Source organism: Rodentibacter haemolyticus (assembly GCF_015356115.1).
Taxonomy (GTDB): Bacteria; Pseudomonadota; Gammaproteobacteria; order Enterobacterales; family Pasteurellaceae; genus Rodentibacter; species Rodentibacter haemolyticus.
This window is the reverse complement of sequence record NZ_CP063056.1, coordinates 461,372-519,042: the sequence shown is the minus strand read 5'-3', so window position 1 is coordinate 519,042 and position 57,671 is coordinate 461,372. Positions and strand designations below refer to the sequence as shown.

The following is a 57,671-nucleotide window of genomic DNA, read 5'->3' as shown; positions in this document are numbered from 1 at the left end:
TAAAAGATCCGCTTGGTACGAAAGGAGCGCGCTTAACCACTGATATTACACTGCCGTCCCGTTATCTTGTTTTTATGCCGGAGAATAGCCATGTGGGCGTATCTCAGCGTATTGAGAGCGAAGATGAACGGGCACGCTTAAAGGCTTTGGTTGAACCTTTTTGTGATGAACTGGGCGGATTTATCGTTCGTACTGCAACAGAAGGTGCGAGTGAAGAGGAACTTCGTCAAGATGCGGAATTTCTCAAGCGTTTATGGCGTAAAGTGTTGGAACGAAAAACGAAGTATCCGACCCGTTCGAAAATTTATGGCGAACCGGCTTTGCCACAACGTATTTTGCGTGATTTTATCGGTACAACATTAGAAAAAATTCGTATAGATTCCAAACTTTGTTTCAACGAAGTAAAGGAATTTACCGATGAATTTATGCCTGAATTGAGTGATAAACTGGTTCTTTATTCCGGGAATCAACCGCTCTTTGATGTATATGGCGTTGAAAATGGCATTCAACAAGCACTGGATAAACGCGTAAATTTAAAATCCGGCGGTTATCTCATTATTGAACAAACGGAAGCAATGACCACAATTGACATTAATACCGGGGCATTTGTCGGACACCGAAATTTGGAAGAAACCATTTTCAATACGAATATTGAAGCCACGAAAGCGATTGCGCAACAACTTCAACTACGCAATCTTGGTGGGATAATTATCATTGATTTTATTGATATGCAGTTGGAAGATCATCAGAATCGTGTTTTGGAGTCTCTACAGGATGCGCTTTCAAAAGATCGCATAAAAACCAGCGTGAACGGTTTTACCCAACTAGGTTTGGTGGAAATGACGCGTAAACGTACCCGTGAAAGTTTGGAGCGCGTGTTATGTGATGAATGTCCTGCTTGCCGTGGTCGTGGTCGCATAAAAACGGTAGAAACCGTATGTTATGAAATTATGCGTGAAATTATTCGTGTATATCATTTGTTCAGCAGTGAACAATTTGTGGTGTATGCATCACCGGCTGTCGCAGAATATTTGATTAATGAAGAATCCCACGGGCTGCTTCCGGAGGTTGAAATGTTCATCGGAAAACGGGTTCAGGTGAAAACGGAGCCGTTTTATAATCAAGAACAGTTTGATGTGGTGGTGATGTAACAAGAAAGTGAAGAAAAAGAGCGGTCAATTTTGACCGCTCTTTTTATATAAAATTGTGAGCTACATCACATTTTTATAAGAAAATTAGGCATTCTAGGAATTATTCCTAGGTTTTCCGAGTTGCATTCGCAAGAGTAAGAATGAATTCCGATCTAATATGCGTGCAATTATTTAACTTGGAGTTTATCTTATGCTTAATTTTTTAAATGAAGTGAGAAAACCGACGCTTGATTTACCGGTCGAAGAACGTCGTAAAATGTGGTTTAAACCCTTCATGCAATCTTATTTGGTTGTATTTTTCGGCTATATGGCGATGTATTTGGTACGTAAAAACTTTAATATCGCTCAAAACGATATGATTGAAACTTACGGCTTAACCAAAACGCAACTAGGTATGATTGGTCTTGGTTTCTCAATCACCTATGGGTTGGGGAAAACCATCGTCTCTTATTATGCGGACGGTAAAAATACAAAGCAATTCGTGCCGTTTATGTTGATCCTTTCCGCACTTTGTATGCTTGGTTTTAGCGCAAGTATGGGCGGTAGTAGCATTGCGATTTTCTTAATGGTCGCATTCTATGCACTAAGTGGTTTCTTTCAAAGTACCGGCGGTTCTTCAAGTTATTCCACGATAACCAAATGGACACCGCGTAAAAAACGCGGCACATTCTTAGGGTTTTGGAATCTTTCTCACAATGTGGGCGGTGCGGCGGCTGCCGGCGTGGCATTATTTGGTGCAAATGTATTCTTTAACGGACACGTAATCGGAATGTTCGTGTTCCCGTCTATTATTGCGTTAATTATCGGTTTCATCGGTTTACGTTATGGAAGCGATTCGCCGGAAGCATACGGCTTAGGTAAAGCGGAAGAATTATTTGGTGAGGAAATTTCTGAAGAAGACAAAGACGCAGAAAAAAATCAACTCACTAAAAAACAAATTTTTGTTCAATACGTATTGAAAAATAAAGTGATTTGGTTACTTTGTTTTGCAAATATTTTTCTTTATATCGTGCGTATCGGCGTTGACCAATGGTCTCCGGTTTATGCTTATCAAGAACTTGGCTTTTCAAAAGATGCGGCGATTTCAGGTTTCGCCTTATTTGAAGTCGGCGCGCTTGTCGGTACGTTTTTATGGGGATATTTATCTGACTTAGCAAATGGTCGCCGTGCGTTATTGGCTTGTGTGGCATTGATTTTAATCACTTTCACGATTGGTTTTTATCAACACGCAAACAATGAAACGATGTATTTGGTAACTTTATTTGTTCTCGGTTTCTTAGTTTTCGGGCCGCAATTATTAATCGGTGTGGCGGCAGTCGGCTTTGTACCGAAAAAAGCGATTGCGGTCGCCGATGGAGTGAAAGGTACGTTTGCTTATTTAATTGGTGACAGTTTTGCAAAATTAGGCTTGGGTATGATTGCCGATGGTACGCCAATCTTTGGTTTAACCGGTTGGGAAGGGACTTTTGCAGCGCTTGATGCCTCAGCGATCCTTTGTATGATATTGCTTGCTTTTGTTGCGATAGCGGAAGAACGTAAAATCCGTCATTTGAAAAAACTTGAAGCACAGAAAAAATAATCAAAAGTCAATTTACTCATAAAGCCAAAGTGCGGTCGAAACTGAAAAAGTTTTTACCGCACTTTTTCCAAATGCTACAATTCGCCCCCTTAAAAAGAGGAATGTTACAATGATAAAGGTAGCTGTTATTGATGATCATATCATCGTGCGATCAGGATTTGCGCAACTCCTTTCACTGGAATCGGATATAGAGGTGGTCGGCGAGTTCGGTTCTGCAAAAGAAACCCGTCAAAATCTACCGGGTACGAAAGCCGATGTTTGTATTATTGATATTTCAATGCCTGATGAAAGCGGATTGGAATTATTAAAAAGCCTGCCTTCCGGTATTCATTGCATTTTAACCATCATACCTGCTTTCGCTTCTTTCGGTACCGTAATGATTTGAGATTCACTCATTTGTTTTGTTATCGTTTTCTCTTGGTTTTGTTGAAATATTCTACTATGGAGTTGTGTTATTTTAGCAGGGAATTACATTAGCCATAATCACCCCCTCACCCAATAAACCCCCAAGGTATAAACGGCGATGAAAAGCAAGATTCCGCCGAGTAGTTTTTGCGTAAGAACCGGAGGTAAGCATCGGCGGAGTTTCATTGAGAAAAAGCCGGTGATCATTGTGCTGCAAACCACAATGGCGACAATGGCGAAATTCACATAGCCGATTTGCCAACTGTTTGGCAAATAAAAGGGTGGGGTTTTGGCGAGATAGCCGTAGAGACTGCCTGTGCCGCCTAGGATCATCATTGTGTTGGTGTAAGGGGCGATTTGGCGGGGCTGAACGCTGTTTAATTGGCTGATAAGCGGTGCCATAATTGAGCCGCCGCCAATGCCGGTCATTCCCGCAATCGAGCCGCCGAGCAGGCATAATCCCATTCCTTTAATCAGGTCATTGCCGTTTGCCGAATGGGGTTTGGCGGCTTGGGAGCGAGACAGGGTTTTGAATGCTAAAAGGCTTAATGTGCCGATAAAAAGGCTGATTATAGCGAGATCAGGCACATAAAAGCTGCTTTCAAAGCCAATTTGCACACCGATGATCATTGCGATTGACCAGCACAATACCGATTTGACATTGATCGGAATATGCTGTTTGTAAAAATAGATAAGGTTAATCAATGCCGAACCGATAACAATCGTCAGGGAGGTGGCGGCAACCATTGGTAAAGGGAAATCGGGGAATAGGGTATAGAGTAGCGGCACCATTAACACACCGCCGCCAATGCCAAATACGGCGGACATTATATTGGTCATCACACCGCACAAAATTAAAATCAAAATTAGCGAAAGGCTCATCATTTACTCTCTATTTGCTTTCCGTTTTGGCACATTATCGGTTGTGGGGCAGCATTGGGTTTATGATCCTGCTCATATCGAATGAAAAATAATGTCAATTTTGTGATCTTGAGCACATTGCATTTATGATAATGGTCATAATTGTTTATTTTTCGTTGCATTATGCTAAAGCCGTATTCATTTCAAGCGAGGATAACAAAATGTTGATGACTATCGTCAGTTTTTTGCTCGTAACGGGCATTGTGGGGTTTATTTCGTGGCAGAAAACCAAAGATGATGATTTAAGCACATCCAAGGGGTATTTCTTAGCCGGTCGAGGCTTGGGTGGCTTGGTAATCGGCTGCTCAATGGTGCTGACTTCGTTATCCACGGAGCAGCTTATCGGCGTGAATGCCGTCTCTTATAAGGGCAATTTTTCGATTATTGCGTGGACGGTGCAATCGGTCATTCCGTTGTGTTTTTTGGCTCTCTATCTGTTGCCGAAATACATTAAAAACGGCTACACCACCATTCCGGAATTTTTTGAAAATCGCTTTGACCGCCAAACACGGCTGATAATGTCGGCTCTATTTTTGGTGTTCTATCTTTTTATCGTGATTCCGACCGCACTTTATACCGGTGCGATCGCCTTCAATAAGATTTTCAATCTGGAAACGGTGTTCGGGCTGACCTATGCCGAATCCATTGTTTATACGGTGGTGGCAATCGGCATTGTCGGGGCGGCGTATGCGGTATTCGGCGGCTTAAAAGCGGTGGCGGTATCCGATACGATCAACGCCGTGATTTTAGTCATCGGAGCGTTGCTTGTGCCGATTTTTGCCTTGATTTATCTCGGCAACGGCAGCTTTAGCGAAGGGTTAAGCATTATCGGCAATAACCATATTGAAAAATTTAACGCCATTGGCGGCGCTGATGATGCAGTGCCTTGGCAGGCGATGTTTACCGGTATTTTAATCGTCAATTTCTTCTATTGGACCACCAACCAAGCCATTGTGCAACGTGCCTTGGGGGCGAGAGATTTACAAGCGGGTCAAAAAGGGATTTTAATTGCAGCACTCTTCCTATTAACCTTACCGATTATCTTAAACTTACCCGGCTTATTAAGTTTCCATATTTTAGGCGACAGCGTAGAGCCGATGGACGCGTCATATCCGACCTTGGTAAACCGTGTATTGCCAACCTTTTTACAAGGCTTCTTTATTGCCGCACTATTCGGGGCAATTTTAAGTACCTTTAACTCTTTCTTAAATTCAGCGGCAACCATTTACTGCAAAGATTTATTGCCGTCGATCAGCAAAAAAACTTTCTCCGAACAGGAATTGATCCGCCACGCGAAAAAAGTGTCAGCGGTAATGGCGGTATTAACAATGATCATCGGGCCGTTGTTAATGTTCGGCACAGACGGCATTTTCCTATTAACCAAACGCTTTGCCGGCTTTGTGAACATTCCGATTGTCGCACTTTTCGCCGTGGGCTTGTTTAACAAAACCGTGTCCGGACTTGCCGCCCGCATTGCCTTGTTATTACACGTTGTGCTTTATTTCTCTATCGTTTGGGTATTTAATGTTAAAGTGAATTTCGTGTATGTAATGGCGGCATTGTTTGTGTTTGATGTGGTGGTGATGTTAGTGCTAGGGCAGTTCCTAAAACGTGAACCTTACCAAGAAAGCAAAGAGAACAAAGACGGCGTGGATCTCACCCCGTGGCGTTATGCCCCGATGACCGTGGCTTCCTTAGTGCTAGGCTTAATCGCATTGCATATTTTACTTTCTCCGCTAGGGCTTGCTTCTGCAAGCGGTCAGCCGTTGCTCATTTTAGGCATTTATGCCGTGTTGCAACTGTTGGTGGTATTAATGGCAAAAAAAGGGGCTAAATAATGAATATAATGTATATTCTGTTGGATCAGGTTCGTAAGGATATGCTCGGCACATATGGGCATCATATCGTCAAAACACCTAATCTGGATCGCCTTGCCGAGCAGGGCATCCGCTTCAATAATGCGTTTACGCCGGCTTCAGTGTGCGGGCCGGCACGCACGTCCTTGTTTACCGGCTTAATGCCGTCTTCCCATGGTATTATCAAAAACGGCGAAAAAGGCGGCACGGGCGAAATCAGCCGCCAAGCCCCGAATATCGCCAAACTGGACGGCTATAACTGTTATGTAGTGGGAAAATGGCACGTTGGCACAAAATCCGTACCGGAAGATTATGACATCAAAGGGCATAATTTTGACGGCTACGGCTATCCGGGCAGCGGCGTGTATAAAAATTTGGTGTTTAACCAACCGCCGACCCATTCCAACCGTTACCACGAATGGCTGCTTGAAAAAGGCTACGAGATTCCTGAAGTCAGCCGTGCCTATTTTGGCGACAATCCGCATTTACGGGTGCAGGAATTATGCGGTTTGCTATCCGGCACAAAAGAGCAAACCATTCCTTATTTTATTATTGATGAAGCGAAAAAATATATCGATCAATCCCTAGCGGAAGATAAGCCGTTTTTCACTTGGATCAACTTCTGGGGGCCGCATACCCCGTGCATTGTGCCGGAGCCTTACTATTCAATGTACAATCCCGAAGACGTGGTACTGGACGAAAGCTTTTTTAAACCGCTTGAGAACAAACCGGGGCATTTCCGCACCATTTCAAAAATGTGGGGAATGTGGGAAGCCGATGAAGCACGCTGGAAAGAAGTGATCACGAAGTTCTGGGGCTACATCAGCTTAATTGATGATGCCATTGGCGAATTGCTGGATTATCTGGCGGAAAAAGGCATTGATGAACAAACCTTTATTGTCGCCACCGCCGATCACGGCGATGCAATGGGGGCTCATCGAATGATTGAAAAAGGCGAATTTATGTTCGACACCACCTACAATATCCCTTTGATCGTTCGAGATCCGCAAGCCACACGGGTGAATAAACAAGATGACAATCTGGTCTATCTGCACGATTTAACATCAACGGTTTACGACATCGCCAAGCAGCCGATCCCGCAAGCCTTTGAAGGCGAAAGCCTGTTACCGATTGTGCGTGAAAATCGGGCAAATAACCGCAAAGGCATATTAGGGCAGCTTGCCGGTCATTTTGTCTATTTTGAGCAACGAATGTGGCGGCGTAAGGATTATAAATTGGTGTTCAACGCCACCGATCTATGCGAACTCTACGACATCCGCCAAGATCCGCAAGAAATGCACAACCTGTTTTATGACGAACGTTATCGGGCGATTAAACAGGAAATGCTGGAAGAAATGCGGCAGGAAATGAAAAAATTAAATGATCCGCTGGAGAATTGGGTATATCGTATTATCAATGAGATTTAAGCGATGAGACAAATGCACAAAATATTATTTTTGTGCATTTGTGATTATTTATAATGCTGAAAAATATCTTAAATTTCGACCGCACTTTTGACTTAACAGGATTATTGATGATGACTGCCCCTTACCTTTTGCCGAACAACCTGACCCATTGCCGTCTTAATCATTTGCACCAAATGAAAAAAGGCACGTCAATTTATAATCAGGGGGAGACCGCCCACGTTTTTTATTATCTCAACGCCGGGCTGGTCGGGCTGTATCACACCTTGGATAACGGCAAAGAAAGTTTGGTGCGGCTTTATTGCCAAGGGGATTATTTCGGCTTCCGCACGTTATTCGGGCAGGACGATCAGCACTATCATTGCAATGCGAAAGTGTTGATTGATGCCGAATTAACTCAAATCAAGCCGGATAATATCGAGCAATTTTTCCTGCACAATAATGAATTAAGCCGATTTTTATTGCAAACCTTGGCGAAAGAATTACGCGAAGCGGAGCAGCGATTGGCGAAAAGTGCCTATTTACGCACCCTTGATCGTGTGATCGATAGCCTTTATTTTTTAACCACCAATTTCCCTTATTATAATTGGACTTACCGTGAAATCGCCGAATATGCAGGCTGCGAAACAGAAACCGCCATTCGCATTGGCAAAGAGCTAAAACAAAAAGGCTTGTTTACCGATCTCTTCCCCCAACAGCAACGGGGAAAATAACCAATGTCCTTTTTTACCCCCCGTCCCGATTTTCGCCTAATGGCAAAGCCAAGCAGCTTCCATTGCAATATTCAGTGCGAATACTGTTTTTATCTGGAAAAATCCCTCTATTTCGGCGAAAAAACGCCCTTTATGTCGCCCGATACCCTGAAAAATTATATTAAAAACTACATACAATCCCAGCCGGGCAATCGGGTGGAATTTGTCTGGCAAGGCGGCGAGCCGACATTATTGGGGCTGGATTTCTTCAAAAGAGCGGTCGATTTTCAGCAAGAATTTGCCAAAGGCAAACTCATCAGCAACGCCTTTCAAACCAACGGCATTGCCTTAAACGCACAATGGGCGGCATTTTTCAAGCAACATCAATTTTTAATCGGCTTATCCATTGACGGTTTAAGTGCGGTGCATAACCGCTATCGCATTACCGCCAACGGCAACCCGACCTTTGAAAAAGCAGTGCGGGCAATGGCATTATTGCAGCAATATCAGGTGGATTTTAATACGCTCACGGTGGTAAATGCACAGAATTGGCAAAAGGGCAAAGAAACCTATCTTGCCTTAAAAAAACTAGGTTCAACCTTTATGCAGTTTATTCCGGTCGTGGAGCGGATCGGCAATCACGTAACCGATTTTTCCGTGCCGCAAAACGGCTACGGGCAGTTTTTATTTGATGTGTTTCAACAATGGTATCAGGAAGATGTCGGGCGGATTTTTGTGCTGGAATTTGATAACCTGCTCGGGCAATGGCTGGGCTACCCATCAAGCAGCTGCATTTATCAGCCCGTTTGCGGAAAATCCTTGGTGGTGGAAGCCAATGGCGATGTGTATGCCTGCGATCATTATGTCTATCCCGATTACCGACTGGGTAATTTAAATCATCAACCGCTGGCGGAGATTGTTCAATCGCCCCAACAGCAACAATTCGGCGAACAAAAAGCAGCGTTGGACGCTCATTGCCGCCAATGCGAATTTAAACCGTTATGCTACGGCGGTTGCCCGAAACATCGCTTTGTGCCGCTTGAAAATGAAACGGAAAAACATAACTATTTATGCCAATCTTACCGTTATTTTTTCCGCCAAACCGCCCCTTATATGCAACAAATGTGTCAACAAATTCAAGGAGTTAAATCCAATGAACATTAAAAAAGTCATTACGCTTGCCCACGAACTGGAGCTTTATCATTACAACGATATTCCCGTGCTGCATTTATCCCATTCTATCGGCACGGCAAAAATCGCTCTGCAAGGGGCTCAACTATTAAGCTGGCAGCCGAAAGGGGAAAATCGTGATCTGTTTTGGCTAAGTGAAATCGAACCGTTTAAATTAGGCACGGCAATTCGTGGCGGCGTGCCGATTTGTTATCCGTGATTTGGCTCAAGCCAACAGCCAGCACACGGTACGGCAAGGTTACGCCTATGGCAGCTGGACGACTATCGGATCGAAGCAGAAAAAGTGCGGTTGGTTTTCGCGTTGTTTGACGAGCAAGTCATTATCGAAGCAAAAATGACGATGACCTTTAGCGACAAATGCCGCCTAACCTTTACCCATTACGGACGGCAAGCGGCACAGGTTGCTCTGCATAGCTATTTTAACCTTGGCGACATTGCCCAAACGGAAATCGAACTGCTGCCGACTCAATGCTTTAACAGCCTGACCGGACAGCAGGAAAGCGTGCCAAGCCGCCGCACGATTGGCGAAAATGTCGATTACATTTACTGCATTGACCCGATGAGCCGCCAAACCAACCACATTATCGACCACCAATTTCAACGCCAAATCCGCCTTGAACATCATCACGCCGGCGAATTGGTACTCTGGAACCCGTGGCACAAGCCAACAAGTGCAATGAGCGAAACGGCATATCAAACAATGGTCTGCCTTGAAACCGCCCGCTTAAGTTAACCGTTGCGGTTCGGGGAGCAGCTTGAAGTGGATATTTCGGTTGGGGGGTAAGGTTTCATTGCGTTTTTCTAAAAAATACTTCTTATAATAGGTTGGGGATTAGTCCAACTTTTAAAGGAGTCGCTCAGAAAAAATTTGGATGACGAAATTGGCTAAAAAAGTGCGGTCGAAACTGAAAAAGTTTTTACCGCACTTTTTCCAAATGCTACAATTCGCCTCCTTAAAAAGAGGAACGTTACAATGATAAAGGTAGCTGTTATTGATGATCATATCATCGTGCGATCAGGATTTGCACAACTCCTTTCACTGGAATCGGATATAGAAGTGGTCGGTGAGTTCGGTTCTGCAAAAGAAACCCGTCAAAATCTACCGGGTACGAAAGCCGATGTTTGTATTATTGATATTTCAATGCCTGATGAAAGCGGATTGGAATTATTAAAAAGCCTGCCTTCTGGTATTCATTGCATTATGCTTAGCGTGAATGACAGTGAAATGATCGTTAGAAAAGCGTTGGAACTTGGGGCAAAAGGTTATTTAAGTAAACGTTGTAGCCCTGATGAATTAATTCAAGCCGTGAGAACGGTGAACGCCGGTGGTGTGTATTTAATGCCGGAATTAATGGCGAAATTAGTCTCGAACCGCAATCATAATCCGTTGGAGCAATTAACCAAACGTGAATTGCAAATTTGTGAGTTGCTAAGTCAGGGACTTGAAGTAAAAGAAGTCGGGGAAAAATTAGGCGTAAGTTTTAAAACGATTCATGCCCATCGTGCCAATATTATGAGCAAATTAGATGTGAAAAATAATGTTGAATTGACAAATCTATTTCATCAATATCATTAGCAATGAAGTCTCTTATCGCTTACCTTTGCGGGGGAATAATGATGTTTTGCGCCTACTTTGCAATGTGGGCGATTTCAGATTATTTGCTAGGTAATGCTTTATTGGCATTACTATTTTTGCCTTTTGCCCTGCGTTTGGGGATTAATCTACATACCCCGAAAATATTTTGGTTTGTTAGCTATGGAGCGGAAGTTTGCGTATTCGCATTGCTTATGTATGCCTCACCGGAAGAGGATTATTTTTCGGCGATAATTCTAAGTGTTTGTAGCTTACCCATTACCGCCATTATGCGCGAATATTATCAAGGTAATGAAAGACGAAAACTTGCCGTGCAAGGTGTATTGGCACTAGGGGTGAGTGTATTCAATGGATTGATTGGCATGGCGCTATCGCAGCCTTTTTTCTACACTTTTCTCACTGCCTTAACCGGTATGCTGTTGATTGTTCCCGTTTGTTTTTTAGGAAATGAATATTTATTTAAACGTCATTGGATTCCACTCACGGCAAAATTGGCGCATAAACCGATTTCTTTACGCACAAAACATATTTTGATTTATATCTTATTGTTTTTAATTAATATTTTTATTCAGATCTATACGCCGGAAGAATTTCACCGCTTTGCTTTATTTTTCCTTTCTATTCCGATTATCCTGCTTGCCTATTATTACGGTTGGCAAGGGGCGATTTTGGGCACGCTGCTTAATAGCATTACGTTAATCGCTTCAATCGGACATTTTTCTCGAGGCGAATTAACGGATTTATTTCTATCCATTTCAGCACAAACCATCACGGGGATTTTTTTAGGGCTTGCGGTTCAATATCAACGTGATTTAAACCGAAATTTAACTTCGGAACTGACGAGAAATCGTGATTTAACCCGTAAACTCATCAATACGGAAGAAGCGATCCGCCAACAAATTTCACGTGAATTACATGATGAAATCGGACAAAACATCACGGCAATTCGTACTCAAGCTTCTATTATGAAACGCCTTGAACAATCGCAAAAAATAGAAAAAGTCAGCCATACCATTGAGCAGCTTTCGCTTAATATTTATGACACGACAAAAGGCTTACTCAATCGTCTTCGCCCGAAAATGTTAGATGATTTATCATTACATCAAGCGATCCAAAACCTATTTTTAGAACTGGATTTAAAAACTCACGGTATTTCGACCGCACTTTTTTGGGAAAATGAAGAGAATGTTCAACTGAATCATATTGAAGAAATCACCCTTTATCGTCTATGCCAAGAAGGGTTAAACAATATTGTGAAATACGCTTATGCCGATAAGGTGAAGATTTCAATCAAAATACAAGAAAAGATCTACCTATGGATTGAAGATAACGGCAATGGCTTTCAGCCTGATTCCGTAAAATACGGTTTTGGCTTGAAAGGTATGCAAGAGCGGGTTGATATTTTATGCGGGACGTTTCAATTGATTTCCCGTGAGCGCACGACATCACCGCATCAACACGGTACTTGTATTAAGATTACTTTGCCTAGGATTTAAAAATGAGCAAATTTACCCCGGAAATCGACCGCACTTATGGCTATTGGCGAGTACATTTGATGTTTGCAATGTATCTTGGTTATGCCGGTTTTTATCTTACACGTAAAAGCTTTAATTTCGCCGTACCGGAAATGATCACCGTGCTTGGTGTTGATAAAAGCGATATTGGGTTGATGGCGACATTGTTTTATATTACATACGGCTTTTCCAAGTTTTTCTCCGGTATTTTTTCCGATAAAGCCAACCCACGTTATTTTATGGCTATCGGTTTGATGATGACAGGGATCATGAATATTTTTTTCGGGTTATCCGATTCCGTATTGTTTTTCACCGCACTTTGGGTGGCGAACGCTTGGTTTCAAGGGTGGGGCTGGCCTGCTTGTTCAAAATTGCTGACCACTTGGTATTCACGTAACGAACGTGGGCGTTGGTGGTCGATTTGGAATACGGCACACAATGTGGGCGGGGCGCTTACCCCTTTAGTGATTGGTTATGTAATATTGCATTGTAGTTGGCGTGATGGTTTTGTGATTGTCGGTGGTTTAGCGATTTTTATCGGTCTCTTTTTGTTATGGCGATTACGCAATACGCCGGAATCAATGGGATTACCGAGTGTCGGTCATTGGCGTGATGATAAATTAGAACTCACTCAGGAAAAGGTTGCCCCTTATCTAAGTTGGCGAAAAATACTACGTCATTATGTTTTTCTGAATAAATATATTTGGTTGCTCGCATTGAGTTATACATTGGTGTATATCGTACGTACCGCAATTAATGATTGGGGAAACATTTATCTCACCGAAAAACATCATTATGACCTCGTGTCGGCGAATAGTGCATTAGCGGTATTTGAAGTTGGGGGGATTTTAGGATCGCTGGTCGCCGGCTGGGGATCGGATCGTTTATTTTCCAGTAACCGCGGACCAATGGCATTGATTTTTGCAATCGGCATTTTCCTTTCTATTACCGCATTATGGTTGTTACCGAAAGAAAATTACATTCTACAAGTTACCTTATTTTTTATCGTAGGATTTTTTATTTTCGGCCCTCAAATGTTAATTGGTATGGCCGCTGCCGAGTGCTCCCATAAAAAAACACCCGGAGTCGCAACCGGATTTATCGGGCTATTTGCTTATCTTGGTGCTGCGATTGCCGGCTATCCTCTCGCATTAGTTATGCAGTATTTTCATTGGCGTGGCTTTTTCGTTTTTATCGCTTTTTGTGCCGCAGGTATTGCAATTTCGTTATTGCCGTTTTTGAAAGCGCAAAATGACTGAGCGTGAATTTGAAGCGCAATCGTTAAGGGAGTAATCACGGAATTTTACCCAAATAGCTTGTTTTTTATTACGATTAATTCTCAATTGATATTTTAGTGTTAAACTTTGGCACAACAATAATTTATTCTATTTATCCATAAGGAAACAAAATGAATTGGATACAAGAATTTTTAAATTCTTTCTATTGGATAATCAATGTGATGGGAATCATTTTGATTGTCTGCCCGATTATCTCTGCGATACTCATTAAAACGACTAAATGGGGACAACAGTTTTGGTTGTTAAGTGCCGATTATTTTTCCGTTAAACGGAGTATTAAGCCGCTTGCTTACTTTTTTACCGTATTATTTTTTAGTTTAGTCACCGTTCGAATTGATATTCTATTATCTGAATGGAACAAAGCGTTATACAATGCTTTACAGCATTTGGATGCGGCGGAATTTTGGACGCAAATTATTGTATTTTCGGTGTTGGCGAGCGTGCATATTGCGAATGCGTTATTGATTTATTATGTGCAGAAAGCATTTACCATTCACTGGCGAAAATGGGCAAATGAAGTCGGTTTGGATAAATGGTTCAGCCACCAAGCATATTATAAAATGTATTATGCGGACAAAAGAATCGATAATCCTGATCAACGTATTCAACAGGATATTTCCGCTTATGTGACAAACTCTTTAAGTCTATCTTTAGGATTAATTAAAGCGGTCACCTCAATGGTTTCCTTTACGATAATTTTATGGGGATTATCAGGGCCAATGTCAATCGGTGATTTTACCTTGCCTCACGCGATGGTTTTTTTAGTTTTTATTTATGTACTGGTGAGTACGGCGTTTGCTTTTCAAATCGGTAAACCTTTGATTAATCTTAATTTCAATAATGAAAGATTAAATGCAAATTATCGTTATTCTTTGGTTCGGATAAAAGAATATGCTGAAAGTATCGCTTTTTTTAAAGGGGAAAAAGTCGAAAAGAATCAATTAATTGCTCAATTTAATAATGTGATCGATAATGTGTGGCAAATCGTATATCGAACGTTAAAATTTAACGGCTTTAACCTTGCGGTTACACAAACATCTGTGATTTTTCCGTTTTTGATTCAAGCTACCCGTTTTTTTGAAAAGCAAATTCAGTTAGGTGAGTTGATGCAGACGGCACAAGCCTTTAGACGTGTGCAAACGTCTCTTTCCTTTTTCCGTAATATTTATGATGATTTTGCCGGTTATCGTGCCGTGTTAGAACGCTTGAGTGATTTTTATCAAGCGGCGGATAAAGCACGATATGATGTTGATATTCAGCAGGCAGTAGGAAATAGGGTTATTTTTGAAGATCTCACGGTGAAAACGCCGGAAGGGGAAATTCTGGTAAAAAATTTCAATATTAATCTATTTGAAGGCGATTCTTTGCTGGTTCAGGGCATCTCAGGTTCGGGAAAAACAACATTATTACGGGCAATTTCCGGTCTATGGCGACATTCTGAGGGAAAAATTTTTCTCCCTATTGATAATGTGTTATTTATTGCACAAAAACCGTATTTACCACAGGGGCGATTAATTGATTGTTTGTATTACCCGAATGTTGTACCGGAAGAGGCAGATATGGGTAAACTCACTTCCATTTTACGTAAGGTTCGATTAGAACATCTTGTTGAGAAACTGGAACAAGAAAATAATTGGATGAGCATTTTGTCTCTTGGGGAACAGCAAAGGGTTGCTTTTGCACGTATACTACTGCATCGACCGACAGTGATTTTCCTTGATGAGTCAACATCGGCGCTTGACGAATATTTGGAAGAACAAATGTATCTTCTTCTGAAAAAAGAGCTGCCGCAGAGTATTGTCATCAGTGTAGGCCATCGTTCGACCTTAGTTTGTCATCATAAGCAATATTTACAGCTTTATAGCGATGGACGTTGGGCATTAACGTATTCATAGCGAATCATTATGAGGTAAGACGTTTCTATAATGAGGAGATATTTCTCCTCTTTTTTCTTTTTATTTTTAAATTTGTGATCTAACCCTCGGTTTTTTTATTCATATTTTAGTATTCTGTAAAAGATAATACTTATTATTTATACTTTAGGAACGACAATTTATGATGAAAAAAACACAAATTGCTACTTTTATTTCCTCTCTCTTTTTTACCTCAATAACCAATGCAACTAATACGACATCGGATACCCAATTAGACACGATCTCTGTGGTTGCAAGTGCAGCACCTACTTCATCAGGTTTAAAAACGCTTTCGGCAGAGGATATTGCTCGGACTCCTGCAAGAAATGGCAATATTTCGGAATTACTCAAAAATAATCCTGCCGTACAGTTTAGCGGTACAACGAATAACTCAAGACAAGCAGGTGAAATTGCTCCCGATTTAATCAGCTTTCATGGTGAAGCCTACTATAACAATAGCTATTTAATTGACGGTTTATCAAACAGCGATATTCTTAACCCGGGTTCTGCCAACGGCGGATATAAATCGGAGGAAGATTTTACCCAGCCGACTTCTATGTATATTGCCCCCGGCTCACCGGAATCTTTCCACATAAACAGCCGTCTATTAAGAAATGTTACGGTTTATGATAGCAACGTGCCGGCAAAATACGCTCGTTTTACCGGTGGTGTGGTTGATGCTGAAATTAAAGATCCTGAGCCATCAAAAGCAAGCGGTTCGATGAGTTATCGTACAACTCGTGATAGTTGGACCTCCTTTCAACTAAACGATAAAGAGCGGGAAGAATTTGATAACGCTTATGCAGAAAGTAATGTTCAACCGAAATTTACGAAACATATTTTTGATTTTACCTTAAATCAACCTATTAATGATAAGGCGGGAATATTGTTCAGCTATAACCGCACGCAATCAAAAATGCCTGAATATCATCGAGGGTTAAATCGTTGGGAAAAAGAACGTCGTTTAGCCGAAACTTTTTTACTAAAAGGGAGCTATCAAGCAAATGATCAGCACAAGTTATTGGCGACATTCTTATATTCTCCTCACAAAAACGTGTATTACAACGATAATGTTAAAAATGGACGTTATGTGAGCAAAGGCGGTGGTTGGCGCGCTAATATAGAATCACAATATGCAGGTGATTGGGGGGCGTTAAAAACAACGATTGCATATCAGCATAACCGTAACAAAATAGCCCACGATGCAGGGTATAATTATTACAACTGGTTTGGGGAAGGGGTATTACCAAATAGCGGAACACAATGGTGTAGTTATATCAATATAAAAACCGGGAAATGTGATTTTAAGCGTGAAGGCGGTATTGGCGAACTTTCCTCCCAAATGAATACTTGGACGATAAAACAGGATTATGAGTCCGAACGATTAAATTGGGTAACAACCCAACACAAATTATTCTTAGGTTGGCAAATGGATTTTGCCTCCGCTAAATCGGAACGTCCTCACGCGGTACGTTATATGTCAACATCAAGAGGAGAGGCGAAGAAAGTAAGGGTTGGACAAGGTCAAGACTGTGTGGATTGTATTCCAAACGAGCAATTCCAAAATAGTATGACTTACTATCCGGCATTTAATGCCAAAGTGAATCTCAATAACTACAACCTTTATTTTTCCGATGAAATTCACTGGCAGCGTATTAAGTTAGTGCCGGGCGTAAACGTTAATTACGACAGCTTTTTGAAAAATCTTAACATTGCCCCTCGTTTTGCTTTTAACATTAACGTATTAAATGACGATAGCTTCAATATTACCGGGGGATATAATCGTTATTTTGCCAACAATATGTTGGCTTATGCGTTGCGTTCAACAATTCCTTGCCCTCGAGAAAGTCATAAACGTCATCGTGCCAATGATGAATGGGTATTAGGCGATTGTGCGAAGAACTTTGCCTCTTGGGAAAATAGCCGTGATTTAAAAACACCGTATAGTGATGAATATAATCTCGGATTTAATTATATTTTGGCGGATCACAGACTTGCATTTAACTGGGTTCATCGTAAAAGTGAGCGACAATTTGTCCCTGCCGAACAAGATCCTAAAAATAAAGCACCGAAGAAAATGACGAATGATGGCAAAGGAAAAACCAATACTTTTACTCTTAGTTTCCAAAATAACAAAGCCTATAAATTGAATAAATTATCAATGAATTATCGCTTTGGCTTGCGCTACCAGCATAGAAATGTGAATTATCACGGTAACTATGATGAAAGTTTAGTTTTTGATCCGGCATCTTTCAACGGAAGATATTATCTTTTCGAAGGAAAACGCTACGCTTCCGTAAATGAACTTCCACCGTTTAACTTTAATCAACCTTGGGAAGGCTTTATTGAATTTCAAACCGATTTTCCGGATTGGAATTTAAAATGGACACATGTCCTTAACTATAAAACCGGTTATAAGGCGTATCATCGTTATGATGTAGCCCAATGTGCGAACTCAAGCCAACCTCAAGCCTGTGGCGATTACAGCGGTGCGGTTTATGACTATCGCTCGAAAAAGTATAGCGGAAAAGCAACGCTGGATTGGCATTTGCTTTGGTCGTTACCGATTCGTGAGCAAAAAATAGAAGTGAACCTTGATGTGCTTAATGTCTTTAATAGCCGTGTAGCGACAAGCAGCCCGAATTCACAATATTTGGGGGGAACGGAAAACCAAAGCTCAACAGGCTATGAATTAGGACGCCAGTTCTGGCTAGGTGTTGCTTATCATTGGTAATCTAAACGCATTGATTAATTAAAAAATCACGTTAGGTATATTGTTACCTAACGTCATTTTTTCTTTATTTTACGGAGTATTATTTTGCGTAATATATTTTATGTTTTATTATTTTTATTCTCGACAATCGCAGCTGCCGGCACATCTATGCCGATACAAGGACAATTGGAAAACGGATTGCGTTATACCATTTTACCTCTTCATTCTCAGCCTCGGCGTGTGGATGTTATTATGCGGGTTTATGCCGGTGCGATTGATGAAGCACCTGCCCAAAGCGGTGTGGCTCATATGGTTGAGCATATGGCATTCCGCGCTACGGAATCTTATGTTAAAGGAATTATGCCTTATCTTCATCAACAAGGTTGGTTAAGGGGTAAAAATTATAATGCCTTTACGAATCAGGAAAACACCACTTATATTTATATGCCGCCAAAACATTTTAGCCTAACGCAAACGTTAGAGGTAGTAAAACAAATGCTTTTTAAAGCACAAGTCAATGCTTCGGATTGGGAGAATGAACGTAAAATAATTTTAGAGGAATGGCGAACAAGAGATAGTGCCAGAAGACGGCTTTTTGAACAACGACAAACATCTCAACGTTTTGGTTCCCGCTATGAAAATCGAACGGTGATTGGTTCTCAAAAGAGCATTAACACAATGCCGGTGGCAGAATTACAGCAGTATTACCAAACCTGGTATGTACCCAATAATATGCAATTACTGCTTGTGGGAGATATTCAGGTTAATGAAGTTGAAAAGTTGATTAAAGCTCATTTTTCCGATCTTCCGAAAAAGCAACTTCCGATTCGAGATAAACATTATTATGAACCTAAATTAATTGAACGAATTAAAGTTGATCGCCTTAGTGATCCGCAAAATAATAACAGTCAAGTGAGCTATTTATGGCGATTTGATGATCATATAAGCCAAGAACAAACGGAAATAGGTTTTAAACAACGTCTTATCGATCAACTGGCGGTAAATAGTTTAAATCAACGTTTTAGAGAAGAAAAAAATCAAATGCCGTCAGATTTATCCTCCTTGTCGGTACGTAAAATTCCCGTAGGAAAAATAACCTCCGCCTTGATTTTTACGGCTAATGTTGAGAAACAATCGCATCGTATCGGTGCAAACTATATGATTGAACAATCCGAACGATTGAAACATTATCCGATTACGCAATCTGAATTAGATAAACAGAAGGAAAAAATATTATCTCAACAAAAAAATGATAAAGCGAACCAACAAAATTTCACTTTTGAAGATTGGGTTCAAACCATGATCAGCACATTGCTTAATGAGAAAAACTATTATAGCCAAGCTCAGATTGAAAAAATGACAAAAGACGGAATAGATAAAATTAGTTTGAGCGAAGTTAATCAACGTATTCAATATTGGTTAAATGCCTCGGATCAAATTTTGCAATATATGCCTCCGTTAAATATTGAGATTCCGCCGATTGAACTTGCCGAAGTAAAACAATGGCGGCAAATGGCAAAGCAGGGCAGTTTTAATGTTCCAACGGAAAGTGCAAAAGAAAAAATGACCTTTGCCCCGCTAAAAGAGCAGGGAAGTATTGTGAAAGAACAACGTTTTCCTGAACAAAATACGGTACGTTGGACACTTTCTAACGGAGATATTGTCGTTTGGCTAAAATCGCCTATTGCAAAAAATAAAAGCTATTTTGTCGCTCAAAATCAAGTGGGATCAAATGCCTCGATTCTTCAAGATTGGAAAGGGAAATTAGCAATACAACTTATTGGTAATAACGCGCCTTTAAATTGGAAGCGTAATCAAATGCTAGAATGGAAAGAAAATAATCATATTCCTCTTATTATTCGCCAAAGTTTTGACAAATTGAATATTTTAAGCACTGTTGAGAATGATAAATTCGCCGATTTACTCCGTTTTTACTATGCTCAGCAAAAAGAAACAACAATCAAAGAAGAATTTGAAAAAACTAAAAGAGAAGCTATCTGGCGTATTGAGCTACAATCCCGTTCTGATGAATTTAAACGTAATTTAGCCTGGGAAACGTTTGTTTACGGACATCCGCTCAATTCTCAACCAACAATAAAACAAATTGAAGTATTAACCGAAACGGAACTTATGCAACAGTGGCAGGCACTTTCTATGGTACCTGTAACTTACTTCATTATGAACGATATGGAAGAAAGTAAAGTGCGGTCATTTTTAGCGCAGAATTTAGCCGCTATCGAAAGGGGAAAAACTATCGAAACCGAACCTTTGAAAGTGCAAGCAGGTCAAGCTAAAGAAAAATTTGCAATGAATCCGGAACCAAAGGATAACGTCTATATCTCGTGGTTTACCCAAGACAATTGGGATGCTAAAAAAGCGTTAGTGATTGAATTTGCAAGTAGTATTGCTTCTGAAAAATTAAGTAAAAAAATGCGGGATGAGACATTAGGTATTTATAGCAAACGATTTAAAAGCCGTCTGCAAGCGGAGACGAATCGCATACAAACCACTTTGACTTTTTCCTCGAACCCGGAAATAACGGATAAATTGATTAAAATTGCCAAACAGGTATTAATTGATTTACCAAATAGTATTACAGCGGAAGAATTTGAAACCGCAAAAAGTTATTTTTATCAAACCGAGGAAAGCGGGCAACAATCTCCCGAAGCTTGGTTAGAACGATTGATTTACAGTGAAAACCGCTTCCATACTCCTCAATATTTAACGGAAATTAAACCGATTGTGGAAAGTATTACGCTTGATGAGGTGAAATTAGCAGCTAAATATCTCTATAACCCTGAAAATCAAAGAGTGTTTATCACGACACCTAAAACACCAAAAAATTAATAAGAAAACAGCCGATAAGATTAAACATTATCGGCTATTTTTGAAGGGATTTAAACAGACAAAACGGTTGATATTTTCAGTATTATGTAGCACTTACACAAAAAATTGTAGGGTGGCGTTAGGCTAAGCCGTGATGCACCGTAATGAAATTTATTGATAAATTGATAGACAGGGTTGCTACCCCAAGAAATATTAAAGCCCTTTGTACAACTGATACATAATACCGGATATGTTTAGAACGTAAAAATACCGGCGGCAAAACCGGAATCCAGCTATTTCGAAAGTTGTTCAATCAGATTTGTCAAACCTTCCTCATCATAACCTTCTTCATATTGTGCTTCATCAGCGGTGAAGTTGTGAAGGCTACGGCCGGCAATGCAACCGTACTTTTCTAATTTTCCTTTTGTGAAATTCGTACGATATTGAGAGGAGCGATTATTTAAGCTTATCACGCCGATGGTGGAATTTCGGCAAGGATGTTTATTGATAAAGACTAAGTTATAGCCCGATTCGCGAATATAGCCGGTTTTATTAATTGCCGCATCAAACACTTCTTCGCGCACCAGTTTATTGGTATTTCTCACGAATACGTTGCGAGCCCCCGCTTGAATATAAGCGCTTGGCATATTAGAAAGGTTTTTAATTTGCGGTTTATGCATAGAATATTTAGCAAGTTTCACTAAATCCATCACGCTTGAAATATTGCTATCGGAGAGCCCGGAGCTATCAGTGAAACGCGTTGAATGCATACCCAATTCACGAGCTTTTTCGTTCATTTTTTGAATGAATTGTAAACGGCTCATTCCGGCCGAGCGGGCAAGCGCGTGTGCGGCATAGTTATCGGAATGAACAAGCATTGCTTTTAATAATTCATGACATGAAATAGGCGTATATTTGGGTAATTTTGTATGTGTGCCTTTAATGTAATCATAATCATCATCCGTAATCGAGGCGGTACAGCGAGGATTTTTGTTATGTTCCAAAAACACATTCGCCGTCATTAATTTTGTGACGGAGGCGATGGGCTGAACATAATCGGGAGTGCGACTTTCCAACACTTTATTCCGCGTAAAATCATAAACGACATAGGATTGCGCTATTGTAAAAGTGGGGATAAAAAATAAAATTGGAAAGAGTTTCTTTAACATTGCTAACACCGATAAATAAAAAGACCTCGTATTCTACCGCACTTTTACTGGAAATATGGCTTATTTTTGCGATCCGGCTCCCAAAAAGTGCGGTCAAAAATCGCTTTGTTTTGGAAATCTGCTAGCTTATCGATTGGTAAATCTGTAAAATCGCTGCTCATTTTATATCAGGCTTTTTTGTTGTGGAAAAATACCACAATTTCCATTGCCGTAATGTGTAGCAACGAGGCTTTATGTTAGAACAAATCGAAACGAAAAAAATCAATTTAATGGATTTAACACGCCGGCAGATGCGTGAATTTTTTCAGGAATTAGGCGAGAAACCGTTCCGAGCCGATCAATTGGTAAAATGGATTTATCATTTTGGCGAAGATAATTTCGACAATATGACGAATATTAACAAAAAATTACGTGAAAAATTAAAAACGGTGGCTGAAATTAAAGCACCGGAAGTCGCCGTAGAACAACGCTCTGCCGATGGCACGATCAAATGGGCTATGCAAGTAGGAGAGCAACAGGTCGAAACCGTCTATATTCCTGAGGCGGATCGTGCCACGCTATGTGTTTCTTCACAAGTGGGTTGCGCACTTGCCTGTACTTTCTGCTCTACCGCCCAACAAGGTTTTAATCGTAATTTGACTGTTTCTGAGATTATCGGGCAAGTGTGGCGGGCTTCAAAAATTATTGGTAATTTTGGAGTAACCGGAGTGCGTCCTATTACCAATGTGGTGATGATGGGAATGGGAGAACCGTTGTTAAATGTGGCGAATGTGGTGCCTGCAATGGAAATTATGTTGGATGATTTCGCATACGGATTATCTAAACGTCGTGTGACGCTTTCTACATCAGGCGTTGTGCCGGCATTGGATAATTTGAGTAAAATGATCGATGTGGCATTGGCTATTTCGCTCCATGCGCCGAATGATCGGTTACGCGATGAAATTGTGCCGATTAATAAAAAATATAACATTAAAAGTCTAATTGATTCTGTGAACCGCTATTTAAGTGTCTCTAATGCAAATCACGGAAAAGTAACGATTGAATATGTGATGCTGGATCATATCAATGACGGCGTAGAGCATGCACATCAGCTTGCGGAAGTATTAAAAAACACCCCTTGTAAAATTAACTTAATTCCATGGAACCCGTTCCCGCAGGCACCTTATGCGAAAAGTTCCAATACACGCATTGATCGCTTTCAAAAAACATTGATGGAGTACGGTTTTACCGTGATTGTTCGTAAAACTCGCGGTGATGATATTGATGCCGCTTGCGGTCAGCTTGCAGGGGATGTTATTGACCGAACTAAACGTACGGCGATGAAGCGTCAGTTTGGGCAGAATATTGGGATTACACAAGTTAATTAATCGTTCATTTTGTTATCGGAGGAAAAATGAAACCCTTCTTTATTCAATACTTAAGTGCGGTCATTTTTCCTCTTATTTTTTCAGCCTGTGTTTCTCAAACTTCTTCCTCTGATGATTTCAATAAACAGCAAGCGGCAAAAGCTCGCGTGGAATTAGCCTTAGGTTATCTGCATCACAACAATTTTCCTCAAGCTAAACAGAATTTGGATAAGGCCTTGGAACATGATAAAAATTACTCTCTTGTGCATTCTGCATTTGCACATTTCTATCAGCTACAAGGTGATGTAATCTCCGCGCGGGAATCTTATCTTCAAGCAATAAAACTTAATGATAAACAAGGCGAAACCTATAATAATTTCGGTGCCTTTTTATGTGGGCAGGGAGAATTTGAACAAGCCCGTCAAGCCTTTGAACAGGCATTATCCTCACCTCGTTATTATCACCAAGCCGATACTTATGAAAATCTGGCGCTTTGCGCACGAGCATTCAACCAAAAGGATATTTATCAACAAGCTGTCGATAAATTACGGCAGATCGATGAATATCGTGCGGAAAAACTGAATCAAATCAAATAAAACGTTGCCAAAATGGGCTTTGGACTTTAAAATTCAGCCCTTAATATGTCTCATAACTTAATATTTTATGAATATGCCAGTTGAACCCATTGAAGTGCAAAGTGATCGAGAAATGACGCTTGGTGAAAAATTTCGTCAAGCGCGTGAGTCTCTTAATCTCTCTCTTGAAGATGTTTCTAAACAAATCGCCTTACGTCCAGCCATCTTAGCGCAAATCGAAAATAATGAATTTATCCAAAAAAATGTTCCGGCAACTTTTATGAAGGGCTATGTGCGTAATTATGGAAAATTTTTACGTTTACCGGAAAGTTTGTGGGCGGATCTTTCTGTTGGTGAAACGGAGAAAAACGATTTAGGAAAAAATGCACGTGTTAGACGTTCTGCGAACCAATATTCTTCACACGGTCGTTGGGTAGGGTATTTAACGGCATTAGTGCTTCTTGTGGCCTTAAGTATGACGGGACTATGGTGGTGGCAAAATTATCAGAAATCCAATGAAGAGCGTGATACTTTAGTCCAAAATTATGTATCTGACACCGAGGCAAACAAGGAGAAATCTGAAAATTTATCAGCTCAATCCGTTGAAATTTCAGTGCCGCAATCAGCTCAAACAGCGGAATCATCAATAAATATTCCGACTGCAGAGGTTTCGACAAATACTGAAATCAAAGTGGAAAAGGCGGCTCGAACTCCGTTAGTTCAGTCGGAAAATCCATTGCCAAAATCAATGACGTTTAAAGAATCTGAAAGGGAATCGAACGCAAATGAAGAGGTTGTGTCTGATACTCAAAGTGCGGTTGAAAATCCGAGTATTTCTTTGGCTCCACCGACGGCACAGGGTGATTTGGTGGTAGAAATATTAAAAAATACCAGCTGGCTAAGCGTTAAAGATAAAAACCGTAAAGTGCTTGCACAAAAAGAATATAAACAGGGTGAAGTGCTAACATTTAACGGTGATGAATTTTCTTTGATTGTAGGCGCACCCGGTAATGTTCGCATTACTTATAAAGGTGAGAATTATCCATTGAAAATCGATGGACGAATTGCAAAATTTAAACTTTCACAACCTTAATAAGGAAGGATATGTCTGCTTTTCAACCGACCATTAAGCGTCGTGAATCGACAAAAATTTATGTAGGAAATGTGCCGATTGGTGGAGATGCGCCGATTGCCGTACAGTCTATGACGAATACCCGTACAACAGATGTTGAAGCAACGGTCGCTCAAATTAAATCTTTAGAGCGTGTTGGTGCGGATATTGTGCGTGTTTCTGTACCCACGATGGATGCGGCGGAAGCATTTAAAGTTATTAAACAACAAGTGAATATTCCGCTTGTGGCGGATATTCATTTTGACTACCGTATTGCACTAAAAGTCGCAGAGTATGGTGTCGATTGTTTGCGTATTAATCCGGGGAATATTGGGCGTGAGGATCGTATTCGAGCCGTGGTGGATTGCGCACGTGATAAAAATATTCCGATTCGTATCGGTGTGAATGCCGGTTCTTTAGAAAAAGATCTTCAAGAAAAATATGGTGAACCGACACCACAAGCCTTATTGGAATCCGCACTGCGACACGTGGAAATTTTAGATCGCCTTAATTTTGATCAATTTAAAGTCAGTGTGAAAGCCTCTGATGTATTCCTTGCTGTTGAGTCTTACCGTTTACTCGCAAAATCGATTAAGCAGCCGTTGCATTTAGGTATCACTGAGGCCGGTGGTGCGCGGGCGGGAGCCGTTAAATCTGCGATAGGTCTGGGTATGTTGCTTGCAGAGGGTATTGGAGACACGCTACGTGTTTCGCTTGCCGCAGATCCGGTGGAAGAAATTAAAGTCGGTTTTGATATTTTAAAATCTCTGCGAATTCGTTCTCGTGGTATCAATTTTATTGCTTGCCCGACCTGTTCCCGTCAGGAATTTGATGTAATTGGTACGGTAAATGCGCTGGAACAACGTCTTGAAGACATTATTACGCCAATGGATGTATCAATTATCGGCTGTGTCGTAAATGGACCGGGAGAAGCCTTGATTTCTGATCTGGGCGTTACCGGCGGTAACAAAAAAAGTGGTTACTATGTCGATGGTGAGCGCCAAAAAGAACGTTTTGATAACGAGGATATCATTAATCAATTAGAAGCGAAGATCCGTGCGAAAGTGGCACTACAGGATCCGAAAAATCGTATTATTTAAGGAAAACAAGTGGCAAAAATAATTCAAGCAATTCGTGGTATGAACGATTGCTCACCAACTGAAACGCCATTATGGCAATGGGTTGAAACACAAGTACGTGAAGTATTGGGCAGCTATGGCTACTCTGAAGTGCGTATGCCGATTGTGGAAAGCACGCCGTTATTTGCTCGTGCTATCGGTGAAGTAACGGATGTCGTATCAAAGGAAATGTATACCTTTTGGGATAATGATGAACAGTTGACTCTTCGTCCGGAAGGTACGGCAGGTTGTGTACGCGCAGCGATTGAACATGGCTGGATTTATAATAATGAACAACGTTTGTGGTATATGGGACCGATGTTTCGCCACGAACGACCGCAAAAAGGGCGTTATCGCCAATTTCATCAAGCCGGCGTAGAAGTTTTCGGCATTGCAAATCCGGAAATTGATGCGGAATTGATCATTTTAACCGCTCGTCTCTGGAAAGCGTTAGGTATCGAGCAACATGTTTCTTTACAACTAAATTCTATCGGTTCGCTAGAAGCACGGGCGAATTATCGTTCGGCGTTAGTTACATTCTTAGAAAATCACCGAAATCTAATGAGTGAGGAAGAAAAAGAGCGTTTAGTAAAAAATCCTCTGCGTATTCTGGATACCAAAAACCAAGAATTGCAGAATGTATTGGATAACGCACCTAAATTACTTGATTATTTAGATGATGAAAGTCGCGAACATTTTGCTCAATTATGTTCGTTACTGGATGCGGTAGGTATTCGATATGAGATTAATCCGAAACTTGTACGAGGATTAGATTACTACAATAAAACGGTGTTTGAATGGGTAACCTCTGCATTGGGCGCACAAGGTACTGTATGTGGCGGCGGACGCTATGACGGTTTGGTTGAACAACTTGGCGGTCATGCAGCACCGGGGGTTGGTTTTGCTATGGGATTAGAGCGTTTGGTGCTTTTGGTTCAAGAAGTGAATAGCAATATTCCGGTGAAAAGTGCGGTTGATATTTATGTTGTTTATCAGGGTGAAGGTACTACTTTGGCGGCATTTCAACTCGCCGAAAAAGTACGCTCGGCATTACCGCATTTGCGGACAATGTTACATTGTTCCGGCGGTAACTTTAAAAAACAATTTAAACGTGCGGATAAATCAGGTGCGGTATTAGCTTTGGTTATTGGTGAAAGTGAAATTCAAAATAACCAAGTAGTCGTAAAACACTTACATGGTGGAACGGAGCAGCAAACACTTGAGTACACACAGGTGATCGATTATATTCGGTCTCAATTTTAGTTTATAAAGGAAAATAAAATGGCATATTCTATTGAAGAAGAACAAGAGATTAACCAATTAAAAGAGTGGTGGAAAGAAAACGGTAAAACGATTATTGTTGCCTTTATTTTGGGTATTGGCGGTATGTTTGGTTGGCGTTATTGGCAGTCTCATCAGGCAAACCAAATAGCGGAAGCTTCTGCCGGATATGACGCTTTAGTTTATGCGGCAGAGCAAGATCCTGCGGTACAAAAAGCAAAATTGGCGGAATTTGTTCAAGCAAACAGCAAAACCAGCTATGCCGTATTTGCTTTGCTTGACGAAGCGAAAAATGCCGTTGCTAAACAAGATTTTGCTCGGGCTGAAGCCGCATTACAGCAAGCTTTAACTCAGTCTCAAGATGAACTCTTAACTTCACTTACCGCATTACGTTTAGGCGCGGTACAGTTTCAACTAGGTCAATTAGATAGCGCATTATCTGCGTTGAATCAAGTTAAAACAGCCGGTTTTACCGCCCGTAAAGCGTTATTGACCGGTGATATTCAATTAGCCAAAGGTGATAATACCGGAGCTAAAAACAGCTTTGAGCAGGCACTCCAAACAGGGAGCGCATTAGAACGTCAAGCCGCTCAAATGAAACTCAATAATCTTTAATGAAGACGCCCGAAAGGGCGTTGATTTTTTATGCGCATCTTATTTCCCTTTTCTCCTCCGATTCTTTGTGTTTTTATCGGCACAGTTATGTATTTTTTACCGTTAATCGGACAATATCCCCGTTATCTATTCCTCATTTCAATTTTTATTTTGCTTTCCGGCTCTATTGCTATCGCAAGTGTTTGGCAATTTTATCGACACAAAGCAAATATTGATCCGCAACAATTAGACAAAACGACAATTCTTGTCACTTCCGGTATTTTTCGGGTTAGTCGTAATCCTATGTATTTGAGTTTATTACTGATGTTATCCGGCTGGGCGTTATGGTTGGGAAATTTATTGGCTTGGACAGGTGTCGCTGTTTTTGTTTTTCTAATGAACCGATTTCAAATTTCTCAAGAAGAAGCTTATTTGGAAAAGCAATTCGGCGAAGATTATCGCCGATATAAGTCAAAAGTAAGACGTTGGATATAAAAAATACGGTCAAAATCGACCGCACTTTTAGATTTTGTAATTACTCGTTATTTGGGGTTAATGGCTTTGAAGGTTCGGTGATAGATCTTCCGAATGTAAAAGCAAAGACAAAATAATAAAGTTCTAATGATTAAAAAGGTAACGTATTATGGATTGCTTTCTTTTTGGTAGGTCTATCACAAATTCTCATAAAAGTTCAATTTTTAATTGGCTATTTATGGTTATATTTGGTAGTCTATCTGGGTTAGTACCTTATTCTTTCTTTTTCAGTATATTTAGGTGAGTTTTTATTATTGTCGGATTGGCTATGTTCACTGCTTTTTATTAAAAAGATTAAAAAGGTGTTTTTATTTACTGGTTACATAAAAAGAGCTTTTATTTTAAGAATATGAAACATACACTGATAAGCACAGCACAGCATACTGTCATAGCGTAAATTTTTCTTCCTATCGGCAAAACCCAAGGCTGACGGTTTTTATTTATTAAAAACCGTCAGCCTTGGGTTTTTTGTTTTTTTATTAAACTCAAGTTACTGAAATTTATCAGCGCCTTGTACGAACCTTCCGTGCGATTTGGCGATATCGGTCGCCATTTGGCAAAAGGAAGTGAGTATCAAATTAAATCATAAAAAAGGACTACGTATGAAAAAAACATTGTTAGGAGTCGGGGTTGTGCTTGCGTTAAGCGGTTGTGCCCGTGATGCGAATCAACCTTTAGAACTATGGCATAATTTTAGCCAAACGAAATTAGAAACCCAACTCGGTGAAAATCAAGCCTTAGCGGTTTTTTATCGTCAAGATGATGCCCAAGGTGGCGCAACCAATATCTATGTTGATGGCGATTATCAAGCTTCACTGCTTCCGAATGCATACAGTGCCGTCGCTGTTTGTGCGGATAAACATTTATTCAGTACCTCCCTTAGCTCAAATCAACAATTCGGAAATCGAACCCAAGGGGCAAGCTACACCTTACCGGTGGGCGACATTGCTTATGTGAAAGTGTCTCAAGGTGCGAACGGCCAACCTTATTTAGCGCGAGTAGAGCCGTCAGTTGCCGAGCAAGAAATCGCCAACTTACCGAAAGAAAACCAAACCTTATCACGTGTTCCGAGTGCAAACAACTGCCAACCTCCGGTCGTGATTGCAGCGATAGCGGTAGATAGCAACGCATTATTTGCTTTCAACAAATTCGGTTACAAAGACATTCTTCCGGCGGGCAGAGAAAAATTAGAAAACTTTATGGCGCAGGTAAAAACCTTAAAAGTTTCTCACATTGTGGTGGGCGGTCACACCGATAATCTCGGTTCGGACAGCTACAACCAAACCCTATCTGAAAAACGCGCAAATAGCGTAAAACAACAGTTACAACAAGCGGGGATTACCGCACCGGTCAAAGCTATCGGTTTCGGTAAGAAAGAGCCGGTGGTCACGAATTGTTCCGCCTTAACCGGTGCGGCAAAAAATCAATGTAATTTACCTAACCGCCGTGTAGAAATTACCGTTTACGGTGAAAAATAATTGAAGAGAGGATAACTTATGTCAACTACATTAAAAGTATTAAGTGCAAAAAAAGTGATTGCCAGCCACGAAATTAACCGAGGTGAAGCACTGATTATCGAAGCGAGAGAGAAATCAAATTACCAATTAATTAACGATCAAACAGGGTTAGCCCCACAAAATATCATCGCCAAACGTGAAGGAAAAGATCTAAAACTTTTCTTAGAAGACGGCGATATGAGCGAAGATATCATCATCAAAAATTATTATGGAGATGAAAACAGCGAAGAAACCTCAAACTTAGTTGTCGGCCAACACGAAAACGGAGGTATCTATGCTTATGTACCGGAATCGGGTTTAAAATCCGATGCGGTGAGTATGTTGGCGGAACAAGTTGCCGCCCCACAAGCCTTGGGTGGTGAAGACTTAGGCAGCGCATTTTGGGCGTTTAACCCATGGTGGTTATTAGCATTAGTACCACTTGCAGCAGGCATTGCGATTGCAGCACATGATAGTGGCGGAAGTGGTAGCAATAACAACAATAATAATGTGAATACGGACACCGCAGCGGATAGTCCGAAATTAACACCGGAAAATAACGGCTCGGTAAAAGTAAAACCGGGTGCGGATAATACGAAAGTTGAGATTAAATATACTGACGAAGACGGTAACGAAAAAACGGCGACAGTCACGAAAGACAGCAAGGGTAATTGGACATCGGATGATCCGAATGTAATTGTTAATGACGACACTTTTACGATTCCGGCAGATAAAGTGAAAGACGGTTCAACAGTTATTGCAGAAGGGACGGACGATGCCGGAAATAAAGCTAAAGTCAGTGATAAGGCTAAATCAGATCCAAGTATTGAGCCACAACCACAACCTCAGCCACAACCGCAGGATACCAGTGCGGATAAGCCGGTATTAACACCGGAAAATAACGGCTCGGTAAAAGTAAAACCGGGTGCGGACAACACCAAAGTTGAGATTAAATATACTGACGAAGACGGTAACGAGAAAACGGCGACAGTCACGAAAGACAACAACGGTAATTGGACATCGGCTGATCCAAATGTGGTGATTAACAATGATGACACCTTCACAATTCCTGCGGATAAAGTGAAAGACGGCTCGGAAATCAATGCTAAAGGTACTGATGAAAAAGGAAATCAAGCGGATGCTGATCCTAAGAACGCAGGCAACAACCCAACCACGCCACGCATACCGGGTGATGTAGACGGAGACGGTGATGCGGATGATGATGACAACGACAACACCACAGAAAAAGGCGCACCGAAAGTAACGGTACCGGAAGCGGCAGACGGTTTCATCAACAAAGATGAAGCGGAGTCTGATGGCGGTGTACCGGCGGAAGTGGCTTTACCGAAGAACACCAAAGCAGGAGATACGGTTACAGTAACGGTAACGAAACCGGACGGTACAACCGAAGATGTTTCTCACGTTGTGACGGATACGGAAGAAGCGGCAGGTAAAGTAACCGTTACTATTCCAACAACTGCGGTTTCAGTGGACGGCGATTATAAAGTTACAGCGAAAGTGACGACTCCGGACGGACAATCCGGCAAAGAAAGTGCGGAAGTTCCATTCAAGGTCGATCAAACCGCTCCGACAGCCCCGGATGCGGAAGCACAAGCGGATGGTTCGGTCACGGTAGAGCCGAAAGATGAGAATCCGGTTACCATTAAATACATCGATGAAACTACGGGTACGGAAAAAGAGTTTACCGTGAAGAAAGATGACCAAGGCAACTGGACATCAGATGATAAACCGGCGAATGTTGCGGTTGATCCGGCTACGGGTAAAGTCACGATTCCGGCAACAGAAGTGAAAGATGCTTCGGAAGTGACAGCGATTGCGAAAGATCCGGCGGGTAATGAGTCGAAAGATACAGTGAATGCGGGTGTAAATCCTAATACAGACACCACAGCAGACGCACCAACAGTGAAAGCGGAGGACAATGGTGGTTTAACGGTAACACCAGGTTCGGACAATACGAAAGTAGAAGTACCGTTTAATGATGAAAACGATCAACCACAAAAAGTGAGTATTGTAAAAGATGGTGATGTGTGGAAAGTTGAAGACGGTACAACATTACCAACGGGCGTAGAACTTGATTCGGCAACAGGTAAAATCACAATTTACCCTGAGGCAATCAAAGACAATCAGGAAGTTGCAGCAACAGGTACAGACGAAAAAGGTAATACCGAAACAGGTAAAGACACGACCAAAGCAGACACAACACCACCTTCGGTAGATAATACGAATGGAGATGGTGTAGTAAGTAGCCCTGCGACAGTAAATGAAGGTCAAGAAGTAACAACCACAGTGAAACTGACCAACAACAATGGCGGCACACTACCGCTTGTAATTGGTAAAGATACTCCGGCACAAGGTGAGTTTGGTAAAGATGACTTTGAAACCCCGACTTTCAGCAATGGTGTGACTTACGATCCGGCAACCGGCACAATTACCGTACCGGCAGGCGTGAAAGAATTTACCATCACAACGAAAGCGAAAGAAGATTCCTCAACGGAAGGTACTGAAAAAGGTAAATTAACGGTAGGTGGAGTTGAAGGTAACGAAGTAACAGTTAATGATACTTCAGCAGATCCAACGGTACCGGATACCACAGCAGATGCCCCAACAGTGAAAGCGGAAGACAATGGCGGTTTAACGGTAACACCAGGTTCGGACAATACGAAAGTAGAAGTACCGTTTAATGATGAAAACGATCAACCACAAAAAGTGAGTATTGTAAAAGATGGTGATGTGTGGAAATTTGAAGATGGTACAACATTACCAAGGGGCGTAACACTTGATTCGGCAACAGGTAAAATCACAATTGACCCTGAGGCAATCAAAGACAATCAGGAAGTTACAGCAACAGGTACAGACGAAAAAGGTAATACCGAAACAGGTAAAGACACGACCAAAACAGACACAACACCACCTTCGGTAGATAATACGAATGGAGATGGTGTAGTAAGTAGCCCTGCGACAGTAAATGAAGGTCAAGAAGTAACAACCACAGTGAAACTGACCAACAACAATGGCGGCACACTACCGCTTGTAATTGGTAAAGATACTCCGGCACAAGGTGAGTTTGGTAAAGATGACTTTGAAACCCCGACTTTCAGCAATGGTGTGACTTACGATCCGGCAACCGGCACAATTACCGTACCGGCAGGCGTGAAAGAATTTACTATCACAACGAAAGCGAAAGAAGATTCCTCAACGGAAGGTACTGAAAAAGGTAAATTAACGGTAGGTGGTGTTGAAGGTAACGAAGTTACTGTAAATGATACTTCTACAGCTTCAAAAGCTCCTTCTATCGATATTGATAATATTGCGGGTCAAGCTCAGGCTATAGAAGGTACAGATGGTTATGCACAGTTCTTGCCAAGTAATATTACTACAACTGAAATTAGTAATGAAAATGGGGTAGTTACTAAAGGTTTCGTAATTAGCGGTACATCGCAAAACGTTCCGGCTGATACTGATGTTTCGGTTACAATTACAGCTAACGGAGAAACCTATTTTAGTGGCACGGCAAAAGTTAAGGCTGATGGTACTTGGTCTATTAATGTACCAACAACTACAGTCACAACAACGGTGACAGGTAGTGGTGAAGATGAAGTAACAGAAGTGACTACTACATATAATAATCCAAAATTTGATGTAGCTTATGAAGTAAAAGCAGCAGTCAATGTGGATGGAACTGATTATTCAGATACGGATATTGTTGATGCTGCGCCTGTTGTTACAGATATTTATCTTCAAGATAATTTACCTGATGATGCTGATGTATCAGAGTTTTATACAGATACTTCAAAATACGTTGGTCGTATTGATAGTATGGCTGATACGGATGCAACGAAGGCAATTAGCCGTGGTACAGGGTTAACAAATGATCCAAGTGCAGAATTACATTTCACTCTTGATAAGGCACTTAAAGGTGGTCAAGCAGTTAAAGTGTTACGCTACACTATTGTAGATGGAAACGAATCTTCAGTTGAAGATTTGACAGCCCAGTTGTCAAATAATGGCCTTGAGTACACTCTTAAACCAACAACTCCGCAATCTGAAACAACGAATGCGATATATCGTTATAAAGTGCTTGTTGAAGATCAAAACGGTGTTGATCTTTCCAGCAAAGATTTCACTTACCGTTTAGATACGATTGTTGAAGCAATGGATGTTAAAGAGTTGAACTCAGATACTAATCAGATGATCCTTCAAGCTGATGGAGTTTCTGAGGTTGGTGCTACCATTAAATATAAATACCAAACTGGTGCCGGTGAATCTGACTTGAAAGATGTAGTCGATAATGGGGATGGTACTTATACCCTTGATTTAGCTAACTGGAATCGTAAAGTAAACGGTAGTATTACACTTCAAGTTATTGATGCGGCGGGTAATGTTTCTGAAACGAAGGTCAATGCTGTTAGAAACTTGTTTAACGATTACACATTAGAGAAAGGTTTGAATCCTGCAGGTAATAATTTTGATGATCCTCTCGTTACAGGGCTAGGACCTAATGTAGGAGGACAATCAGCTTCTCTTGTTGCAGATAATCCGGGAACATTTGCATCTACAAACGGTAATGATACGCTTATCGTTGGTTTAGATAACTTCGGTGGAATGGGCCTCGGTAATGGCTCTGTTGGTCGTGGTACCTATGTTGGGGGAACAGTAAAAATTGAAATGGGTGCTGGTGATGACCATATCCAAGTGCGTGGTACAACTCAATCAATGGGAACTGCTGCAGAGGGTTATTTTGATATGGGAGAAGGTAATGACAAGATCTCATTTGCAGGCACATTCGTTATTGGTAACTATAATATTAGAATGGGTGAAGGAAATAATATCGTTAACTTTAGCGGTACCACTGTACAAGCCGCGGGGTTAGATATTAGTTATGGCGATGGCAACGATGTCTTGCGTGCCGATGTTAATAAAGATTTTGCCGGAAGCAAAACGATTAGTTTTGGTAACGGTGATAACTATATGGAAGTTGGCGCAGTATATGACAAAAATGATATTACTTTCGGTAATGGAAATGATGTATTTATTGCCAAATCTATCGGTACAAAGGCTCCTTCAAGCGGTACGATTGATATGGGAGATGGCAATGATGTATTCTCTGTTAGTGGGTTACTCGCACGACAAGAAGTGAAACTGGGTAACGGGGATGATGTCGCTATCATGGGTGATCGTATTGAGACTGGGGCTGCTTGGGGAAGACTCGATGGTGGGGACGGTAACGATACCTTAGTTTTAACGAAGTCTGATGGCAAAGTTAGCTTACAGAATGTGTTGAACTTTGAAGTTATTGATTTAACAGCTCCAACTGCTCAAACTATCGGCGTGAGTAATGATTATTTCACTCAGCAGAATGACACCACAAAAGCAGTCTATATTAAAGGTGGTACAAATGATACCGTTGACTTTGGTGACAATGGTAAATACATTAATGGTACTAAATTTAAAGATGGTGGTGGCGCTATTAAATCTAATTGGAATTTCTGGGAAAAAACAGAATCCGATGTGGTACATGATGGCGTGACTTATGATAAATATACCTATCGTACAGCAGCCGGTGATGTGAATGATGAGGCAGTGTATATCCAACAAGGTATCCAAATCATCTAATTTGTTCACTGACATTTAGTAACAAAACCGAATCCCCTAAGGTTCGCCTTAGGGGATTTTTTACAAAAGTAGTGTACTGTTTTGTTTTTCTAATGAATCGATTTCAAATTTCTCAAGAAGAAGCCTATTTGGAAAAGCAATTCGGTGAAGATTATCGCCGATATAAGTCAAAAGTAAGACGTTGGATATAAAAAATACGGTCAAAATCGACCGCACTTTTTATGTTTTACAATTTATTTTGCGCAGTTGCAATCTGCCGTTTTCTTTTCAAAACGTTCGGCAACATAATCCCAGTTTACGACATTCCAAAATTCTTTAATGTAGTCCGGACGGCGGTTTTGGAATTTTAAATAGTAAGCGTGTTCCCAAACGTCTAAACCGAGAAGTGGGAAACCTTCGCAGCCGGCGACATCTTTCCCCATTAACGGGTTATCTTGATTTGCGGTAGAAACAACCGCTAATTTTCCTTCTTTGCTTAATACTAACCAAGCCCAACCGGAACCAAAACGGGTTGCCGCCGCTTTTTCAAATTCAGCTTGGAACGCCTCAACAGAACCGAAATCACGCACGATCGTATCTTTTAATGAGCCCTGCAAGGTTGTGCCTTTTTTCAAGGATTTCCAAAATAAGCTATGGTTTGCATGACCACCGGCGTTGTTACGTAATGCGGTACGTTTTTCAGTCGGTAATTTATCAAGGTTTGAGATTAATTGTCCCGCACACATTTCTAAAAATTCAGGTGTTAAGCCTTCCAATGCTGCGTTTGCGTTATTTACGTATGTTTGGTGATGTTTACTGTGGTGAATTTCCATCGTTTGCGCATCAAAATACGGTTCTAATGCATCGTAAGCATAACCTAATTCAGGTAGAGAGTAAGCCATAATTCGTTCCTTCTATAAAATAAGTTTTCGTTTTGACTATTTTGGCTAATTTGATTTTAAACAGATAAAATCTAACCAAAAGTGTGTAAATAATAGCAGAAAATTTGATTTAGATCATTAAATGTTTTTTTATTCTGTCAATATTGGAGCTTTTGGGAAAGATTGTTCTAAATCAATAAACCCTATAATCTACTTCTAAAGAGTTATCTGTTTTGTTTGTCTGAATCTCGTCAAATTTTTCCCTTGTGGTAGAATATCGCCAAATTTAACGTGATGATTTCCCTATGTTTAACTTTCATACCTTATCTGTTAAGAATCTTGCTTGCCGACGGGGCGAGCGCTTGCTTTTTCGGGAGCTTTCATACGATTTCAGCAGCGGTGATTTTGTACAAATCGAAGGGTACAACGGCATTGGGAAAACGAGTTTATTGCGTATTTTGGCAGGGCTTGCGGAGCAATCGGCGGGTGAAGTGCGGTGGGATTCTGAGCTGATTTCTAAGCAACGGGAAATTTATCACCAAGATTTGCTTTATTTAGGGCATCTTGCCGGTGTGAAACCGGAACTTTCGGCTTGGGAAAATTTACAATTTTATCAACGTATTAACCAAGCGGAACAAGGCGATGATGTACTTTGGAACGTATTAGAAAAAGTGGGACTACTAGGACGTGAGGATTTACCTACAGCGCAGCTTTCAGCCGGTCAACAAAGACGTATCGCTTTAGCGCGTTTATGGCTTTCTCGAGCTCCTTTGTGGATTCTGGATGAACCTTTTACTGCGATTGATAAAAAAGGGATCGGTATTTTGACCGCACTTTTTGAAAAGCACGTTGAACAAGACGGTATCGTGTTACTGACCAGTCATCAAGATATACCGAGCTTGGCGTTAAAGAAACTGAATTTAGCCCATTACAAAAGCATATAGAAAGGAACGGTGGATGATTTTCCTTGAAATTATTAAACGGGAATTACAAATTGCAATGCGCAAGCGGGCTGAAATTTTAAATCCGCTATGGTTCTTTTTAATTGTGATTACGCTGTTTCCTTTGGTTATTGGGCCCGATCCTAAATTACTTTCCCGTATTGCGCCGGGGATAGCCTGGGTCGCTGCGTTACTTTCAGCCTTGCTTTCTTTTGAGCGTCTTTTCCGTGATGATTTTATTGATGGCTCGCTTGAACAATTAATGCTGGTCTCCCAGCCTTTAGCATTAACGGCATTGGCAAAAGTAACGGCACACTGGCTTTTAACCGGCTTGCCATTGATTTTACTTTCCCCTATCGCCGCGTTGCTGCTTTCCCTTGAGGTGAATATTTGGTGGGCATTGGTGCTGACTTTATTATTAGGTACACCGATATTAAGTTGTATCGGTGCCATTGGTGTCGCTCTAACTGTGGGCTTGCGTAAAGGCGGTGTATTGTTAAGTTTGCTTATCGTGCCTTTATTTATTCCCGTGTTGATTTTTGCTTCCTCCGTATTGGAAGCGGCAAGTTTGAATGTTCCTTACAATGGGCAACTTGCGATTTTAGGGGCGATGATGGTTGCTGCGATAACGCTTTCGCCTTTTGCTGTGGCGGCGGCGTTGCGTATTAGTTTAGATAATTGATAGGCAAATAGCACGAAAGTGCGGTTATTTTTCTTTTGATTTTTTTAAGGATCTTTTTATGTGGAAGTGGTTACATCCTTATGCGAAGCCGGAAACTCAATATCGCATTTGTGGAAAATTGAGTCCGTTATTTGCATTCCTTAGTTTGTTGTTACTTGGGGTTGGGGTCGTATGGGGCTTGGCTTTTGCACCTGCTGATTATCAACAGGGCAATAGTTTCCGAATTATGTATGTACACGTGCCATCGGCGATTTGGTCGATGGGAGTATATGGTTCTATGGCGATCGCGGCAGTGGTGGCGTTGGTGTGGCAAATTAAACAAGCTCACTTGGCAATGATTGCGATGGCACCCGTTGGTGCATTATTTACTTTTTTAGCCCTCGTTACCGGTGCTATTTGGGGCAAACCTATGTGGGGAACTTGGTGGGTGTGGGATGCCCGTTTAACCGCGGAATTGATCCTATTTTTCTTATATCTTGGTATTCTTGCGCTTTATTCCGCCTTTTCTGACAGAACAGTCGGCGCAAAGGCTGCGGGGATTTTATGTATTACTACCGTGGTTATTTTGCCGATTATTCACTTTTCAGTGGAATGGTGGAACACCCTTCATCAGGGGGCAAGTATCACAAAATTAGAAAAGCCGTCTATCGCCACGCCAATGCTGATACCGTTAGTTTTATGTATTTTCGGTTTTTTAACACTCTATATTTGGCTTACTTTGGTGCGTTATCGTGTGGAGTTATTAAAAGAAGATGCGAAAAGACCATGGGTAAAAGAATTGGCGAAAGAATTGAAGTAGTCAGAATTTTATTGTGGACGTAAGTAGCAGGATTGGTATTTTTTAGAGGGAAATGAGGAAGCGATGATGTTTTTTCAAACTTGGAGTGATTTTTTCAATATGGGTGGCTACGGATTTTATGTCTGGCTGTCTTATGCGGTTAGCTTTGTGTCGATTGTTGTGCTGATTGTACAAAGTGTGAAACAACGCAAGCAGGTATTACAAAATGTCCTGCGTGAAGTGCAACGCGAAGCCCGTTTACAACAAACCGATAAGGAGAACACCCTATGAATCCGAGACGTAAATCAAGACTTAAATTAGTTGTTTTCGTTGTGCTTGGCATTGCTATTGCAAGCGGTTTGATGTTGTATGCGTTGCGTCAAAATATTGACTTGTTCTATACGCCGTCAGAAGTGATTCAGGGTAAAGATAACAATCCGAACCAAAAACCGGAAGTGGGGCAACGTATCCGCGTGGGCGGTATGGTTGTGGAGGGATCGGTCGTTCGTGATCCGAAAAGTCTAAAAGTGCGGTTTGATTTGAACGATATCGGGCCTGCGATTAGCGTGGAATATGAAGGTATTTTGCCGGATCTTTTCCGTGAAGGACAAGGTATTGTAGCGCAGGGGGTGCTGACAGAACCGACAGTATTAACGGCAACGGAAGTATTGGCAAAGCATGATGAAAATTATGTGCCGCCTGAGTTAGATGAAAAGATGCAGAAAGTGCATAAACCTATGGGCGTTGAGGCTTCGGATTTAAAGGGTGAAAGCAACCGTGATCGTCAAGAAAAACAAGAAGGCGGGAAATGATTGCTGAATTAGGAAATTACGCACTCGCGTTGAGTTTAGCCGTTTCTTTAATGCTGGCTATTTTTCCTCTGTGGGGAGCGGAAAAAAGTAATGTGCAATTGATGGCGTTAGCGCGCCCGATGACTTACGGATTATTTGTTACGCTCACTATCGCCTTTGTCGCATTATTTTATTTGTTTGCCGTAAATGACTTTAGTGTGCAATATGTGGTGAATAATTCTAACAGCACGTTGCCGATTTACTATCGTCTTTCAGCCGTTTGGGGATCACACGAAGGTTCTTTATTACTTTGGATTTGGTTGCTTACCTTATGGTCTGCCGCGGTGGCGTTATTCAGTAAGCATTTACCACAAGAAGCGGTAGCCCGTGTACTTGGTATTATGGGCATTATTAGCGTGGGTTTTGTCTTGTTCGTGCTGTTTACTTCAAACCCCTTTACCCGCACTTTTCCTAATTTCCCTGTTGATGGTAAGGAACTTAATCCGATGCTGCAGGATGTCGGCTTAATTTTCCATCCCCCTTTGCTTTATATGGGCTATGTGGGTTTTTCTGTCGCGTTTGCCTTTGCGATTGCTTCCTTAATGACCGGTAAATTGGATTCCGCTTGGGCACGCTGGTCTCGCCCTTGGACACTTGCCGCTTGGGTATTTTTAACACTAGGGATTGTGCTTGGATCTTGGTGGGCATATTACGAGCTCGGTTGGGGAGGCTGGTGGTTCTGGGATCCGGTGGAAAATTCCTCGTTTATGCCCTGGCTGGCCGGTACGGCACTGATTCACTCGCTTTCCGTAACGGAAAAACGGGCTTCTTTTAAAGCTTGGACCGTATTGCTTGCGATTTTGGCTTTTTCCCTTTGCTTGCTTGGTACGTTTTTGGTTCGCTCAGGTATTTTGGTTTCGGTACACGCTTTTGCTTCTGATCCTACACGTGGGCTATATATTTTGGCTTATTTAATCGTTGTCATCGGGGGATCACTTGCGTTGTATGCTTACAAAGGTAGCCAAATTCGTTCGCTCGATAATGCGGAACGCTATTCTCGCGAAAGTATGTTGTTACTCAATAATATCCTATTAATGACCGCACTTTGCGTCGTATTTTTGGGGACATTATTACCGCTTGTACATAAACAGTTAGGTTTGGGAACGATCTCAATCGGTGCGCCGTTCTTTGATCAAATGTTTTTGATTATTATGACGCCATTTGCATTGTTACTCGGTATTGGACCGCTAGTGAAATGGCGACGGGATCAATTCTCCGCTATCCGTCTGCCGGTAATAATAAGTCTGATTGTTATGTCGGTTGCAGGTTTTGCGTTACCTTATTTCTTGCAAGATAAAATCACCGTCAGTGCTATGCTTGGCTCAATGATGACTGTTATTATCGTTTTATTGGCATTGTATGAATTACAACAACGGGCAACCTATCGTGAATCATTCTTCATTGGTGTACGCAAACTTTCCCGTTCTCATTGGGGAATGTTGCTTGCGCATTTGGGGGTAGCAATGACGATATGGGGCATTGCCTTTAGTCAAAACTTTAGCGTAGAGCGAGATGTACGTATGAAAGTGGGCGACAGTGCGCAAATCGGTCATTATGAGTTCAAGTTTACCGGTGTAAGTGATGCTAATGGCCCAAACTATATCGGCGGTAAGGCGCAAATTGATATTAGCAAAAATGGCAAACCTGAAGCGGTTTTATTTGCGGAAAAGCGTTTTTATACGGTAAGCCGTATGTCTATGACAGAGGCAGCAATTGACGGCGGTTTCACACGTGATCTTTATGTAGCGCTTGGGGAAAAACTTGATGATGATTCTTGGGCATTGCGTTTGTACTATAAACCTTTTATCCGATGGATTTGGATCGGCGGGTTATTTATGGCATTAGGCGGATTATTGTGTATGTTTGACAGACGTTATCGCTTTAATTCATTTTTGAAAAAATAACGCAGGTGAGCGAAATAAGGTTTTAATCATCATATTTTGGATTTATGTGTGGGTTTTTAAATATCCACGTTCTACAACAAGTCGTAAAGTGCGGTAAAAAATGAAAAAGAAATTACTCATTCCTCTTGTTCTCTTTTTGGCAGTGTCGATGATGTTTCTTGTGCAGCTTAATCGTAATGCACAAGGGGAAGATATAAAAGCATTGGAATCGGCATTAATGGGTAAACCTGTGCCGGTTAAAAGTTTAACGGAACTTTTTGAAAATAAAACTTACGGTAAAGAACTGTTTCAACAAGGAAAACCGATTTTGCTGAATGTGTGGGCGACTTGGTGTCCGACTTGTTATGCGGAACATCAATATCTAAATAAACTGGCACAGCAAGGGGTGACGATAATCGGTCTGAATTATAAAGATGATAGTGCAAAAGCCGTGAAATGGTTGAAAGATTTAGGAAATCCGTATCAAGTGGTGTTGAAGGACGAAAAAGGTGCTTTAGGGCTTGATTTAGGTGTGTATGGCGCACCGGAAACTTTTATTGTTGATGGCTCGGGTGTGATTCATTATCGTTTAGCCGGTGATGTCAACGAAAAAGTATGGATGCAAACCTTGAAACCGATTTATGACAAATTGGCAGGGCAAGAATAATGAGAAAATTAGGTATTTTTTTGACCGCACTTTTGTTTAGCTCAGTTGCATTTTGTGCGATTGATGCATTAAATTTTGCTTCGTCGCAACAAGAAAGTGATTATCATCAACTCACACAATCACTGCGTTGTCCTCAATGTCAAAACAATAATATTGCGGATTCTAATGCGACAATCGCAGTAGATATGCGCAGCAAAGTATTTGAATTGTTGCAGGAAGGCAAATCGAAAAATGAGGTGGTAGATTATATGGTGGCGCGTTACGGCAATTTTGTAACCTATGACCCGCCGATAACGGCTGCCACGCTCATTCTATGGATTGCGCCGTTATTTTTAATCGTATTTGGTGTGATTTTCTTATTAAAACGCAAACCGAAAGTCCAAAGTGCGGTCAAATCCGACACTGTTTTAACAGAGGAAGATAAGGCTCGTTTAGCGGAATTATTAAATCAAAAGGATAAATAGAATGTATTTTGTATTAAGCCTGATCACAATCACTTTGATGGTGGCATTAATTTGTTTTTATCCTTTATTGCGCCGATTTAAGACTAAAGATGAACAAAAGCGTGACGAATTAAACAAGGCATTATATTTTTCACGTTTACAAGAAATTGATCTGGATGATTCGCAAGGTTTAGTGGAAAATGCCGCCCAACTAAAACAAGAGCTGCAAAAAACTTTATTGGATGATGTGCCGTATCTGCAAGAAACCGCTACCCAATCCGAAAAATCCTATGGGAAAATTTGGTTTGTTTCCGGCTTGCTTGCCTTAGGGATTATTGCCGGTACTGCTTACTTTATGGTTGGAGCTTGGCGGGCGGAATCTATGCTTGAACAAACTTATGCAAAATTGCCGTATTTTTATGAACGAATGAAAGAAGAAGAGACGAATCCGCTTTCTGATGTGGAAATGCAACAATTTTCTACCGCACTTCGCATCGATTTACAGAAAAATTCAACCGATGCTAAAAAGTGGTGGCTACTTGGTCAAATCGGAATGAATTTAGGTGATGCGCGTTTAGCCTTTGATAGTTATCAAAAAGCACATAAGCTTGATCCTGAAAATTCAGAATATAAACTTGGTTATGCACGCGTATTGATGTTTTCTGAGGATACGACAGATAAGTTAAAAGGAAGCGATTTACTGCGTGAAGTCATTCGTAAAGATCATACCAATATTGAAGCGCTCAGTTTACTGGCTTTCCGTTATTTTGAAACGGAAGATTACAAAATGGCGGCTGTAACTTGGGCGATGATGTTACGCTTAATGCCAAAAGACGATAAGCGTATCCCATTGATTGAAAAGAGTATTCGTGCAGCCCGTGATGCTTTGGAAACGCAGGAGCAGGAAAAATCAAAAAGTATCACGCCTCAGAAAAATTAATATTGAAATAATATTGTAATAGTTTGGATTTAAAATTTTGTCGCATCAAACTAAACCCTTTTCAACGTTAATTTGACATGAAAGAACTATTTAGAATTGCAATATTACGCAGTCGTTGCACAAAACGAATTTCGTTATGTAGGTAAGGACATATATCATACACCCTGATAATAATGCTGTAGAATTGACGAGTATTTAATTTAAAAAAATATATTGAGAAATGGGTGAGGTTATTTCGTGAATAATATCGTTATTGATATTTATTTGTTGAAGATTTAACTCTAATGAGGTATCTTTCTTTTAAGAAAGGGAAGTATTTATAAAACTTAATAGAACTAGTGGTAATAAAAGGATTATACGTATGAGTTGCCGTAAGAAAATAAATATTTCCCTTTTGTTTTTTTCTACTTTATCGACTTTTTCTTTTTCAACTTTTGCAAACACATCACAAACAGATAGAGAAACAGAAGAGGTTGGAAATTTAGTCCGCTATGTTGATTCTAAAACCCAAGAAACTTTAGAACCGGAGAACTCACTCCAAGATACTAAAAAATTAGCCGGTAGCATTGAGTTTTCGGTTTATGTTGTGAATGAGGAATTTTCTTCTCATAGTGTTTTTGTTTCTAACGCAGGGATATGTGATGGCTTTGAAGGCAACTATGGTGTGGATTTTACGAATACGACTAGCAATTATGTCAATCGTGGGGATAAGAGTCAGTATTATGGTGGAATTACAGGTGCTTCAATCTATAAAGAAAAAAATTCGACAAATTTGAGGTATGCCCCTGTTTATGTAATTAACAATGCTCAATTAGAGAAAAAAATTCGTAAACGGGAAGAAGGAAAAATAGAGCAAACCGTTAAGGATAAAATTGATATAAGTAAAGCGTTTTTGGATAAAACAATTTGTAAACCGGGTAAAAAATGAAAAAATTATTGATTATATTTCCTATAGTGTTTCTTGTTGCTTGCGGTTCAACGCAACATCAACAAGATAATGGCGTTTATGATATGAAAACAGTTCAAGAGTATCAGGCCCGCGTTGCGAGCGGAAATACGGTAACCGCAGAACAGAAAGCAAACGCCGCAAGAGATATTGATGATCCGATAAAAGTAAATGCGAGTGATTCCCGCCCTAAAGTGCGATATCGTCAATCTGCACCGGTTGTGGTTATGCCAAGTGTCGGATTTGGTTATTATCGTGGCTATCATCATCGTTACTGGTAACAAGAAATAGTTTATTTTTATCTCTAAAAACAAACCGCACATAAAGTGCGGTTTGTTTTTATCAAGTTTTTATTTTTGTTCACTATGCCTTATTTTTTCTTCGCGTATTTCAGAGAATCTATCGCAACAGCAAGAATAATAATGCTACCTTTAATGATGTATTGCCAGTAAGGGTTCACACCGATATAGGTTAAACCGTAGTTAATCACGGTAAAGATTAATACCCCTGTTACTACACCGATGATAGTTCCTACGCCACCTGCAAAAGAGACACCGCCCACTACACAAGCTGCAATAGCGTCCATTTCATACATAAAACCTAGGTTGTTGGTGGCGCTACCGATACGACCGGCTTCCAACATTCCTCCGAATGCATAGAAGATACCTGAGATCATATAAATAAGCGCAAGGTTTTTGGCGACGTTTACACCTGAAACTTTAGCCGCTTCCGGATTTCCCCCAATCGCAAAAACATTCTTACCGAAGCGGGTTTTATTCCATAATATCCACATAAAGAAGGTGGCGATAGCCGCATAAATAGTGATGTAAGAGAGTTTGAACGAACCGAATCGGAAGAAACCTTGAGCAAAGGTTGAAAATTCTTCACTGAAACCGGCGATTGGAGAACCTCCCACCGCATCATAGTAGAGAGAATTTGCACCATAAACGATGATCATGGTTCCCATAGTGGCAATAAATGGCGTGACATTGAGATAAGCAACCACTAAACCGTTAAATAAACCGATTAATCCACCGATTGCACAAACAACAAGTATAACCACAGGAATCGGAATTTGACCTAAATCAGGGAAGACACGGTTAACATTATCAACGGCTTGTAACATTGTTGCGGAGATCACAGCCGCTAGACCCACCTGACGACCGGCAGATAAGTCCGTTCCCTGCGTAACGATTAAGCCCGCGACTCCGAGAGCTATAATTAAACGCACGGAAGATTGGGTTAAAATATTACTGAAATTCATCAAGTTTAAGAAGGTTGGATCTTGTGCAATGATGATGCCGAGCAGAATCAACAGCACAAAATAAATAGCATTTTGTTTTAAGAAATCAAAGGATTTATTTTTTTCTAAGGCACTCATAATATCTGTTCCTTGTGTTTTTATAAATATTTTGCGGCTAATTGCAAAATTTCTTCTTGAGAGGTTTTTGCGGTTTCCACAACACCGGCTAGTTTTCCGTTACTCATGACTAAAATTCGATCTGTTATTCCTAATAATTCAGGCATTTCTGATGAAATTATAATGATTCCTTTATCTTTTTTAGCGAGTTCTTGAATAAGCTGATAAATCTCAAATTTTGCACCAATGTCGATGCCTCTGGTTGGTTCATCAAGCATCAGAATTTCAGGTTGAGTTAATAACCAACGACCAATAATCACTTTTTGTTGGTTTCCTCCGGAAAGAGAACCTATTGCAGTTTTGTGAGATGGGGTTTTTACATTCATCGCATCAATTACCCATTGAGTATCACTGCGCATTTTTTTATTGTTCAGTAGCCCAAAAGGATTGAGATAGGATTTCATATTCGAAATCAAAGAATTGAATTCAATACTTAAATTTGAATAGATTCCTGTGGAACGTCGCTCTTCGGTGACTAAGGCAAAACCATTATTAATCGCTTCAAGTGCGGTTCGATTTTTTACTGTTTTTCCATGTAATTTAATCGTCCCCTTTTGGAGTTCGCGTACACCGAAAATGGCTTCCACGATATCGGTTCGTTTTGCACCTACAAGTCCGGCAATGCCTAGAATTTCCCCTTTACGCAATTCAAAGGAAACATCTTGGATAGAGGGTTGATTTACCGCTGTAAGGTGTTCAACTTCCAAAATTACCTCTTTCGGTACGTTTGTTTTTTCCGGGAAACGCTGCGTTAATTCACGACCTACCATCATGGCAACGATTTGTTCCATTGTAGAACTTTTGACCGGTACGGTATTGATCCATTTTCCGTCTCGAAGAATAGTAATTTCATCACAAATTTTAAAGATTTCGTCCATTTTGTGAGAAATATAAATGATGCCGCAACCGCGATCTTTTAATTTTTGAATAATTTTAAATAGATGCTCTACCTCTTTTTCCGAAAGTGAAGAGGTGGGCTCGTCCATAATGACGATTTTGGCGTTATATGAAAATGCTTTTGCAATTTCAATCATCTGCATTTGTGATACGGAGAGTTTAGCGACTTTTTCTTTTGGATCGATATCAATGTCCAATTCATCAAAAATTGCTTTGGTATCACGGTACATTTTTGTGTGATCAACAAAAGGTCCTTTAAGCGGATAACGACCTAGCCACAGATTATCCATTACACTGGTTTGACGTACTAAATTAAGTTCTTGGTGAACCATTGAAATCCCATTTTCTAGGGCTTCTTTTGAGGTTTTAAAGTTCACGGGCTTATCAAGAAAAAGAATTTCGCCTTCATCTTTGGCGTAAATGCCAAACAAGCATTTTAATAATGTGGATTTTCCCGCACCATTTTCTCCCATTAACGCGTGGACTGAGTGCGAGCGGACAGTTAAGTTTGCGTTATCTAAGGCTTTTACACCGGGAAAGGACTTGCAGACATTCGTCATAGTAAGCAGCACTTGGCTGCCTTGACTTGAATTTTGAGCTGTCATATCCAACCTCATTTGAAATAGGGGAGGCTGTTGGGCACTCCCCTAAAGATTACAACATTAATTTTTATTTTAAGAACTCGGTCAAATTGTCCTTATCTATTCCTACATAAGGAATACGTACAACACGATCTTTTAATTCCCATTTAGTACCTTCGGTTGCCGGTTTTCCTTGAGAAAGATTATTTGCAAGTTGAACAACTGCTTTACCTTGGTTTACGCCATCATTTAATACGGTACCTGCAATATCGCCTTTCTTGATAAGTTGTAGTGCTTCGGGTAACGCATCTACACCGAAGATTGGTAATTTTTTACCATGTGCTTTTGTTGCTTCAAGTGCGCCCATTGCCATACCGTCATTGTTTGAAATGATAACTTCAATGCTATTGGCTTTAGAACTGGATAACCATGCATCGACTTTATCTTTTGCCATTGCAGCATCCCACATACCGGTATCAATGAAGAGTTGTTCGGTTTGAATCCCTTGTGCATTTAATTGTTCAATTACGTATTTGGTACGGGCCTCGGCATCAGGGTGACCGGGTTCGCCTTTTAAGAGCACATACTGAATTTTACCGTCTTTATTCAAATCCAATGCAGGCATTGCTTTCCATTGTTTGGCAATTAAATCACCTTGAATTAAGCCTGATTCTTTCGGATCAGTTCCTACATAGTAAGCGTTATCATAAGAGGAAATTGCTTTCGCCCCCGGATCTTTATTAAAGAAAACGACAGGAACATTATCTGATTTTGCTTTACCGATAATCGTTGGTGCGGCTGCCGGGTCAACTAAGTTGATTGCGAGGGTTTTTACGCCTTTTGAAAGTAATACGTCAACTTGGTCGTTTTGAATGGACTGTGCGTTTTGGGAATCGTTCATTAACAATTCGATGCCTTTTAATGCTTCGGCTTCTTTCTTAATTTCTTTACGCATTAATGACATAAAATTATCGTCATATTTGTAAATGGTTACACCGATACGGGTATCAGCCGCATTGCTTGCTGTCGCTGCGCCTAAACCTACTGCTAATGCGACCGCACTTAGTACTGTTCTTTTCATAAAACGCTCCTATGGGAAGGTTGATGTTAATTAAACTTGTTGCTCATTACCACAACTCGCAAGGGATTATACTTAACAAGTATGCTTTAATCTGTGATCAAACTCACATAAATGGAAACGATTACAAAAAATATTAAAATTTGTGACCTTCATCACAATTTAATCAATAGATTCGACAGAAAAGCGACGTACTAATGTAGGATTAAATTGGATTATTGCCGGCGGAAGAATGTTTTCATCAACTAAGCTTAAGGCCAAATTAGCGGCATAAGTTGCCATTAAATCAATAGGATAGCGAATTGTTGTTAATTTTGGAATGAGATAGCGTGCAATTGGCATATCATCAAAGCCAATAATGGAAAATTGACTTGGTACATTGATATTGTTTTCATTTAATACGGAAATTGCCCCCGCCGCCATAGAGTCGTTATATGCGACAACTGCCGTTAAGTCCTTGTTGTAACTGAGTAAATCGATCATAGCCTGTTCGCCGCCCTCAAAGTCGGGCGAATTATGGGTGATGGCATGTTCAACGATAGGATAATTATGCGCTTTTAATGCCTTAAGATAGCCGATTTTACGTTCCGCTTCGTCAGAAATAGCATGATCCGAGCCGATATACGCAATTTTTTTATGCCCATAGCGAATAAGCATTTCCGTGGCAAGGTAAGTTCCTTTTTGATTATCTAAACTCACGCAGCGATTTTCATATCCTTTGATAACCCGATTAATAATAACCATACCCTGTACTTTTTCTAAGTAACCGATTAATTCTTCATCAGAAAGCGCTTTAGAATGGACGACTAAACAACTACAACGTTTACGCAGTAAGGTATTGATAGCCTCACGTTCCTTTTCTGCGTGATGGTATCCTATACCGATTAAAATACTTTTATTATGCAGCTCCGCCACCTTATCTACGGCTTTAACAAGAATGGCAAAAAAAGTATCGGTTACATCTGTGACGACAACGCCGATAGTATCGGTATTTTGTATGGCAAGCGCTTGTGCATTTGCATTGGGTTGATAACTTAATTGGGCAATCGCATTTTGAACGGCAATACGTGTTTTGGGGCTGACGGAAGTGTGATTATGTAAAACGCGGGATACTGTGGCGACAGAAACATTGGCAAGTTCGGCAACATCATGGATAGTACTCATAACAATAGGCTCATTTATTCAGTGGCTATGATGTTATCATAACGATTTTTCAATAAAATTGGAAACGCTTACTTTTTTATTTGTAACCGAGATCACAAAAAAATTCGGCTATATTTTTATTTTGTGATATAGATCACGGTTTATTTTTTCTAATTTGCTATCTTATGAATATTATTTTATGTAACCGTTTACAATGATAAAGGAGCTTTAAATGAGCGAAATATTTGAACCGACAGATCATCCGCATCGCCGCTATAATCCTCTAATTGATCAATGGGTATTGGTTTCGCCGCATCGTGCTAAACGCCCATGGCAAGGTCAGCAAGAAAAAACGAGTGAAGAGCAAAAACCAAGCTATGATCCCGATTGTTATCTTTGCCCCCGTAATAAACGCATTACCAGTGAACCGAATCCTGATTATCACAAACCTTATGTGTTTAAAAATGATTTTTCCGCATTGCTTGAAAATACACCGGAACCTGAAAAATCCAATGATCCCCTTTTTCAATCTTCACAAGCCCGTGGCGAAAGCCGCGTCATTTGTTTCTCGCCGGATCACAGCAAAACACTGCCATTATTGACCGCACTTGAAATTGAAGAGGTGATTAAAGTTTGGCAAGAACAGATTCTTGAACTCGGACAAAAATACCCTTGGGTGCAAATTTTTGAGAATAAAGGGGCGGTGATGGGCTGTTCTAATCCGCACCCGCACGGTCAAATCTGGGCGAATAGTTTTTTACCAAATGAAGTCACCCGTGAAGATCGCACGCAGCGTGATTATCTGAATAAACAGGGTTCTGTCATGTTAGTGGATTACGTAAAACGTGAATTGGCACTAAAAGAACGTATTGTTGTGGAAACCGAACATTGGGTTGCGCTTGTGCCTTATTGGGCTGTATGGCCTTTTGAAACCTTGTTGCTTCCAAAGACCCACGTAAAACGTTTGACGGAACTCACCGATGCGCAAGCAAAAGATTTAGCCCTGATGCTGAAGAAACTGACAACGAAATACGACAATTTATTTGAAACCTCATTCCCTTACTCAATGGGCTTTCACGCTGCACCATTTAATAATGAAGATAATGAACATTGGCAACTTCACGCTCATTTCTATCCGCCTCTATTACGTTCTGCAACCGTACGTAAATTTATGGTAGGGTATGAAATGCTTGGTGAAAGCCAGCGGGATTTGACGGCGGAGCAGGCCGCGGAAAGATTGAGAAGTTTGCCTGAGGTTCATTATAAGGAAAAAGAGGCTTTTGTTCGTAGGGAAGCGGGAGAATAAATAGCCCACGGTTAGCAATGTTCCTTTGGGGAAAACCAATTGATATAGCCTATTTCCTCAAAGAAAGAAACGACATTTTATCGAAAAGCATTCATTATGCGAAGCATTTCGTAAGGAAAATAATATGACGCCAATCCAACAAGCTCAACAAATCTTCACTCAAAAATTCAAAATTCAACCAACATTAACGACTTATGCCCCGGGGCGAGTCAATATCATTGGTGAACATACCGATTATAATGATGGCTTTGTGATGCCCTGTGCCATTAATTTTGGTACGGCTGTTAGCGGCATAAAACGCGATGATCATCGTTGGACAGTTTATGCGGCGGATCTTCAGGAAGCCGATGAGTTTTCTCTTGATGGCAAGATCGAAAAAAGTCCCCATAAATGGGCAAATTACGTGCGTGGTGTGGTGAAATTTATTCAAGAACGTTGCCCTGATTTTAAACAAGGTGCAAATCTTGTAATTTCCGGTAACGTGCCGCTTTCATCGGGATTGAGTTCATCCGCCGCCTTGGAAGTGGCAGTCGGAAAGTTTTGTCAGCAATTAGGGAATTTACCGCTTTCTCATACGGATATCGCCCTTAACGGTCAAAAAGCCGAAAACCAATTTGTAGGCGCAAATTGTGGCAATATGGATCAGCTTATTTCGGCACTCGGACAAAAAGATCATCTGTTAATGATTGATTGCCGTAGCCTTGAAACCCTACCGACCCCCGTGCCGAATGATGTGGCCGTCATTATCGTTAATTCCAATGTTCCCCATGATTTAGTGACGGGAGAATACAATACCCGCCGCCGACAATGTGAACGGGCAGCCGAATTTTTCGGCGTAAAAGCCTTGCGTGATGTATCCGTGGCGCAATTTAAAGAAAAGGAAGCGGAATTGACCGCACTTGATCCTTTCGTGGCAAAGCGCGCACGCCATGTTGTGACGGAAAATCAACGTGTACTGGATGCAGTACAAGCTTTAAAAAATAATGATTTAACCCGCTTAGGCGAATTAATGGGGCAATCGCACGATTCAATGCGTGATGATTTTGAAATTACCGTCCCGCAGATCGATTACCTTGTTGAGCTTGCTCGGCTCATTATTGGAAAAAACGGCGGTGTTCGGATGACTGGGGGCGGTTTCGGCGGTTGTATCGTTGCGCTTACGTCACATTCTCAAGTCGAATCCGTACGTAAGATTATCGCCGAAAATTATGAAAAAACGACAGGATTAAAGGAAACATTTTATGTCTGTACCGCATCGCAAGGTGTGCGTGTGATTTAAGGGAAAATGATGATTGAAAAAACAGTTTTCAATGCACCTGATGGTGCGCCGTACCAAGTTATAACCTTACAAAATCAAAAAGGAATGTGCATCAAATTGATGGATTGGGGAGCGACTTGGCTTTCTTGCCAAATACCGGTGAACGGCGGATTACGAGAAGTATTGCTGGGCTGTAAAATCGAAGATTATCCCGTCCAGCAAGCCTATTTAGGTGCAAGTGTGGGGCGTTATGCAAATCGTATTGCCAATGCGCAATTTGAATTAAAAGGGGAGAAAATTCATCTTGCAGCAAATCAAGGGAAACACCAACTGCATGGCGGTGAAGGTTTTGGCAAACGACGTTGGGCGATTGAAAAGTGCGGTGAAAATTTCGTACGTTTTTCTCTGTTTTCCGCTGACGGCGATCAAGGCTTTCCCGGTAATGTAGAAGTGGCGGCGACATACAGTCTCACGGAGGAAAATAGCGTAAAAATCGAATATGAAGGCGTAAGCGATAAAGATACCGCTTTAAATCTCACCAATCATGCTTATTTTAATTTAGAAAATGCCGAACAAGGCTCCGATGTACGTAATCACAGCCTACGCTTAAATGCCGATTTCTATTTACCGGTAGATAGCGAAGGTATCCCTAACTCCCCGCTAAAACACGTGGTGGGGACAAGTTTTGATTTTCGTATTGCAAAACCGATCAAGCGGGATTTTTTACAGGACGAGCAACAGATTGTAAAGGGATACGATCATTCCTTCATTGTCAATAAAGCTTGGCAAAAACCGTGCGTATTGCTTGTTTCACCAAAGGGTGATTTAAGTTTAGAAGTACGTACCTCTCAGGCGGCATTACAGGTTTACACCGGAAATTATCTTGCCGGTACACCAACACGAAACGGTGAACAGTACGGCGATTTTTCAGGTATCGCATTAGAAACCCAATGCCTGCCGGATACGCCGAATCATCCCGAATGGCAAAATTACGGCGGCATTCAAAAAGCCGGAGAACGATATTATCAGTGGACGGAGTTTAAGTTCTTATAAGAAAAATGCGGTAAAAAATGAATGTGTTTTTCGGTGTTGCGCATCACTTGCACAAAAGGCAGTTTTTGATTCAAATGTAGGGGCGTCAGGCTGGCCGTAACGCACCGAACTTAGGGTTAACGATGCGTTACACCTTTGGCTGGCACACCCTGCTCCGTTTTGTGTAAGTGCTACATAATATCGGTGTTTTTTACCGCACTTCTGCAAATTTAGCTTACTTTTATATCACTTAGCTTGTAGAATAACGGTTCTCTTGTGGAAATGAAAATAGACTGCTAAGACGAATATGAACGAAGAACAGCAAAACTCAACTCAATCAGAAGGTATTAAAAAACCTTTTTTCCAATCTTTATTTAGTCGCTTTTTTCAAGGCGAACTAAAAAATCGTGAAGAGCTTGTCGAGGTGATTCGTGATTCCGAACAAAATGATCTCATCGATCAAAACACTCGTGAAATGATTGAAGGCGTGATGGAAATTGCCGAGCTTCGTGTGCGTGATATTATGATCCCACGTTCTCAAATTGTTTTTATTGAAGAGCAAGAAGATTTAAGTGTCTGTCTAAATACGATTATCGAATCGGCGCATTCACGTTTCCCTGTTATTGCCGATTCGGATGATCGTGATAACATCGCCGGTATTTTGCATGCGAAAGATTTACTGAAATTTTTGCGTGAAGATGCGGAAGAATTTGATTTATCGAAACTTTTACGCCCGGCGGTAATCGTGCCGGAGAGTAAACGTGTCGATAGAATGTTGAAAGATTTCCGTTCGGAGCGTTTTCATATGGCGATTGTGGTCGATGAATTTGGGGCGGTATCCGGGTTGGTGACGATTGAAGATATTTTGGAACAAATTGTGGGTGATATTGAAGATGAATTTGATGAAGAAGAAATCGCCGATATTCGCCAGCTTTCACGTCATACCTATGCGGTGCGTGCGTTAACCGATATTGATGATTTTAACGCTCAATTCAACACCCGTTTTGATGATGAAGAAGTGGATACGATCGGCGGTTTAGTGATGCAGGCTTTCGGTTATTTGCCGAAACGCGGTGAAGAAATTACTTTAGAAAATCTGCAATTTAAAGTAACTTCCGCAGATAGTCGCCGCTTAATTCAGCTTCGCGTTACCGTACCGGATGAGCGTTTATCGGAGATGGAAGCTGCGGAAGAAAAAACGGCATAATCTGTTTTCTCCGTTTTTATCGTGCGTATTTACATACGTTTATTTTTAAATTGATACATCAAAGGGCGTAGGCATACGCCCCTCATTTTTTATGAAGAAATATTCTGTTTATCTTATTGCCATCATTTCCGGTGTTCTCGGCGTTTATGCTTTTTCTCCCTTTGATTATTGGGGATTGGCGTATATATCCGTTATCGGTTTACTTTATGTGGCGAAAACACCGAAGAAATCGACCGCACTTTTAGGCTCATTTTTATGGTCTATGGCTTTTTTCTGCTTTGGTGTAAATTGGTTGAATGTCAGCATTCATCAATTTGGCGGGGCATCTTTAGGGTTAAGTTATTTATTGGTGGGGTTACTTTCCGCTTATCTTGCCCTTTACCCAATGCTTTTCACCTATATTGTGAAGCGTTTTCAAGTTCAAAGTGCGGTCATTTTTGCCGTCATTTGGACATTTACCGAGCTCCTACGAGGTTGGATTTTTACCGGTTTTCCTTGGTTGCAGTTCGGTTATACACAAATCGACGGCCCGTTTTCAGGGATCGCCCCGATTTTTGGTGTAACGGGTTTAACCTTTTTTGTCGTATGGGCAAGTGCGGTTATTTTTAATGCTGTTTTTGCTTTATTTCGCGCAAAAAATATGAAGTTGATGCTCACAAATCTCTTGTTGTTAGCGGTTGTGGGGGGATTAAGCGCATATTCATCACGTATTGATTTTGTGAAATCAGTGGATGATAAAGCCATTTCTATTACTTTAGTGCAGGGGAATATTGAACAGAATTTGAAATGGGATCCTGCTTATTTTTATTCCACATTAGAAATTTATCAGAAATTAATTGCTGAAAATTTAGGGAAAACCGATCTGATTATTCTGCCGGAATCGGCTTTGCCGACCCTTGAAAATGCGATAGTGCCGTTTTTTGAAACTCTTGATCGTTCGGCAAGGGAAACAAAAACTGAAATTATGGTGGGGACGGTGTATCAGGATGATAAATCCGGTAAGTTGCTTAATTCGATTGTGACCGCAGGGAACCCTGATTTTCCTTATCAATTAGATACTGTGAATCGTTATGCCAAGCACCATCTTGTGCCTTTTGGCGAATACGTGCCGTTAGAAAATTTATTGCGCCCGTTAAATTCCGTTTTTAATTTGCCGATGTCCGCTTTCCAAAGCGGTGAGGCGATACAGCCTTCTTTGTTGGCTAAGCATCGTGCTTTTTCACCGGCTATTTGCTACGAAATTATTTTTGGTGAGCAAGTGCGTGAAAATCTGAAAAAAGACTCGGATTATTTACTTACCATTTCTAATGATGCGTGGTTTGGGGATTCTATTGGGCCTTGGCAGCATTTACAAATGGCAAGAATGCGGGCTTTGGAATTAGGCAAGCCTTTGGTTCGTGCAACTAACACGGGGATCACCGTGTTTATTGGGGAAAAAGGGCAGATTTTGGCGCAAGCGCCTCAGTTTGTGGAAACGACATTAACCCGCAAAATTGCGCCGACCGAAGGCAAAACGCCTTATTCGGTGCTTGGTAATCTGCCGCTTTATGGTTTGATGTTATTGTTTTTAGTGTTGCGCGGTATTATGGGGGTTGTTCACCGTAAGATGAACCTTTCACAAAAACAATAGTCAAAACGACCGCACTTTATTGATGGGGTTACTCATCATCATATTGATATTATTAGTGGTTTTTTTAAATCATTTAACAGAAATGAGATTTTAATGAAGCAAAATCTAATTGAAGTCAAAAACCTGACCTTTAAACGGGGTGAGCGGGTGATTTACGATAACCTGAATCTAAAAGTCCAAAAGGGCAAAATTACGGCCATTATGGGGCCGTCAGGGATCGGGAAAACCACGCTACTAAAGTTAATCGGCGGGCAATTACACCCGGAACAGGGGGAAATTCGGTTTGACGATAAAGATATTTGTCGTCTTTCCAATCGTGAGCTTTATGAAGTGCGTAAACGTATGGGAATGTTATTTCAATCCGGTGCGCTTTTTACGGATATTTCCACGTTTGATAACGTGGCATTTCCTATTCGTGAACATACCCGTTTACCGGAAAGTCTGATTCGCCAAATTGTGCTAATGAAATTGGAAGCGGTGGGGTTGCGTGGCGCGGCAAAATTAATGCCGTCCGAACTTTCAGGCGGTATGGCGCGCCGTGCCGCATTGGCGCGTGCGATTGCATTAGATCCTGATTTAATTATGTTTGATGAGCCTTTTACAGGACAGGATCCCATTAGTATGGGGGTTATCGTCAGTTTGATTAAACGTTTGAATGAAGCCTTGAACCTCACGTCTATAGTGGTTTCCCATGATGTGCAGGAAGTATTAAGTATTGCCGACTATGCTTATATTATTGCGGATAAACACGTTATTGCAGAGGGGACTTCCGAGCAATTACTTGAAAGTAAGGATCCGCAAGTGTTGCAATTCTTGAAAGGGGAAGCGGACGGTCCGGTGAAATTCCATTATCCGGCGAATAATTATGCGGAGGAATTATTTCAATGATAGTTCATATGATTTCTTCCCTCGGCAGTACTGTAATCCGTTTTTTCCGTGCCTTAGGGCGTGCGGGGTTTATGTTATTCGGTGCATTGCTAGGGAAACCGCAAGTTCGTAAACATTTCCCTCTGCTAGTTAAGCAACTGTATGTTTTAGGCGTACAATCCTTACTCATTGTGATGCTTTCCGGTTTATTTATCGGTATGGTGCTAGGTTTACAAGGTTATGTGGTATTGGTGGATTTTTCTGCCGAAACCAGTCTTGGGCAACTTGTGGCGCTTTCGCTTTTGAGGGAATTAGGTCCGGTTGTA

At 41.0% G+C, this 57,671-nt stretch carries 48 protein-coding genes and 1 pseudogene (2 of these 49 running past the window's edge); 42 read left to right on the top strand and 7 right to left on the bottom strand.

Features of this window, described 5'->3' with window-relative positions:
- The 3 genes from rng to IHV77_RS02515 all read left to right on the top strand — a co-directional run.
- A protein-coding gene (gene rng / locus IHV77_RS02525) for a ribonuclease G (RefSeq protein WP_194812589.1) crosses the window boundary here: on the top strand, positions 1-1,151 show its 3' portion. Its footprint begins 325 nt before the window's first position; 1,151 of the gene's 1,476 nt are visible here — the last part of the coding sequence; its start codon lies off the left edge, out of view; it ends in the stop codon at positions 1,149-1,151.
- 190 nt (positions 1,152-1,341) lie between these two features.
- Complete coding sequence (gene uhpT / locus IHV77_RS02520) at positions 1,342-2,730, top strand: hexose-6-phosphate:phosphate antiporter (protein WP_194812588.1); 1,389 nt, start codon at positions 1,342-1,344, stop codon at positions 2,728-2,730.
- Between the two features lie 109 nt (positions 2,731-2,839).
- Positions 2,840-3,115 carry a response regulator gene (locus IHV77_RS02515; RefSeq protein WP_408635275.1) on the top strand — a complete coding sequence of 92 codons (276 nt, stop codon included), beginning with the start codon at positions 2,840-2,842 and terminating at the stop codon, positions 3,113-3,115.
- 98 nt (positions 3,116-3,213) lie between these two features.
- Here IHV77_RS02515 and IHV77_RS02510 read toward each other — a convergent pair whose 3' ends face one another.
- Positions 3,214-4,017, bottom strand: coding sequence for a sulfite exporter TauE/SafE family protein (locus IHV77_RS02510; protein WP_194813203.1), 804 nt, complete (start codon positions 4,015-4,017; stop codon positions 3,214-3,216).
- 200 nt (positions 4,018-4,217) lie between these two features.
- Between IHV77_RS02510 and IHV77_RS02505 the strand changes: the two genes are divergently transcribed.
- The 11 genes and pseudogenes from IHV77_RS02505 to IHV77_RS02455 all read left to right on the top strand — a co-directional run bounded on the left by IHV77_RS02505 (position 4,218) and on the right by IHV77_RS02455 (position 21,098).
- A complete protein-coding gene (locus IHV77_RS02505; RefSeq protein ID WP_194812587.1) occupies positions 4,218-5,894 on the top strand; it encodes a solute:sodium symporter family transporter in 1,677 nt (558 codons plus the stop codon).
- Positions 5,894-7,339 carry a sulfatase-like hydrolase/transferase gene (locus tag IHV77_RS02500; protein ID WP_194812586.1) on the top strand — a complete coding sequence of 482 codons (1,446 nt, stop codon included), beginning with the start codon at positions 5,894-5,896 and terminating at the stop codon, positions 7,337-7,339. Before IHV77_RS02505 ends, IHV77_RS02500 begins: the two co-directional genes overlap by 1 nt.
- Before the next feature lie 110 nt (positions 7,340-7,449).
- A complete protein-coding gene (locus IHV77_RS02495) occupies positions 7,450-8,049 on the top strand; it encodes a Crp/Fnr family transcriptional regulator (protein ID WP_408635290.1) in 600 nt (199 codons plus the stop codon).
- Positions 8,050-8,052: 3 nt separating this feature from the next.
- Positions 8,053-9,192, top strand: a complete 1,140-nt coding sequence (locus tag IHV77_RS02490; protein ID WP_194812585.1) for an anaerobic sulfatase maturase — start codon at positions 8,053-8,055, stop codon at positions 9,190-9,192.
- Positions 9,182-9,952, top strand: a pseudogene (locus tag IHV77_RS02485) (D-hexose-6-phosphate mutarotase). The gene IHV77_RS02490 and the pseudogene IHV77_RS02485 overlap by 11 nt, the downstream one beginning before the upstream one ends.
- Positions 9,953-10,192: 240 nt before the next feature.
- Positions 10,193-10,795: a transcriptional regulator UhpA gene (gene uhpA, locus IHV77_RS02480; RefSeq protein ID WP_194812584.1), complete on the top strand. Its 603-nt coding sequence runs from the start codon at positions 10,193-10,195 to the stop codon at positions 10,793-10,795.
- 38 nt (positions 10,796-10,833) lie between these two features.
- Positions 10,834-12,309, top strand: a complete 1,476-nt coding sequence (gene uhpB / locus IHV77_RS02475; protein ID WP_232842170.1) for a signal transduction histidine-protein kinase/phosphatase UhpB — start codon at positions 10,834-10,836, stop codon at positions 12,307-12,309.
- A 2-nt stretch (positions 12,310-12,311) separates the two neighbouring features.
- Positions 12,312-13,586, top strand: coding sequence for an MFS transporter family glucose-6-phosphate receptor UhpC (gene uhpC / locus IHV77_RS02470; RefSeq protein WP_194812582.1), 1,275 nt, complete (start codon positions 12,312-12,314; stop codon positions 13,584-13,586).
- Positions 13,587-13,735: 149 nt separating this feature from the next.
- Positions 13,736-15,520 carry an ABC transporter ATP-binding protein/permease gene (locus tag IHV77_RS02465; protein ID WP_194812581.1) on the top strand — a complete coding sequence of 595 codons (1,785 nt, stop codon included), beginning with the start codon at positions 13,736-13,738 and terminating at the stop codon, positions 15,518-15,520.
- A gap of 160 nt (positions 15,521-15,680) precedes the next feature.
- On the top strand, positions 15,681-18,272 hold the full coding sequence (locus tag IHV77_RS02460; protein WP_194812580.1) for a TonB-dependent receptor plug domain-containing protein: 2,592 nt from the start codon (positions 15,681-15,683) through the stop codon (positions 18,270-18,272).
- Positions 18,273-18,356: 84 nt separating this feature from the next.
- Positions 18,357-21,098 (top strand): M16 family metallopeptidase, encoded by a 2,742-nt coding sequence (locus IHV77_RS02455; RefSeq protein ID WP_194812579.1) that lies wholly within the window; start codon positions 18,357-18,359, stop codon positions 21,096-21,098.
- Between the two features lie 272 nt (positions 21,099-21,370).
- Here IHV77_RS02455 and IHV77_RS02450 read toward each other — a convergent pair whose 3' ends face one another.
- A complete protein-coding gene (locus IHV77_RS02450) occupies positions 21,371-22,246 on the bottom strand; it encodes a D-alanyl-D-alanine carboxypeptidase family protein (protein WP_194812578.1) in 876 nt (291 codons plus the stop codon).
- Positions 22,247-22,479: 233 nt separating this feature from the next.
- Here IHV77_RS02450 and IHV77_RS02445 point away from each other — a divergent pair, with 233 nt between their 5' ends.
- From IHV77_RS02445 to IHV77_RS11970, 10 genes are all read left to right on the top strand, one after another.
- On the top strand, positions 22,480-23,613 hold the full coding sequence (locus IHV77_RS02445; RefSeq protein WP_194812577.1) for a bifunctional tRNA (adenosine(37)-C2)-methyltransferase TrmG/ribosomal RNA large subunit methyltransferase RlmN: 1,134 nt from the start codon (positions 22,480-22,482) through the stop codon (positions 23,611-23,613).
- Between the two features lie 26 nt (positions 23,614-23,639).
- Positions 23,640-24,188 carry a type IV pilus biogenesis/stability protein PilW gene (gene pilW / locus IHV77_RS02440; protein ID WP_194812576.1) on the top strand — a complete coding sequence of 183 codons (549 nt, stop codon included), beginning with the start codon at positions 23,640-23,642 and terminating at the stop codon, positions 24,186-24,188.
- 67 nt (positions 24,189-24,255) lie between these two features.
- On the top strand, positions 24,256-25,260 hold the full coding sequence (locus IHV77_RS02435; protein ID WP_408635274.1) for a RodZ domain-containing protein: 1,005 nt from the start codon (positions 24,256-24,258) through the stop codon (positions 25,258-25,260).
- An 11-nt stretch (positions 25,261-25,271) separates the two neighbouring features.
- Entirely contained in the window at positions 25,272-26,378 is a 1,107-nt protein-coding gene (ispG, locus tag IHV77_RS02430) for a flavodoxin-dependent (E)-4-hydroxy-3-methylbut-2-enyl-diphosphate synthase (RefSeq protein WP_194812575.1), read from the top strand.
- A 9-nt stretch (positions 26,379-26,387) separates the two neighbouring features.
- The gene (gene hisS, locus IHV77_RS02425) at positions 26,388-27,659 is read left to right on the top strand and encodes a histidine--tRNA ligase (protein ID WP_194812574.1); all 1,272 of its coding nucleotides are present in this window, start codon (positions 26,388-26,390) and stop codon (positions 27,657-27,659) included.
- An 18-nt stretch (positions 27,660-27,677) separates the two neighbouring features.
- Entirely contained in the window at positions 27,678-28,292 is a 615-nt protein-coding gene (locus IHV77_RS02420) for a YfgM family protein (protein WP_194812573.1), read from the top strand.
- 30 nt (positions 28,293-28,322) lie between these two features.
- On the top strand, positions 28,323-28,766 hold the full coding sequence (locus IHV77_RS02415; protein ID WP_408635273.1) for a methyltransferase family protein: 444 nt from the start codon (positions 28,323-28,325) through the stop codon (positions 28,764-28,766).
- A gap of 641 nt (positions 28,767-29,407) precedes the next feature.
- On the top strand, positions 29,408-30,283 hold the full coding sequence (locus IHV77_RS02410) for an OmpA family protein (RefSeq protein ID WP_194812572.1): 876 nt from the start codon (positions 29,408-29,410) through the stop codon (positions 30,281-30,283).
- Positions 30,284-30,301: 18 nt separating this feature from the next.
- Positions 30,302-35,935 carry a hypothetical protein gene (locus IHV77_RS02405; protein WP_194812571.1) on the top strand — a complete coding sequence of 1,878 codons (5,634 nt, stop codon included), beginning with the start codon at positions 30,302-30,304 and terminating at the stop codon, positions 35,933-35,935.
- Positions 35,936-36,027: 92 nt separating this feature from the next.
- Positions 36,028-36,126 carry a methyltransferase family protein gene (locus tag IHV77_RS11970; protein WP_408635272.1) on the top strand — a complete coding sequence of 33 codons (99 nt, stop codon included), beginning with the start codon at positions 36,028-36,030 and terminating at the stop codon, positions 36,124-36,126.
- Positions 36,127-36,168: 42 nt separating this feature from the next.
- Here IHV77_RS11970 and sodA read toward each other — a convergent pair whose 3' ends face one another.
- Complete coding sequence (sodA, locus tag IHV77_RS02400) at positions 36,169-36,816, bottom strand: superoxide dismutase [Mn] (RefSeq protein WP_194812570.1); 648 nt, start codon at positions 36,814-36,816, stop codon at positions 36,169-36,171.
- Between the two features lie 284 nt (positions 36,817-37,100).
- Here sodA and ccmA point away from each other — a divergent pair, with 284 nt between their 5' ends.
- The 11 genes from ccmA to IHV77_RS02345 all read left to right on the top strand — a co-directional run bounded on the left by ccmA (position 37,101) and on the right by IHV77_RS02345 (position 45,207).
- A complete protein-coding gene (ccmA, locus tag IHV77_RS02395) occupies positions 37,101-37,739 on the top strand; it encodes a cytochrome c biogenesis heme-transporting ATPase CcmA (protein ID WP_194812569.1) in 639 nt (212 codons plus the stop codon).
- 13 nt (positions 37,740-37,752) lie between these two features.
- Positions 37,753-38,418 (top strand): heme exporter protein CcmB, encoded by a 666-nt coding sequence (ccmB, locus tag IHV77_RS02390; protein ID WP_194812568.1) that lies wholly within the window; start codon positions 37,753-37,755, stop codon positions 38,416-38,418.
- 58 nt (positions 38,419-38,476) lie between these two features.
- A complete protein-coding gene (locus IHV77_RS02385; RefSeq protein WP_194812567.1) occupies positions 38,477-39,217 on the top strand; it encodes a heme ABC transporter permease in 741 nt (246 codons plus the stop codon).
- 66 nt (positions 39,218-39,283) lie between these two features.
- Positions 39,284-39,487, top strand: a complete 204-nt coding sequence (gene ccmD / locus IHV77_RS02380) for a heme exporter protein CcmD (protein WP_194813199.1) — start codon at positions 39,284-39,286, stop codon at positions 39,485-39,487.
- Positions 39,484-40,008, top strand: a complete 525-nt coding sequence (gene ccmE / locus IHV77_RS02375) for a cytochrome c maturation protein CcmE (protein WP_194812566.1) — start codon at positions 39,484-39,486, stop codon at positions 40,006-40,008. The genes ccmD and ccmE overlap by 4 nt, the downstream gene beginning before the upstream one ends.
- Positions 40,005-41,951 (top strand): heme lyase CcmF/NrfE family subunit, encoded by a 1,947-nt coding sequence (locus IHV77_RS02370; RefSeq protein WP_194812565.1) that lies wholly within the window; start codon positions 40,005-40,007, stop codon positions 41,949-41,951. Before ccmE ends, IHV77_RS02370 begins: the two co-directional genes overlap by 4 nt.
- A 100-nt stretch (positions 41,952-42,051) precedes the next feature.
- Positions 42,052-42,597 (top strand): DsbE family thiol:disulfide interchange protein, encoded by a 546-nt coding sequence (locus tag IHV77_RS02365; protein WP_194812564.1) that lies wholly within the window; start codon positions 42,052-42,054, stop codon positions 42,595-42,597.
- Positions 42,597-43,061, top strand: a complete 465-nt coding sequence (locus IHV77_RS02360) for a cytochrome c-type biogenesis protein (RefSeq protein WP_194812563.1) — start codon at positions 42,597-42,599, stop codon at positions 43,059-43,061. The genes IHV77_RS02365 and IHV77_RS02360 overlap by 1 nt, the downstream gene beginning before the upstream one ends.
- A gap of 1 nt (position 43,062) precedes the next feature.
- Positions 43,063-43,980: a c-type cytochrome biogenesis protein CcmI gene (gene ccmI / locus IHV77_RS02355; protein ID WP_194812562.1), complete on the top strand. Its 918-nt coding sequence runs from the start codon at positions 43,063-43,065 to the stop codon at positions 43,978-43,980.
- 361 nt (positions 43,981-44,341) lie between these two features.
- A complete protein-coding gene (locus IHV77_RS02350; protein WP_194812561.1) occupies positions 44,342-44,908 on the top strand; it encodes a hypothetical protein in 567 nt (188 codons plus the stop codon).
- Complete coding sequence (locus IHV77_RS02345) at positions 44,905-45,207, top strand: hypothetical protein (protein ID WP_194812560.1); 303 nt, start codon at positions 44,905-44,907, stop codon at positions 45,205-45,207. Before IHV77_RS02350 ends, IHV77_RS02345 begins: the two co-directional genes overlap by 4 nt.
- A gap of 89 nt (positions 45,208-45,296) precedes the next feature.
- Here the strand turns inward: IHV77_RS02345 and mglC are convergent, their stop codons facing one another.
- The 4 genes from mglC to IHV77_RS02325 form a co-directional block, all read right to left on the bottom strand.
- The gene (gene mglC, locus IHV77_RS02340) at positions 45,297-46,307 is read right to left on the bottom strand and encodes a galactose/methyl galactoside ABC transporter permease MglC (protein WP_194812559.1); all 1,011 of its coding nucleotides are present in this window, start codon (positions 46,305-46,307) and stop codon (positions 45,297-45,299) included.
- Between the two features lie 20 nt (positions 46,308-46,327).
- Positions 46,328-47,848, bottom strand: a complete 1,521-nt coding sequence (gene mglA / locus IHV77_RS02335; protein ID WP_194812558.1) for a galactose/methyl galactoside ABC transporter ATP-binding protein MglA — start codon at positions 47,846-47,848, stop codon at positions 46,328-46,330.
- 64 nt (positions 47,849-47,912) lie between these two features.
- Positions 47,913-48,905 (bottom strand): galactose/glucose ABC transporter substrate-binding protein MglB, encoded by a 993-nt coding sequence (mglB, locus tag IHV77_RS02330; RefSeq protein ID WP_194812557.1) that lies wholly within the window; start codon positions 48,903-48,905, stop codon positions 47,913-47,915.
- A 159-nt stretch (positions 48,906-49,064) separates the two neighbouring features.
- Positions 49,065-50,066, bottom strand: a complete 1,002-nt coding sequence (locus tag IHV77_RS02325) for a substrate-binding domain-containing protein (RefSeq protein WP_194812556.1) — start codon at positions 50,064-50,066, stop codon at positions 49,065-49,067.
- 211 nt (positions 50,067-50,277) lie between these two features.
- Here IHV77_RS02325 and galT point away from each other — a divergent pair, with 211 nt between their 5' ends.
- From galT to mlaE, 7 genes are all read left to right on the top strand, one after another.
- A complete protein-coding gene (galT, locus tag IHV77_RS02320; RefSeq protein WP_194812555.1) occupies positions 50,278-51,351 on the top strand; it encodes a galactose-1-phosphate uridylyltransferase in 1,074 nt (357 codons plus the stop codon).
- A 124-nt stretch (positions 51,352-51,475) separates the two neighbouring features.
- The gene (galK, locus tag IHV77_RS02315) at positions 51,476-52,630 is read left to right on the top strand and encodes a galactokinase (protein ID WP_194812554.1); all 1,155 of its coding nucleotides are present in this window, start codon (positions 51,476-51,478) and stop codon (positions 52,628-52,630) included.
- 9 nt (positions 52,631-52,639) lie between these two features.
- On the top strand, positions 52,640-53,662 hold the full coding sequence (gene galM / locus IHV77_RS02310; protein WP_194812553.1) for a galactose-1-epimerase: 1,023 nt from the start codon (positions 52,640-52,642) through the stop codon (positions 53,660-53,662).
- 286 nt (positions 53,663-53,948) lie between these two features.
- Complete coding sequence (gene corC / locus IHV77_RS02305) at positions 53,949-54,848, top strand: CNNM family magnesium/cobalt transport protein CorC (RefSeq protein ID WP_194812552.1); 900 nt, start codon at positions 53,949-53,951, stop codon at positions 54,846-54,848.
- A gap of 91 nt (positions 54,849-54,939) precedes the next feature.
- A complete protein-coding gene (lnt, locus tag IHV77_RS02300) occupies positions 54,940-56,478 on the top strand; it encodes an apolipoprotein N-acyltransferase (RefSeq protein WP_194812551.1) in 1,539 nt (512 codons plus the stop codon).
- A gap of 93 nt (positions 56,479-56,571) precedes the next feature.
- Positions 56,572-57,366: a phospholipid ABC transporter ATP-binding protein MlaF gene (gene mlaF / locus IHV77_RS02295; protein ID WP_194812550.1), complete on the top strand. Its 795-nt coding sequence runs from the start codon at positions 56,572-56,574 to the stop codon at positions 57,364-57,366.
- A protein-coding gene (gene mlaE, locus IHV77_RS02290; protein WP_194812549.1) for a lipid asymmetry maintenance ABC transporter permease subunit MlaE crosses the window boundary here: on the top strand, positions 57,363-57,671 show its 5' portion. It continues 477 nt past the right edge of the window; 309 of the gene's 786 nt are visible here — the first part of the coding sequence; it begins with the start codon at positions 57,363-57,365; the stop codon falls past the right edge of the window. Before mlaF ends, mlaE begins: the two co-directional genes overlap by 4 nt.

Coding starts and splice junctions, on each gene's coding strand:
- pilW (WP_194812576.1), top strand. CDS start 23,640: ATGAAACCCTTCTTTATTCAATACTTAAGTGCGGTCATTTTTCCTCTT.
- galK (WP_194812554.1), top strand. CDS start 51,476: ATGACGCCAATCCAACAAGCTCAACAAATCTTCACTCAAAAATTCAAA.
- IHV77_RS02350 (WP_194812561.1), top strand. CDS start 44,342: ATGAGTTGCCGTAAGAAAATAAATATTTCCCTTTTGTTTTTTTCTACT.
- IHV77_RS02435 (WP_408635274.1), top strand. CDS start 24,256: ATGAATATGCCAGTTGAACCCATTGAAGTGCAAAGTGATCGAGAAATG.
- IHV77_RS02385 (WP_194812567.1), top strand. CDS start 38,477: ATGTGGAAGTGGTTACATCCTTATGCGAAGCCGGAAACTCAATATCGC.
- ccmI (WP_194812562.1), top strand. CDS start 43,063: ATGTATTTTGTATTAAGCCTGATCACAATCACTTTGATGGTGGCATTA.
- galT (WP_194812555.1), top strand. CDS start 50,278: ATGAGCGAAATATTTGAACCGACAGATCATCCGCATCGCCGCTATAAT.
- IHV77_RS02450 (WP_194812578.1), bottom strand. CDS start 22,246: ATGTTAAAGAAACTCTTTCCAATTTTATTTTTTATCCCCACTTTTACA.
- IHV77_RS02490 (WP_194812585.1), top strand. CDS start 8,053: ATGTCCTTTTTTACCCCCCGTCCCGATTTTCGCCTAATGGCAAAGCCA.
- uhpB (WP_232842170.1), top strand. CDS start 10,834: ATGATGTTTTGCGCCTACTTTGCAATGTGGGCGATTTCAGATTATTTG.
- ccmB (WP_194812568.1), top strand. CDS start 37,753: ATGATTTTCCTTGAAATTATTAAACGGGAATTACAAATTGCAATGCGC.
- IHV77_RS02370 (WP_194812565.1), top strand. CDS start 40,005: ATGATTGCTGAATTAGGAAATTACGCACTCGCGTTGAGTTTAGCCGTT.
- mlaF (WP_194812550.1), top strand. CDS start 56,572: ATGAAGCAAAATCTAATTGAAGTCAAAAACCTGACCTTTAAACGGGGT.
- IHV77_RS02410 (WP_194812572.1), top strand. CDS start 29,408: ATGAAAAAAACATTGTTAGGAGTCGGGGTTGTGCTTGCGTTAAGCGGT.
- ccmE (WP_194812566.1), top strand. CDS start 39,484: ATGAATCCGAGACGTAAATCAAGACTTAAATTAGTTGTTTTCGTTGTG.
- IHV77_RS02345 (WP_194812560.1), top strand. CDS start 44,905: ATGAAAAAATTATTGATTATATTTCCTATAGTGTTTCTTGTTGCTTGC.
- IHV77_RS02445 (WP_194812577.1), top strand. CDS start 22,480: ATGTTAGAACAAATCGAAACGAAAAAAATCAATTTAATGGATTTAACA.
- IHV77_RS02365 (WP_194812564.1), top strand. CDS start 42,052: ATGAAAAAGAAATTACTCATTCCTCTTGTTCTCTTTTTGGCAGTGTCG.
- IHV77_RS11970 (WP_408635272.1), top strand. CDS start 36,028: ATGAATCGATTTCAAATTTCTCAAGAAGAAGCCTATTTGGAAAAGCAA.
- uhpA (WP_194812584.1), top strand. CDS start 10,193: ATGATAAAGGTAGCTGTTATTGATGATCATATCATCGTGCGATCAGGA.
- IHV77_RS02495 (WP_408635290.1), top strand. CDS start 7,450: ATGACTGCCCCTTACCTTTTGCCGAACAACCTGACCCATTGCCGTCTT.
- IHV77_RS02465 (WP_194812581.1), top strand. CDS start 13,736: ATGAATTGGATACAAGAATTTTTAAATTCTTTCTATTGGATAATCAAT.
- mglC (WP_194812559.1), bottom strand. CDS start 46,307: ATGAGTGCCTTAGAAAAAAATAAATCCTTTGATTTCTTAAAACAAAAT.
- IHV77_RS02415 (WP_408635273.1), top strand. CDS start 28,323: ATGCGCATCTTATTTCCCTTTTCTCCTCCGATTCTTTGTGTTTTTATC.
- uhpC (WP_194812582.1), top strand. CDS start 12,312: ATGAGCAAATTTACCCCGGAAATCGACCGCACTTATGGCTATTGGCGA.
- IHV77_RS02500 (WP_194812586.1), top strand. CDS start 5,894: ATGAATATAATGTATATTCTGTTGGATCAGGTTCGTAAGGATATGCTC.
- ccmD (WP_194813199.1), top strand. CDS start 39,284: ATGTTTTTTCAAACTTGGAGTGATTTTTTCAATATGGGTGGCTACGGA.
- IHV77_RS02360 (WP_194812563.1), top strand. CDS start 42,597: ATGAGAAAATTAGGTATTTTTTTGACCGCACTTTTGTTTAGCTCAGTT.
- IHV77_RS02405 (WP_194812571.1), top strand. CDS start 30,302: ATGTCAACTACATTAAAAGTATTAAGTGCAAAAAAAGTGATTGCCAGC.
- ispG (WP_194812575.1), top strand. CDS start 25,272: ATGTCTGCTTTTCAACCGACCATTAAGCGTCGTGAATCGACAAAAATT.
- IHV77_RS02325 (WP_194812556.1), bottom strand. CDS start 50,066: ATGAGTACTATCCATGATGTTGCCGAACTTGCCAATGTTTCTGTCGCC.
- IHV77_RS02515 (WP_408635275.1), top strand. CDS start 2,840: ATGATAAAGGTAGCTGTTATTGATGATCATATCATCGTGCGATCAGGA.
- mglA (WP_194812558.1), bottom strand. CDS start 47,848: ATGACAGCTCAAAATTCAAGTCAAGGCAGCCAAGTGCTGCTTACTATG.
- galM (WP_194812553.1), top strand. CDS start 52,640: ATGATTGAAAAAACAGTTTTCAATGCACCTGATGGTGCGCCGTACCAA.
- corC (WP_194812552.1), top strand. CDS start 53,949: ATGAACGAAGAACAGCAAAACTCAACTCAATCAGAAGGTATTAAAAAA.
- IHV77_RS02510 (WP_194813203.1), bottom strand. CDS start 4,017: ATGAGCCTTTCGCTAATTTTGATTTTAATTTTGTGCGGTGTGATGACC.
- sodA (WP_194812570.1), bottom strand. CDS start 36,816: ATGGCTTACTCTCTACCTGAATTAGGTTATGCTTACGATGCATTAGAA.
- IHV77_RS02420 (WP_194812573.1), top strand. CDS start 27,678: ATGGCATATTCTATTGAAGAAGAACAAGAGATTAACCAATTAAAAGAG.
- IHV77_RS02505 (WP_194812587.1), top strand. CDS start 4,218: ATGTTGATGACTATCGTCAGTTTTTTGCTCGTAACGGGCATTGTGGGG.
- uhpT (WP_194812588.1), top strand. CDS start 1,342: ATGCTTAATTTTTTAAATGAAGTGAGAAAACCGACGCTTGATTTACCG.
- mglB (WP_194812557.1), bottom strand. CDS start 48,905: ATGAAAAGAACAGTACTAAGTGCGGTCGCATTAGCAGTAGGTTTAGGC.
- ccmA (WP_194812569.1), top strand. CDS start 37,101: ATGTTTAACTTTCATACCTTATCTGTTAAGAATCTTGCTTGCCGACGG.
- IHV77_RS02460 (WP_194812580.1), top strand. CDS start 15,681: ATGATGAAAAAAACACAAATTGCTACTTTTATTTCCTCTCTCTTTTTT.
- lnt (WP_194812551.1), top strand. CDS start 54,940: ATGAAGAAATATTCTGTTTATCTTATTGCCATCATTTCCGGTGTTCTC.